Here is a 55,330-nt window from a genome sequence, read left to right as displayed (position 1 = left end):
TGATTATCGTGGTTGCTTACCGGAGCGGATCCATATATGGCTTAGGCCGGAGGCCGTAAGCCGACGCCTATATGGCTTAGGCCGAAGGCCGTAAGCCGACGCCGCCTGTCGTTCGAACGCCTACCCTGCGTCGAGGTGACCTTTTCGATCGCTGCGGCTGCGCCCATCTGGACAGCGCGCAACCAATCCTCACTTCCCGGCCTCTGCCTCCTCGCCCGGTTAACACGGCGAGCCCTCCCCATGCTTTGACAAAGCCCGCCTGTTTCGGCCTGATGATGCCGAGGGCCTCTTTTGCAAAGGTTGCCATGCGGTTTCGACGCGCTTTTCCTGCCGCGGCGGCCCCCGGTCGCAGCACGCCATGAATACCAACGCCAGCCACAGCGAACAGACACCCCGCTGGCTGACCGGGCCGACGCGGCAGCGCACCCGCTTCGGCGAGACGCCCGCCTTTCGCGAAGGCCTGTATGCGCTGGGTTCGCATTGCCATGCCTGGATGGTGCCGAACGGTTCCTGGGGCGAGACCAACACGGGTCTGGTGGTCTGCGGCAACCAGACCGTGCTCATCGATACCTGCTGGGACGTTCTCACGACCCAGGCCATGCTCGACGGCGCTTTGGATCTGCTGCGCGATGCGCCCATTGAGCACGTGATCAACAGCCATGCCGATGGCGACCACTGGTGGGGCAATCAGCTGCTGGCAGGCCGCCATATCATCGCCACCGATGCCTGTATCGCCCAGATGGACGAGCTCAAGCCGAACAGCTTGCGTGCTCTGTCCGCAGCCAGCCATGGACTCGAATTCGTGCCCGGCCTGGGGCCGTTTTCCCGCTACATGCGCGGCATGTTCGCGCCCTACGATTTCGCCGACGTACGGCTGACCTACCCCAACGACTCGTTCAGCGGGCGTCATACGCTCACGGTGAGCGGGGTCACGCTCGAACTCATCGAACTCGGCCCGGCCCATACCGAAGGCGACTGTGCCGTATTCGTGCCCGACGAGCGCGTGGTGTATGCCGCCGATGTGCTGTTCGTGGGCGCTACGCCTCTGGCCTGGGCAGGGCCGATCGCGAACGTGACGGCCGGCCTCGAACGCCTGCTGGCACTCGAGGCCGATGTGTTCGTGCCGGGCCACGGGGCAATCGCCGGCCGGGCCGACGTGCAGCAGGCACTCGATTACTGGGATTTCATTCAGAACGCGCTGTACGCGGAGAAGCAACGGGGCCGGTCGCCGCTCGAAGCGGCTCAGGCCGTGGCTGCAAGCGACGCCTTCAAGCGCCAGCCGTTCGCCGGTTGGGACTCGCCGGAGCGCATCGTGACCAACGCCTTCACGCTGTATCGCGACTGGGGCGTGGCGTTACGCGATCTGCCCGAACCGCTGGGCCGGCTGAATATCCTGCGCCACCAGGCCGATCTGGCCCGGGCCATGCCGGGCGCCTGCCCGGCCTGCATGCATGGCGCCATGAAGGCGGCCTCACGACAGGCGTGAAACCGCCTTACAGATTTAGTCCACGCGGTAGTTGGGCGCTTCCTTGACGATATGCACGTCGTGGACGTGCGATTCCTTCACGCCCGCCGCGGTGATCTGTACGAAACTCGGCTGGGTGCGCATTTCGCTGATGTTGTGGCAGCCGGTATAGCCCATGGCCGCGCGCAGGCCGCCGATGAGCTGGTGGACGATGCCGCCCACCGGGCCCTTGTAGGGCACGCGGCCTTCGATGCCTTCGGGCACGAGCTTCTGGATCTCTTCGGACGGGTCCTGGAAGTAACGGTCGGCCGAGCCGGAATCGCCGCTCATCGCGCCCAGCGAGCCCATGCCGCGATAGGCCTTGTACGAGCGGCCTTGGTAGAGCTCGATATCGCCCGGCGCTTCTTCGGTGCCGGCGAACATGCCGCCGATCATCACTGCATAGGCGCCCGCGGCAATCGCCTTGGCGACATCGCCCGAGTAGCGAATACCGCCATCGGCAATCAGAGGTACGCCAGTGCCTTCCAGCGCGGCAGCCACATTGGCAACGGCGGAAATCTGCGGTACGCCAATGCCGGCGACGATACGCGTGGTGCAGATCGAACCCGGGCCGATGCCCACCTTGACCGCATCCACGCCGGCTTCGACCAGCGCTTTGGCGCCTTCGGCCGTGCCCACATTGCCACCGATGATCTGCAGATCGCCGAAGCGCTGCTTGAGCTGGCGTACGGTATCGAGCACACCGGAGGAATGGCCGTGGGCAGTATCCACCACCACGACATCCACGCCGGCTTCGGCCAGCGCCTGAACGCGGGCGAACGTTTCCGGGCCGGGGCCGACCGCCGCGCCCACGCGCAGACTGCCCTGGGCATCCTTGCAGGCGTTAGGAAAGTCAGAGGACTTCTGGATGTCCTTGACCGTGATCATGCCGCGCAGCTCGAAGTCGTCGTTGACCACGAGCACCTTCTCGATGCGGTGCTGGTGGAACAGCCCGAGGATTTCCTCGCGGCCCGCGCCTTCGCGCACGGTGACGAGTTTTTCCTTGGGCGTCATCACGCTGGTGACCGGCGCATCGAAACGGGTCTCGAAGCGCAGATCCCGGCTGGTGACAATACCCACCGGCACGCCCGCGTCGACCACCGGCACGCCGGAAATCCGGCTGCGACGGGTGAGTTCGAGTACTTCGCGGATGGTGGCATCGGGACCGACCGTGATCGGGTCCGAGATCACGCCGGATTCGTATTTCTTGACCGTTCGTACGTGCTGGGCCTGCACTTCCGGGGGCATCGATTTATGGATGATGCCAATACCGCCTTCCTGGGCCAGCGCGATCGCCAGACCTGCCTCGGTGACCGTATCCATCGCCGCCGACACCAGCGGCAGGTTGAGCGTGATGGTACGGGTCAGACGCGTGGACAGATCGACGTGGCGCGGCAGAACGTCGGAATAGGCGGGCTGGAGCAGGACGTCGTCGAACGTGAGGGCTTGCTCGCTGATTCTCAGGGACATAGGCTCGCCGGCAGTGGGCGGCTTTACGTGAGCCGTATCGCCGCCGCAAAGACCGCGGATTATAAAGCAAGACCCGCGCCTTTCATACACGCTAGGCACAGGCCGGGCCATGCTTTCGCTCCGAGTGGCATGGCGCACTGTCCGCGCAGGTCTGCTGCCGCGATTTTGCGCGATTGGCTTGCGCACAATGAACTGGCGCCGCCCTGCGCGGTCCATGCACCAACCGGGATGAACGATATTTCATGAGCCGCCCAGCCTCCGATTCGCGCATCGTTTTCAGCGTCAGCGAGCTGAACGCTTCCGTGCGTCAACTGCTCGAACACAGCTACGGCCTGCTCTGGGTGGAAGGCGAAATCTCCAATCTCGCGCGCCCGCGCTCGGGGCATATGTATTTCAGCCTCAAGGACGGCGATGCGCAGGTACGCGCAGCGCTGTTTCGCAACAAGGCACGGCTGATGCGTACGCCGCTGGCCGATGGCGATCTGGTGCGTGTACGCGCGCGTGTCAGCCTGTATGCGGCGCGTGGCGATTATCAGCTCATCGTCGAACATGTCGAACCCGCCGGCGACGGCGCGCTGCGTCGCGCCTTCGAACAGCTCAAGGCCAAACTGGATGCCGAAGGGCTGTTCGCGGCCGAGCGCAAGCGCGCCCTGCCCGCCACGCCCGCGCGTATCGGTGTCATCACCTCCGCCACCGGGGCGGCGATTCGTGACGTGCTGAGCGTGATCGCACGGCGCTTTCCGCTCGGCGCGGTACGTGTCTACCCGGTGCCGGTACAGGGCGACGCCGCGCCGCCGGCTATCGTTGATGCGCTGACCCGTGCCAGCGCACGCGCCGATTGCGACGTGTTGCTTCTGGTGCGCGGCGGCGGTTCGCTCGAGGACCTGTGGGCCTTCAACGACGAAAACGTCGCCCGCGCGATCGTGGCCAGCCGAATTCCGGTGATTTCGGGTGTGGGCCACGAAGTGGATGTGACCATCGCCGACTTCGCAGCCGATGTCCGTGCCGCCACGCCGTCGGCTGCGGCCGAGCTTGTCTGTCCGGATCTGAGCGCCTGGCAACAGACACTGCCGCGCCTGGCCGCGCAGCTCGAGCGCCGCATGAGCCAGCGGCTGTCGCAATCGCGTCAGACACTGGCGACGCTGCAGGCGCGCCTGGCCCGCCAGCACCCACGCCGGCGTTTGGAAGTGCCGATGCAGCGTCTGGACGTGGCCGACCAGCGGCTGCAGCGCGCCCTGCACCAGCGCCTGGGGCGGGCGCGTGAGCGGCTCGTTGCACTGACCCAGCGCTTGCAGCGCGCCTCGCCACAACGCCAGCTTTCCAACCTGCAAAGCGCGCACGAAGCGCGTGTCAACCGCCTGCAGCGTGCCATGCAAAGACAGCTCGAACAGGCGGATTTACGCCTGCGCAATGCCGCCCGCGGGCTGCACGCGGTCAGCCCGTTACAAACGCTCGAACGCGGGTATGCTATCGCTCGCGACGACCATAACCATGTGCTGCGATCGGCCGATACACTCACCACGGGCGATGCCATCCACGTGGTTCTGGCCAAAGGCCGGCTGGACTGCGAGGTGCGCGAAATCCATACCGGCTCGGAGGAACACGCACCCTGAGCCATGCCGCAGGGCCGGCGGCGCGTGACGCGAGGGGTACGCAAGCCGGCCGTACGACCACCACAACCCGACACACTAGATAAAGGGGTTCTCGATTTATGCTGCTACCTTCGCAGGCCGCGATTCGCGGCCGCTCCACCGTCGTCGCCGCGTTCGCGGCGGCATTGCTGCTACTGGGCGGCTGTGCCGGCCCGCGTATTGTCACGCCCGAACCACCGCCGATTCCCGACGGCGGCGCTGCCGTGCCCGAACAGAATGAAATCGTGCTCACCGACGGCACGCAACTCGTTGCCGACGCGCCCTGGGGCCGTATCAAGATCGAGGCCGGGCCGGGCCTGCGTCGTGTCTATACCTGGCGCGGCAATCGCCGTGGCGTAGTGCTCGAGCCGCGCGAAGAACGCTTTGCCGGCAGCATGGGCATCCATTTCGAAGGCACGCCCCCCGTGTGGGCGCCGGCCGACGGAATTACCAAGGTCGATCTCGAAGAAGGCCAGCGCCGCTTCGAAAATGTCGACGATGCCATGATCTGGATGCAGATCCGGCGCCTGCGCTACAGCTATACCAACGACGGTCTGGTCGTCGGCTGGAAACCCAATGGCGATACGCTGGAGGTCGAACTCTGGCAGTTTTATATCGACGGCAAGAAGCCCACCAGTCTGCCAGGCGCCGAAGACAGCCGGATCGCCCTCGGGCCGGTCGAAGTGGTGCCCCAGAAGATGACACCCCATCTGGTGTTCTCGGACGGCCATACCGAGCCCTATACCACCGAAACCGCGGCCAAGCATTCCGGCGCCCGCGCCCAGAGCACGGCCAGCACGGCCAGCACGGCCAGTACGGCGGCCATCTCCTGTAATTGGTTCCAGCGCACCTTCACCGATTGCAGTGAGCGAGCTGAAGCGGCGGCGAAAGCGAAAGCCGAGGCCGAAGCCGAGGCAAAAGCAAAAGCCGAGGCCGAGGCGGCAGCCGAAGCCGAGCGCGCTGCGGCCGCCGAGGCGAAAACCCCGCCGCCGCCCGAGTATCCGTCGGCGACGATCAGCGGTAAGACGGTCAATATCCGCGCGGGATCGAGCACGAATTCCAAGGTGCTGTTCCAGGCCAAGGAAGGCGACGCGGTTGAAATCCTGAAAGCGGATAAAGGCTGGCGTTACGTGAAATTCGAAGACGACCGTAAAGGCTGGGTGGCTGACTTCTTGCTCAAGAAATAGCGAAGCAGTCATCGCACCGCCGCCAGCGCATCAGCCTGGCTGGCAGAAAAACCCGCGTCGCATGACGCGGGTTTTTTTTGGCAATGATCTGCGGGTCGAATCGCGCGTGAATGGGCGATTCGAATGCGTCGTGCGATGAGACGACGCCCCGCGGTGCTGGTGCACTTAGCAGTCTTAGCAGTCTTAGCAGCCGCGCGCGTTATACCAACGCATCAGGCGCATCAACAGCGCCTTCGACTGAGGCTTGTCGTCGATCCGCAGGCCGCGACTGCACGCAGCGACAGGCCCACACCGTGCCCAAACTGCGCAGCGCGAAGAGCCCTGTTAGCTCAAACGTGCCCGCCGCGGCATGCGCCGTATGCACGCGGGGTTTACTGTCTGGTTTGTGTCGGCAGAAATAGCTAGGCGTGCTGCCGCGGGCCGGTCGCGCACATGATTCACGCGCGCTTGAAGCGCCGTCAGGAGCGTTTGCGTTTGCTGCCGCGTTGTACGTAGGGATTGTCGCTGTTCTTGAACACCAAATGGATCGGCGTGCCGAACAGGTCGAACTTTTCCCGGAACCGACGCATGAGATAGCGCTTGTATTCGTCGGACAAGCGCTGGGTCTGGTTGCCGTGGATGACGATTGTCGGCGGGTTGCGCCCGCCCTGATGGGCATAGCGCAGTTTGATGCGTCGCCCGTGGATCGCCGGCGGCGAATGCGTTTCCACCGCGTCTTCGAGCGTGCGTGACAGCGCGTTCGTACTCAGTTCGGCAAACGCTGCCTTGTGCGAGGCCTGGATGGCGTCCATCAGATCCCGCAGGCCGGAGCCGTGCAGTGCAGAGATGAACAGCAACGGCAGATAATCGAAAGCACCGATACGTTTGACCAATTCGGCGTGCAGTTTTTCGCGCTGCTTGGCTTCGAGCCCATCCCATTTATTGACTGCGATCACCGCCGCCCGGCCGCGCTCGACCGCCATGTTCAACAAACGAATATCCTGGGTCGACAGGCCGCTGGCGGCATCGAGCATGACGATGACGATCTGTGCGGCTTCCATGGCCTGCATGGCCTTGACCACACTGACTTTCTCTACATCGTCGTCGATGCGCGCCCGACGTCGGATACCGGCGGTGTCGACGATCACATAGGGCTTGTCGTCGAAGCTGAACTCGCTGGCCACGGCATCGCGCGTCGTGCCCGGCGCGTTCTGGGTGAGCATGCGCGTTTCGCCCAGCAGCCGGTTAACCAGCGTCGACTTGCCCGCATTCGGCCGGCCCAGCAGGGCCAGACGAATGGCATCGCGATGATGGGGCAGCACCTGGGCGCGCGGTGCCGGCAGATGATCGAATACATAAGCCAGCAGCAGCGATATGCGATCGCCATGGGTGGCCGACACCGCCCACGGGTCGCCAAACGCCAGCGCATGGAATTCGGCCACCGCGGTCGCACCCACCTGGCCTTCACTTTTGTTGACGACCACATGCACGGGCCGATCGATACGGCGCAACTGTTCGGCAATGGTTTCGTCGCCGGCCATCAGGCCCTGGCGCGCGTCAACCACGAACAGCACGACGTCCGCCTCTTCGAGCGCGGCGCGGGTCTGGGCCAGCGCCTGGCTGTCGATATCCTCGTCATCCTGGCCGATACCGCCGGTATCCACCACGATATACCGCCGACCGTCATAGTTGGCGAAGCCGTAGTGGCGATCGCGGGTCACGCCCGGCTGATCGGCGACCAGCGCATCGCGGCTGCGCGTGAGCCGATTGAACAACGTCGACTTGCCCACGTTGGGCCGGCCGACCAGCGCAAGCACCGGCAGCACCGTCGGCGTCGGTGTATCGCTGATCTGTTCGAAATCGGGTTCGTCGGTAGCGATGACTAGCGCTCGTCGCGGGGCGTAAAGGAAAGCAAGGCGACTTCGCCGTAGGCGCCCACCACGAGCACGCGATCGCCCACCACCAGCGGCTGCGAACGAATCGGCTCATCGAAGGGGCGTCCGCGCGCAATCACGCGGCCGTCATCCGACGACAGCCAGTGCACATAGCCATCGTAGTCGCCGACCACCAGGTCACCGGCCAGCAGCGCCGGGCCGCTGAGCTTGCGATACTTGAGCCCGTCCTGCTGCCAGCGCTCGCCGCCGGTCAGACGATTGATTGCCCAGACCACGCTGTCGCGGTCGACGGTATAGATATTGCGTTCATCCAGGGCCAGCGCATCTTCGGAGGCCACTTCATGGCGCCAGCGCACACGACCCGAGGTGGTCGACAGCGACGCCAGCTGCCCGCCGGCGCTCACCGCATAGAGTTCGTTATCGACCACCAGCGGATTGGCATCGATATCGACGATGCGCTCCAGCTCGGAGCGACCGCTGGGGAACGCCACCGTCTGCGACCAACGCTCTTCGCCCGTGGCGACATCCAGTGCGATCACGTTGCCGTTGTCCAGACCGGCATACACGGTATCGCCCACCAACACGGGCGAGGAAGTACCGCGCAGGGTCAGCGTGGGCACGTTGCGCTCGATCGTCCAGCGACGCTGGCCATTGGCCATGTCGAGGGCGATCAGGCGTCCGTCGAGCGTACGCACGATCGCCACCTGGTCGTTGGCGGCCGGGGCAGACAGGATTTCGCTATCCAGCGAGGCCGTCCATTCGCGTTCACCGGTAGCCGCCGACAACGCGACCACCTGGCCGTCGCGCGAGCCCAGCAACAACAGACCGCGGGCCAGCGACGGCCCGGAGATCAGACGGTCGCCGGTACGCGAGCGCCAGATCTTGCGCCCGGTGGCCAGATCCAGGGCCATGACGTAGCCGTCCTGGTTGCCCACATAGACCCGATCGCCATCGACGACCGGCACGAAACCGCTGACATAATCGCCCGCGCCCTCGCCCGCATCGGTCTTCCAGAGCGTGTCCATGCGATAGGCCGGCGCCTCGAGCGTGGTCAGCGGCGTCGGCTCTGCCACATTGGCGGACCCACCACAGGCGGTAAGCACCGCGCTGCTGGCGGCCAGCACAATCGCGGCCCCCGTGCTACGAAAGAAACGGTTGTGTCGTTGTTTCATGATGAAGCGCTGTTCGAGTCGGTCGGCGCGTCGGCGGCATCGGCCGGCGCGTTGTCGGCAATCTTGGTTTCGAGCGCACGGCTGGCGATATCTGCCGGCAGGCTTTCGAGCGCGATCTGATACGCCTTGTAGGCGCCTTCGCGATCACCGCGGGCAGCCAGAATATCGCCGCGTGCTTCGGCATAAAGCGCGTTGAACGCATCCGGATGCGCTTGATCGAGCAGTGCCAGGGCATCGTCGGGCTTGTCCTGGGTCCATAGCAGGCGCGCCATGCGCACCCGCGCGATATGCGCCACGCCTTCGTTGGCGGCATTTTCGCTGGCCCAGCCCAGCTGTTCGCGGGCCTTATCGTAGTCCTGCTGCTCGACGTAGATGCCGGCCAGGCGCAAGGCCGCGTCGGCGGCATAGGGTGTACCGGCATAATCGGCTTTAAGCCGTGCCACGGCGTCGAGCGTGCTGTCGTCGACACTATCGCCAGCCAGGCCTTGTTCGACCTGCTGATAGACATCGGCGGCCTGGGTGGCCTGGCGCTGCTGATACCACTGCCAGCCCTGCCAGCCAACGATCACCGCCAGGCCGAGCACCACCCCGATCATCAGCGCCGAGCCGTTGCTCTCCCAGAAGCGTTTGAGGCCGTTCATCTCGTCGTTGTCGAATTCGGACATGCGTTGCGCTTTGCTTTGTTATTGGTCGAAGAACACGAAAAACTACAGACTCCGGATCGCCCGTGTCGTTCCCGGCTAGCCCGCGAGCAGCGCGGCAATCCGCGCGGCCGCGCCATCGATGGCCACGCGTTCCTGTTCACGGGCATCGGTGAGCGGCTTGATCTGGATTTCGTCGGCGGCGGCTTCATCGTCGCCGAAAATCAGCGCCAGCTGAGCCCCGCTCTTGTCGGCGCGCTTGAACTGCGACTTCATGCTGCCGCCGCCGGCATGCACACGCAGGCGCAGATCGGGCAGCGCATCACGGAGCGCCTCAGCCAATGCCGGCACCCGCGCCGCGCTCGTTTCGCCGGTGTGAATGAGATAGACCTGCGGCTTGAGATCGTCCAGCGCCACGTTCTGATCGAGCATGAGCGCGATCAGACGTTCCACCCCGAGGGCAAAGCCCATGGCCGGCGTGGCACTGCCGCCCAGCTGTTCGACCAGACCGTCGAAACGCCCGCCCGAGCAGACCGCATCCTGCGCGCCCAGATCGGGGGTGATCCACTCGAACACGGTACGGGTGTAGTAATCCAGCCCGCGTACCAGCCGCGGGTTGATGGTGTACTCGATGCCGAGCGCTTCCAGGCCCTGGCACAGTCCATCAAAATGCTCGGCCGACTCGGCGCCCAGATATTCGCGCAGCGTGGGCGCATTGGCCACCAGATCGGCCATGGCCGGGTTCTTGGTATCGAGAATACGCAACGGGTTGCGATCCAGGCGGCGCTTGCTGTCTTCGTCGAGCGTATCGAAGTGGGCGCTGAAATAGGCATGCAGCGCATCACGATAATCGGCGCGCTCGTCGGGCGTACCAAGGGTGTTGATTTCCAGGCGCATCCCGGTCACGCCCAAAGCCGCGAACAAGCGTGCGGCCATGGCGATCTGTTCGATATCCACGTCCGGGCCGGTCTGGCCGAAGGCCTCGACACCGAACTGGTGGAACTGGCGATAGCGCCCCTTTTGCGGGCGCTCGTAGCGAAACATCGGCCCGGTGTACCACAGCCGTTGTGTGGCGTTGTGCAGCAGCCCGTGCTCGATACCGGCACGCACAGCACCCGCCGTGCCTTCCGGACGCAACGACAACGACTCGCCGCCGCGGTCCTCGAAGGTATACATCTCTTTTTCGACGATATCGGTGACTTCGCCGACCGCGCGCTTGAACAGACCCGTACGCTCCATGATCGGCAGGCGGATCTGTTCATAGCCGTAGCCGGCGAACACACGCGCGGCGACCCGCTCGAGCGTGGCCCAGGCGGCATTGTCGGCCGGGAGGATGTCGTTCATCCCACGGATGGACTGGATACGCTGGCTCATGAATCGAACGAACTTCTTAGCTGTCGCGGGCTTCGACGGTCAGTCGGGCGGTGCTGTTACTGGTGGTCTGCGACTTGATATCGACATCCTCGCCGCCGATGGTCATGGAGACCCCCGGCGCATAACCGAGCGTGATCCGGTACGGCGCCTGGCCATCGAATTCGCGGCTGTCGCCGGCGTCGTAGATGCCGGTGAGCAAACGCGAGCCATTGGCATCGCGGATATCAACCCAGGAGCGATCGGTAAAGGTCACCACCAGATGATTGGCGGCCACCTGCGGCTCGGGCGCCGCGGCCTGTTCGCGCTGGCGCCGCTCGGCCTCGCGGTCGATGCCGAGCGTGTCATTGACGTTACGTCCGCCCATGCGCTGGCCCGTGCTCGCCCCGGCGGCGGCCGCGCCGCTCTGACCGCTGGCGCGATTGCTCGAACCACTGCTGCCCGGCCCGGGCGAAACCCGCAAGCTGGTGCCCGAATCGCGCGAACTGCGCGTCGAGCTCACCCCACCGCCGGTGGCGCTGCTGTTGCCGCTGCCGATAGTGGGCCGTTCGCCGCCTTCGGAAATGCCGGCGGTACCGCTGCCGCTGGCCGCGCCGTTTTCGTCGGGCATTTCGGCATCAGGCATGAAGATGAAGATCGCGCCGATCACCGCCAGCAGCACGACCAGACCGATCGCACCGAACGCGCGCCAGTTGGGCGGCGTCACGTCCTGGGGCACGACTTCCACCGCCGCCGGCTGAGCCGTGGGCGAGGATGTCTTCTTGCCACCCCAGGCAGCATAGGCAGCCATCATGCGCTCGGTGTCGATATCCAGCACCTTGGCGCACTGGCGATAGTACCCGCCAGCGAAAATGGGCTGCGAGAGCTCGTCGAACTGGTTGTTTTCCAGTGCATGGACGGCCTTCTCGGAAAGCTTCGTCTCTGCGCACAGATCCTCGACGGACCAGTCGTGGGCGAGACGCGCTTCGCGCAGCATTCCGCCCGGCGACTGCATGTCCGAACGGCTACGACCGGCGCGTTCGCCAATGCGTTCTTCGGAAGACTCTGTCGATTCGTTCATCAGCGCGATTGCTCCAGTTGGCGCAGCGACAACGTCGCACTCGGGTCGCGGGCGTTATGGCGCTCGACATAGACCGCAGCAGCGTCACGATCGCCCAGGGCGAGTTCGATGCGTGCGGCCAGCAACAGCTGCTCGGCATCGAGCTGGGCCACGGAATCGGCGCGCTCATTGAACGCGCGGGCACGTAAAAAGTCGCCCTGTTCGAACATCAGCCGGGCCATGCCGGTCAGCGCGGTCAGTTGATCGGGATCCAGCGCCAGCGCCTGGCGATAATGCTGTTCGGCGGCCTCGGCACGGCCCGCACGGTGCAGGCACAGCCCGGCGTTAGCCATGGCATCCGCCCGGCCGGGGTAGCGTTCGTTGCCGGCGGCGCGTTCGAAATAGCGCACCGCGCGGTCGACGTCACCCTCCTTGCACAGAAACGCAGCATAACTGTTATAGATCGCCGCGTTGGGTTGTAGCGCCAGCGTCTTTTCGTAGTAGCGACGCGCATCCCCGGTCTCACCGAGGCGATCATTGACCACGGCCATGCCCCAGTTCGCCGTGGTGTTGCTACTGTCATACTTGAGTGCGCGCTGAAAACGCGACAAGGCGTTTTCGTTATCCTGCTTGCGCAGGAAATCGGCACCGAGATTGGCGTTGGCCTCGGCCGCGCGCTGATTGTCCACTGCGTTGGCGCCACCGGCACAGCCAGCCAGCGCGATGAGCATGGACAGGAGCACGACGACCGCTCCCCAACGCAGCCTGCTCATACCGGTGTCGCCCGCTTGCTCTCGACCCGGATCGGCACGTCACGAAAATGGCGTTTCTGCTTGCTGCGTACGCGGCCCACCAGCTGACCGCAGGCGGCGTCGATATCGTCGCCGCGGGTGCGTCGGACCGTGGTACGCAGACCCTTATTGTGCAACATGTCCTGAAAACGGCGAATTCGAGCCTCGTCGGGCCGAGTATAGCCGCTGCCATCGAAGGCATTGAACGGAATCAGGTTGATCTTGGCCGGCCGATCCGCCAACAGGCGTACCAGCGCACGCGCCTGTTCGGGGTTGTCGTTCACGCCGTTGAGCAGTACGTATTCATAAACCACGTGCGCCCGGCGCTGCTTGTCCTGCACATAGCGATCGCAGGCACCCATGAGCTCGGCCAGTGGGTACTTGCGATTGATCGGCACGAGTTCGTCGCGCAGTTCGTCGGTGGGCGCATGCAGCGATACCGCCAGGGCCACGTCGACTTCTTCACGCAGACGATCCATGAACGGCACCATACCCGAAGTCGAGACCGTAACCCGTCGTTTCGACAGGCCAAAGCCGTAATCGTCGAGCAGGATACGAATCGCCGGCACCACCGCACGGTAGTTGGCCAGCGGCTCACCCATGCCCATGAACACGATATTGGATAACGCCCGTTCGCCGTGGACCAGCCCCTGGGCGCGCAGATCGTGCTCGGCCATCCAGACCTGGCCGACGATCTCGGCGGTGGTCAGGTTGCGATTGAGCCCCTGCTTGCCGGTGGCACAGAAGGAACAATCCAGCGCACAGCCGATTTGCGACGAGATACACAGCGTCGCCCGATCAGCTTCCGGGATGTACACCGCCTCGATGGCGTTGTCCGGATCCAGATCCTCGGTGACTGCGAGCAGCCACTTGCGGGTGCCATCGCTGGCTTTCTGTTCGCGGATCTTGGCCGGCGGACGAATCTCGGCGATGTCGGGCAGACGCTCACGCAGCGCCTTGGACAAATCCGTCATCGCCGAGAAATCGGTCACGCCGCGGGCATAGATCCACTGCATGACCTGCTTGGCCCGAAACGCCGATTCGCCATGTTCACGAAAAAAGGCCGACATGGCCTCGCGATCCAGGCCGAACAGGTTCACGCGCGCGGTTTTCGCCGGCGTTGTGGCAGTGTCGGTGGTGTCGCTGACGATCGTACTCATGAGCGAATAGCGCGGTTGCGAACTAGCGCGGGCAGAGGCCGTCCTGCCCGAAGAAGAAAGCGATTTCCTGCTCGGCGGTTTCCGGCGCGTCCGAGCCGTGCACGGCGTTGGCGTCGATGGAATCGGCAAAGTCGCCACGGATGGTGCCGGCTTCGGCTTCCTTGGGGTTGGTCGCGCCCATCAGGTCGCGGTTCTTGGCGATGGCGTTTTCGCCTTCCAGCACCTGCACCATGACCGGGCCGGAAATCATGAACGACACCAGGTCGTTGAAAAAGCCACGCTCCGAGTGCACGGCATAGAACTTTTCCGCGTCCTCGCGGGACAGCTGAACCATGCGCGCGCCGATGATGCGCAGATCCGCTTTTTCGAAGCGAGAAAGAATCTCGCCGATCACGTTCTTGGCAACGGCATCGGGCTTGATGATGGACAGGGTGCGCTCAACGGCCATGGGGTCTCCCAATTAAAAACTTCGAAATCGCGTAGAAGATTGATTCACACCAGCAACAGGCTGGCGCGATAGCTAACCTCCCATTGTAGCGTTTCGAAGCGCGGCTTGTCAGGCGCGCGCCGCAGCGCACGACTAGACGGTAAACGACTCGCCGCAGCCGCAGGCGTTCTTGGCATGGGGATTTTCGAACCGGAACATGCGGTTAAGTCCTTCCGAGCGAAAATCCAGCGTGGTGCCCTGCAAGACCGGCATATGCTTGCGATCGACTACCACCTTGGCGCCATGGGCTTCGAAGACCTCGTCCTCGGCGCCAATATCGTCGGCATAGTCCATGGTGTACATATACCCGCTACAACCGGACTTGCGTACACCCACCCGCAAGCCGAGGCCACTGCCACGCTTGGCGAGCTGGCTTTTGATCCGTTCGGCCGCAGCCGCGGTCAGGGTTATCTGCTCGGGTTCGACTAGCGTTTCACTCATGGCGTCATCATCCCAGATAAACGAAGCGTTATTCCAGTGCACGCAACGCATCGGCCAGTGCATCGAGCACCAGCAGCGCGGCGTAGCGCTCGGCCGGGGCCAGCCCCAGCGCCTGTTCCAGATCGCGCCCGTCCAGGCAACGCGCCTGCGCGATCGTGCGCCCGGTGAGCTGCTCGCAGAGCCAGTCCGCACTGGCAATTGCCACCGGCGGGCCGAATACGGCAAACGCGGCCGTGGCGATACGCGCGGCTGAGGCCTGGCCATCGACCGCGAGGTAGATGGCACAGCGCGCATCGGCGCCGGGCGTATCCGCGCGACCCATACCTTGCCATTGCATAATGACACAATCGGCAAGCGCGTGTCGCGGCGCGAGAAACCGCGCCTGCCAGGCAGGCGTTGGCGTAGCGCTCATGCGGCCTCCGCGATCGCGCGCAGACGCGTCACCTCGTCGATAAAACGCCGCGCGGCCTGATCGATCTGTTCGGGCGTGGTCGCCCCGCCCAGCGAAAAGCGGATACTCGCGCCCGCCTCGCGCGGCGTGCGGCCCATCGCCCGCAAGACGTAGGACGACTGGCCCTTGGCGGCGCTACAGGCCGCGCCCGAGGAAATCGCCAGCGCGGGCGTGCCCTCGGTCAGGCCCAGCAAGAGCGCGTCGCCGTGGATACCGGCCACGCTCACATTCAGAAACGGGGCGGCGGTATAGGCAGGCGCGCCATTGCGTACCACGCTATCGAGTTCGGCAAGCGCGTCCCATAGCCGATCGCGCAGTTCGCCCAGGCGTTGCTGTTCCGGGCGGCGCGTTGCCGCGACATGGGCGGCCGCCGCGCCAAAGCCGGCGATCTGGTGCGTGGCCAACGTACCGGAACGCAGCCCGCGCTGATGGCCGCCGCCATGCAGCTGCGCAGCGAGTCCGGTGCGCGGACGCACATACAGCGCACCGACACCTTTCGGCCCGCCGATCTTGTGAGCCGACAGCGACAGCAGGTCGATAGACATCGCCGCAACGTCGATCTCAAGCCGACCCAGACTCTGGGCGGCATCGACATGCAGGTACACGCCTCGCTCGGCACACAGTGAGCCGATGGCGGCGATATCCTGAATCACGCCGGTTTCGTTGTTCACATGCATGACCGAAACCAGGGTCGCCGCATCGTCGAGCGCGCTGGCCAGCGCATCGAGATCGATACGTCCCTCGGCATCGACCGCAAGCCGTGTAACCCGTGTGCCCTGCTTTTCCAGCCAGGCCAGCGTATCGAGTGTGGCGCTGTGTTCGGTGACCACGCTCACGATATGCGCCGGTGCGCCGGCGAAGGCGCTAACTCCCTTGAGCGCGAGGTTGATCGACTCGGTCGCCCCCGAAGTCCAGACCAGATCCTTGGGACGGGCGTTGATCAACGCGGCGAGCTGGTTCGCGGCGGTTTCGATGCACTGCGCGGCGACACGGCCCGGCCCGTGGGGCGAGGCGGGATTGGCATCGGCGTGCAACAGCGCATGCTGCATGGCCTCGATTACGCCCGGCGCCAGCGGCGCCGTTGCCGCATAGTCGAGATAGATCGCTTCGCCTGACGCGTTCATCCCAAGACAGAGGCGCTGATATTGCCCGGCATCACGCCGCCTCCGTCGGACAGACGGCCCAGGACAAGCAAAAACTGCTGAATGTCTTCCAGCGTATTCTGGGGCCCGAGACTGACCCGGATCGCACCGCGTGCGACCTCCGGCTCGATACCCATCGCCAGCAGCACCGGGCTCGGCTCGCCGGTGCCGGCAGCACAGGCCGACCCGGAGGATACGGCGATGCCCTCGCGATCGAGGAGCATGAGCAGGCCTTCACCGTCGTAGCCGGCCACCGCGAACTGGCTGGTATTGGGCAGCCGATCGGCCGCGGCCGAGAATCGGGTAATACCCGGCATGGCATCGAGCCCGATTTCCAGCTGATCGCGCAGTTCGCGCATATGCGCGATTTCGCCGGCGCGGTGGGCCTTAAGGCGTGCCGCGGCCGCGCCGAAGCCGACAATGCCCGCTACGTTGTAGCTACCCGAACGCAGCCCCTGCTCGTGGCCGCCGCCATGCACGAGCGGCGCCATATCCATATGTTTATCGACAATCAGCGCGCCCACGCCCTGCGGGCCCTGAATCTTGTGTGATGACAGGCTGGCGCAGTGCGCGCCGCTGGCTTGGAAATCGAAATCCAGCTTGCCCATCGCCTGGACGGCATCGGTATGCAGCCAAACGCCCGCGGCGCGCACGACGGCGGCGATCGCGGTCATATCCTGAAGCACGCCGGTTTCATTGTTGGCAACCATGATCGACACCAGCGCCACGTCGCCGGCGTCGAGCTGGCGCTCGAGATCGACGATATCGATACGGCCCTGGTCGTCGACCGCAATGCGATCAATCTGCCATCCGCTAAGTTCGAGCGACTCGGCGGCATCGGTAATCGCCGGATGTTCGATCGGCGAAATAAGCATGCGGGCGGGCTTGCGGGCCGCCGCGACGCCCTTGAGCGCCATGTTGTCGGCCTCGGTGCCGCCCGCGGTGAAAATCACCTGCGACGGATGCGCGTTCACGCACTCGGCTACCTGCGCACGGGCAGCGTCGACGGCCGCCCGCGCTTCGCGCCCGGCCCGATGCAGTGATGAGGCATTGCCGTGGCGCTCGGTCAGCCACGGCCGCATTGCCTCGAATACCTCGGGGTGTAGCGGCGTGGTCGCGTTGTGGTCGAAATAGATCGTCATAACGAAGCTCGTGCGCGCCGTCATCCAGCGCGCCGCTGGTCAGGCCTTATCGGCCTGGGATTCGGCCAGCTGTTCGGACAAGCGCTTGGTCAGCGCTTCCAGTTCGTCCTGGCGGCGTTCGAGCGAATCGATATGGTCGAGCATGGCATCGATGCCCGTGGCCACCGGGTCCGGCATATCCTGGGATACGCCGTAGGTGGAAAAGCCGATTCGATCCGCCGTCTCGCGGCGCCGGTCGGCGGGCGTGGCGTTCTTGCACTTGACCAGTTTCGCCGGCACACCCACGGCAGTGCAGCCGGGCGGTACTTCCTTGACCACCACGGCATTCGAGCCGATGCGTGCCCCGCTGCCCACGGTGAACGGGCCCAGCACCTTCGCCCCGGCGCCGACCACCACGTCGTTTTCCAGCGTGGGATGGCGCTTGCCGGGGTTCCAGCTGGTCCCGCCCAAGGTCACCCCCTGATAGAGGGTGACATCGTCGCCGATGACCGTGGTTTCGCCGATGACCACGCCAAAGCCGTGGTCGATGAAAAACCGCCGGCCAATGGTCACGCCGGGGTGAATCTCGATGCCGGTCAGCCAGCGCGAGATATGCGACACAAAGCGCCCCAGCCAGGTCAGCCGGTGGGTCCAGCACCAGTGCGCCACGCGATGCCACCACAGGGCGTGCAGGCCCGGGTATGAAAAAATCACTTCCCAGACGCTGCGCGCAGCCGGATCGCGCTCGAAAATGGTGTGGATGTCCTCACGCATGCGCGAGATCATGAGATGCTCCGCGCCTCGAAGCGCCCGTCGATGGGTCGATGTGGGTGCATGCCGATATCCTCGTGCCGGTCGGGCATTGTTCCTGCGATATGCACTATTTCGGGTTTATCCGCTAAGGATCAAGTCCCCGCTCGTCGGTTGACTCGTTGTTGTTACGCACGGCCCCGCGCAGCGGTTGTCGACGCGGGTCCAGCGAACGCAGTGCACCGCGCAGGATATTGACCTCGATACGATCCGGCGCGGCCCGATTGAACAGCCGCCGCAGCCGGCGCATGAGATGCCCCGGATTGTCGGTATCCAGAAAACCGCTGGCCCCGAGTACCTCCTGCCAGTGGCCGTACAGGCCTTCCATATCCGCAGTGGTGACCGGTTCGTGCGCGGGCTCGGCCTCGGGGGTGTCGCCGGCGGCCATGCGCAGTTCGTAGGCCACTACCTGTACCGCCGCCGCGAGATTGAGCGAGCGATAGGCGGGATTGGTGGGCACCTGCAGGTGCAGCTGGCACAGATCCAGCTCCGCGTTTTCCAGCCCGCTGCGCTCACGTCCGAATACCAGCGCCACGTTCTGATCCCGCGCGAGTTCGATGGCTTTCACCGCCGCGCGGCGCGCATCCACGAGCGGCCAGTGCATATGGCGCCGACGCGCGCTCGCGCCGATCGCCAGCGTACAGTCGCCGATGGCCTGTTCCAGCGTGTCGTACACACGCGCGGCCTCGAGCACGTCGTCCGCGCCCGACGCACGCGCCTGCGCCTCGGGGTCGGGATAGCGTTCGGGGGCCACCAGCGCAAGGTCATGTAGACCCATGACTTTCATCGCCCGCGCGGCCGCACCGATATTGCCGGGATGCTGAGCCCCTACGAGCACGATACGCAGACGCGCCAGGCGGGATTCGTCAAATACCGCGGTTTCGTCCGGGGCAGCCGGCTCGCTCATGTTCGACTCTCGTATCAATACGGCGTGCAGATGGTACGCTACCCGGCTTTTCATGACTCGCCCGCGTCTACGCGCGCCGGGTTCGATCAAGGATTTTTCGATGCAACCGTTGACCAACATCGCCGTCACCGCCGCCCGCCGGGCCGGTGGCGTGATTCTGGAGTACTACCGGCGCGGCGATACCGGCGAGGTTACCGCCAAGAGCGGTCGCAACGATTTCGTGACCGAAGCCGATCAGCGCGCCGAAAACGCGATCATCGACACCATCAGCCGTGTCTATCCGGACCATGCCTTCATGGCCGAGGAGTCCGGCGAAAGCGGCGAGTCGGATACGGTCTGGATCATCGACCCGATCGACGGCACGGCCAATTTCATTGCCGGCATTCCGCATTTCTGTGTCTCGATCGCCTGTCAGATCAACGGCGTGATCGAACATGCCGTGGTCTACGATCCGGTCAAGGACGAGTTGTTCACCGCCGATCGCGGCGCCGGCGCCAGCCTGGACGGCAAGCGTATTCGCGTGACCCGCACCACGCGCCTGCGCCAGGCGCTGCTGGCCACCGGTTTTGCCTATCGCAAGAAGCAGGACATCGCCACCCACATGCCCGTGTTCAACCGACTGCTGTCGTCGAGCGCGGATATTCGCCGCGCCGGCTCCGCGGCACTCGATCTGGCCTATGTCGCCGCCGGGCGCCTGGATGGCTTCTGGGAAATGGGCCTTGCCCCATGGGACATGGCCGCGGGTCTGCTGCTGGTACGCGGCGCGGGCGGTATTGCCGGTGATATCAAGGATCAGGACCCACTCAAAACGGGCAATGTGATCGCCGCCAATCCCAAGCTCTATCCGCAGCTGATCGAAAAGATCGAACGCACCCCGCAGGGTGGCAGCTAGCTCGATAGTCTCGACGAGCGCATGATCGAACGTCGTTGAACCACACGAGGCGGGCCATGCGTTTCGGCTTTCTTATCTTCGATGGCGTGGAAGAACTGGACCTGCTCGGCCCGTGGGAACTCGTGGGCGTATGGGCCGAGTACTTCGACGGCCCGGGCGAACGTCTGCTCGTGGCCGCCCAACCCGGCCCGGTTCGTTGCGCCAAGGGTCTGACGCTCACAGCCGACGTCGGCTTCGCAGATTGCCCGGCGCTCGACGTACTGCTGGTGCCCGGCGGACGCGGCACACGTCGGGTGGTCGACGAAGCCGAAACCATCGCCTTCATCAGCGAATGTGCGAGCCAATGCCAGGCGCTGCTGTCGGTGTGTACCGGCGCCTTCCTGCTCCACCGGGCCGGCGTGCTCACCGGCCAACCCGCAACCACGCATTGGGCATCGCTCGATCGCCTGCGCGCGCTCGGGGACGTGGCGGTTCAGGAAACACGGTTCACCCACGCAGGACACATCTGGACCTCCGCAGGCGTATCAGCCGGTATGGATATGACGCTGGCCTTCATCGCCGACATCGCTGGCGAACGCACGGCCGGCGAAGTCCAGCGCTGGGCCGAGTATTATCCGGACGATCGGCGTTACGGGGATGCGCATCGGGCCGACGAATTGCCTGCCTATATCAAGGATTTCGAAGACGGCGAGTGAATCAAGCGCTGCGTGGGTTCGTTTCCGCGGCAAACCGTCATCAAATAGTTCCCCGCGGTCGCTGCGCGATATCGCCGCGGCCAGAATCCCGATCCAGGCTGCATATGTTCTCGGGACGCGCCGCCATTCTAGGACCACTCTTCCGACGTAATCGCATAGCGCTCGTGGTCGCGCCACTCGCCGTCGATCTTCAGATAGCGCGGCGAATAGCCTTCCAATCGAAAACCCAGTGACTTGACCAGACCAACAGAGCGCTCGTTGGCGGGTTGGATGTTGGCCTCCAGTCGATGCAGTGCGTGGAGGCCAAAGCTGCGCGACACCACGACGGCCAAGGCGTTTTTCATAAGACCCTTGCCTTCGTTCGGGCTGAATGCGTAGTACCCAAGGTACGCAGATTGCAATGCGCCGCGCACAATTTCGTTCAGGTTGATACAGCCCACCAGCGTGCCGTTGCTGGCCATGGCCAGATAACTGCGATGCGTGTCGCCTGCGTAGCGCTCCAGGTACTTCGCGTATTTCTCTGGCGTGTCGGGCGGCGAAACCCAGCGCTTCAGGCCGGGTTGGCTGCGCCGGACAGCAGCCAGGAACGCCGACTGGTGCTCTTTGCCCGGCTGAAAGACCTCTATATCCATTTTCGTCACGATGAGCTACACGCGTATTCAGGACGTGTTTCGATTGGGGAGGCAGCGGTTTACGGCAACTCGTGGCGAAATGTACATCGGGCGTAAAGCCGTAAATCTAACGGTCCGAGCCACGAGTCGCTGGGCACTCACGAGTTCATCGAAACCGAGGTTTCGCACTGCTGTGCGACTCCCTTTCGTTTGCTCGTCCAAACGAAAGGAAGCAAAGGAAAAGACGCCCAGGTTACGCGTCGGCGCTACGCGCTGAACCACTGCGATGCTCAGGCCGAAGGGCGCGGCAAAAACTCGGGCGGCTTTGACCGCCCTCAAACACCTTGCCGCCCCGGCGCGGTGCGCCGGAAACCCTTCGGCCCTGTGCTTCTCGTTCGCTCCACACGGGGTGCGAATACAGGCGGCTAGCCCGTAGCGCGGCGCCCATACGACGATGTAGTTGATGCTGGCGCAGTGGCTGCGTTCTTGTCGGCTTACGCTTCGCTAAGCCGACCTACAAAAGACGTGACCTTGAGCGAGCGATAGCGACGCTTGCCTGTATTCGGGTCCCTTGGGCGTAGCGCCGAGCAGTGGAGGCGGCAAGCGGATAAGTCAGCCGGATGTTTGAGCAAAGCGAGTTTCCGGCTGGCCCGCTTGGCGCCGGAGCCGCGCAGGGAACCGATGCGCAGCATCGGCGCAAGCCAGGGCGTCTTTTGCTTTGGTTACTTTCATTTGGACAAGCAAATGAAAGTCACTCGCACAGCAGTGCGAAACCCCAAGCCAAAATTCACCCGCGCCGTTGATTCAGCGCTGGCGAGCCCGTAACCGGAGACTAACGCGTGACGCGTGACGCCTTCTCGGCATCCTCTTCCTTGGGCGGGAACAGGTCCTGGCTGGTGATCTTGAGCCGCAGGGCGAGCGCGCTGGCCACGAAGATCGAGGAATAGGTACCGATGAAGATGCCGATCAGCAGCGCGGTGGCGAAGCCGTGGATAACCTCGCCGCCAAGGAAGAACAGCGCCAGCAGGGTCAGGATGGTCGTGCCGGAGGTCATCAACGTACGCGACAGGGTCTGGTTGATGGAGGCATTGACCACTTCCACGGGTGTGGCCTTGCGCATGCGCCGGAAGTTCTCGCGAATACGATCGAACACGACGATCGTGTCGTTGAGCGAGTAGCCGATAACCGCGAGCAGCGCAGCCAGCACGGTGAGATCGAAATCCAGATGGAACAGCGAAAACACGCCCAGCGTGATCAGCACGTCGTGCACCAGGGCCGCAACCGCCCCAGCGGCCAGTTTCCAGTGGAAACGCACGATCACGTAGATGAGAATCGCGATCACCGTATACAGCAGCGCCAGGCCGCCCTTGTTGATCAGTTCGTCGCCGACCTGCGGGCCGACGAATTCCACCCGTCGTAGCTCCGCCGCGCTGTTTTCGGCCTGTAGCGATTGCATGACGCGGGTGCTCACATCCGAGCTATCCGCGCCCTCTTCGCTGGCCAGGCGGATCATGACCGCATCGGATGAACCGAAATGCTGGACCGTGGCGCCCGGATAGCCACCGTCGTCGAGCGCGCCGCGAACCTCATCGAGGCCCACCGCCTGCGGATAACCGACCTCGATCACTACGCCGCCGGTGAAATCCACGCCGAACGAGAGTTTTTCCATCGAGAACGATACGAACGACACCAGAATCAGCAACGCCGAAAAAACGATGGCGTACTTGCCGTAGCTGATGAAGTCGATCGAGGTGTTGGATTTGATCAGGCGCATTCGAGACTCGACTTGAGAGCAAAACGCAGGCGTGGGTCACGCATGCTAGATCGACAGTTTCTGTAACCGACGCCGGCGACCGTAGACGAGATTGGCCATCGCACGGGTGCCGACGATCGCGGTGAACATCGAGGTGAGGATGCCCAGCGACAGGGTCACGGCAAAGCCCTTGATCGGGCCGGTGCCGAAACCGAACAGCACGATGGCGGCGATCAGCGTGGTGACGTTGGCGTCGGCAATCGATGAAAACGCCTTGTCGTAGCCGGACTTGATCGCCGACTGCGGCGTATTGCCGGCATCGAGTTCCTCACGTATTCGCTCGAAGATCAGTACGTTGGCGTCGACCGCCATACCCACGGTCAGCACGATGCCGGCAATACCCGGCAGCGTAAGCGTGGCCTGCAACAACGACAGCAGCGCGACGATGAGTACGAGATTCATCAAAAGGGCTGCGTTGGCGAACAGACCGAAACCGCGGTAATAGACCGCCATGAACACGATCACGAGCAGAAAACCCACGATGACCGCCAGACGACCCTGGGCGATATTGTCGGCACCCAGGCTCGGGCCGATGGTGCGTTCTTCGACGATGTTCACCGGCGCGGCGAGCGCGCCGGCGCGCAGCAGCAGGGCCAGATCGTGCGCTTCGCCGCGTTCCAGGCCGGTGGTCTGGAAACGCTTGCCGAAGGCGCTGCGGATATTGGCCACGCTGATGACTTCTTCGACCTTCTTGCGCTCGCGGACTTCCTCGCCGTTCTCGTAGTGCGTGTCGATCCGGTTTTCGATGAACAGCACCGCCATCGGGTCGCCGACATGCGCCGAGGTGGTATCGAACATCTTGCTGGCGGCCTGACCGTCCAGGGTGACGAACACCGCCGGGCTACCGGTCTGCTGATCGAAACCCGAGGAGGCATCCACCAGCTGGTCGCCCGAGGCAATCACGTCGTCATCGAGCAGAATCGGCCGGCCGTCGCGGGTGTGATACAGCTCGGTGCCCGGCGGAATATTGCCGGTACGCTCGGCGGCCTGGGCATCCTGGCCCTGGGCGACCAGACGATATTCCAGTGTTGCCGTCTTGCCGAGCAACCGCTTGGCTTCGGCGGTGTCCTGAACGCCGGGCAACTCCACGACGATACGCGAATCGCCCTGGCGCTGAACCAGGGGCTCAGCCACACCCAGCTCGTTGACACGATTACGCAGCGTGGTGAGGTTCTGCTGGAGCGCGAAGTCGGTAATACGCTTTTGTTCGGTTTCCGTGAGCGTGGCAACAAGCGTGTTGTCGCTATTGGGCGCCTGATTGAAGTTCAGAACCCTGAACTCGCTGCCCAGCGCATCCCGGGCATTGTCCATGGCCTGGGCATTGGGAAACTGCAGGCGCACCGCATCGCCATCGCGCGAGGCGCGACTGTAGCGAATCGATTCGTCGCGCAGGAAACGCGGAATATCGCGTGCGTAGCGGTCGTAGGTCTCGTTAAAGACCGCTTCCATATCCACTTCGAGCAGGAAATGCACGCCGCCGCGCAGATCCAGGCCCAGCGCCATCGGCTCGGCGCCAAGCGCACGCAGCCAGTCCGGCGTGCTGGGCGCGAGGTTGAGCGCGATGGTGTAGTCGTCGCCGAGTTTGCGCTTGAGCACCCCGGCTGCACGCAGCTGGGCTTCGGTGTTCTTGTAGAGCGCGAGTAGACGCCCTTCTTCCAGGGTGATTTCTTCAGGCGCGACATCGGCATCGGTGAGCGTGGTCTTTACCCGCTGCACCAGCGCCGGGGTCGCGGCCTCACCGTCGGCGTCTGAAACCTGAACCGCCGGCTGTTCGCCGTAGATATTGGGCAGCGCATACAGCACACCCGCCGCCAGCACGAACAGCAGCAGGAGATATTTCCATAGTGGATAGCGATTCATAGGGCCCCGATGGACGGTCTACTCATGGCACCGGTGCCTCGTCACACCGGTGCAGCCGCGAAGATACGCGTTACAGCGAGTCCAGCGTGCCCTTGGGCACCACACTCGCCACGGCGTTCTTCTGAATACGGATCTCGACGCCTTCGGACACTTCGACGACGATGAAGTTTTCGCCGACCTGGCGAATCTTGCCGGCCACGCCGCCCGAGGTCACCACTTCGACGCCTTTGTCCAGGCTTTCGAGCAGTTTCTTGTGCTCTTTCTGGCGCTTCATCTGCGGCCGGATGATCATGAAATACATGAACACGAAGAACAGACCGACCATGATCAGCGTGGGAAGAATACCGCCGGCCTGGCCGCCGGACTGCGCATAGGCCGGCGAAATCAGAAAATCCATAGTTTACCTCGATTGAAAACGGGGTCTGGCGCGTGGGCGCGCCCGTTCGAGCGGCGTAGTATGCCACAGCATTCGCCGGTTTCAGGACACACGCGCGCCACAGCGGCCCAGCTAGCTGCCATAACCGAAATAGGCCGCCTGCGCAGTCCCCGCGCCCTCGGGGCCGGTAAAGAACTCGCGCATGAACGCCTCGTAACGATCGGCCTCGATCGCGGTGCGGATACGCTGCATGAGTTGCTGGTAGTAATACAGGTTGTGCCAGGTGTTGAGCCGCGCGGCCAGAATTTCGCCGCAGCGATACAGATGGTGCAGATAGGCCCGGCTGTAGTTGCGGCAGGTCGGACAGCCACATTTCGCATCCAGCGGGCCGATATCGTGCTTGTGCACCGCGTTCTTGATCTTGACCACGCCCTCGGAGGTGAACAGATAGCCGTTGCGGGCGTTGCGCGTGGGCATCACGCAATCGAACATGTCGATACCGAACGACACCGCCGCCACCAGATCCGAAGGCGTGCCGACGCCCATGAGATAACGCGGATAATCGGCCGGGGTGACCGGCAACACGCCTTCGAGCACCGCGGCCTTGTCGGCCCAGGCCTCGCCCACCGACACGCCGCCGATGGCATAGCCGTCGAAGCCGATATCCACGAGCGCGGCCATCGATTCGGCGCGCAGATCGGCAAACACACTGCCCTGGTTGATACCGAACAACAGGTTGCGGCTATCGCCGTGGGCGCCTCGACAGCGTGCTGCCCAGCGCATGGACAGCTGCATCGACGCCGCCGCATCCTGCTTGGGCACCGGGTAATCGGTGCATTCGTCCAGACACATGACGATATCGGAGTTCAGCGCATGCTGGACTTCGATCGAGCGCTCGGGCGACAGATACTGGCGCGATCCGTCGAGCGGCGAACGAAACGCGACGCCGTCCTCGGTGAGCTTTCGCATCTCGGCCAGACTCCAGACCTGAAAGCCGCCGGAGTCGGTGAGAATCGGTTTGTCCCAGTGCATGAAGCCATGCAGGCCGCCGTGCGCCTCGATAATCTCGGTACCCGGGCGCAGCATCAGATGATAGGTATTACCCAGCACGATCTGTGCGCCCAGGCTTTCGAGCTCCTCCGGCGTCATGCCCTTGACCGTGCCGTAGGTGCCCACGGGCATGAAGGTCGGCGTATCCACCACGCCGTGCGGCAGGGTCAGGCGCGCGCGACGCGCCGCGCCGGATTGATTGAGATGTTCTAGGGACATGGCGGCGCAGTTTAGACACGCCAGGCCACGGCGTCGACGGCCAGCGCCACGGTAATCGTGAAATTGAGTCCGTACCCGCGCTGGCTCTACACTGACGCCTTTCGCCGCGCCCTCCAGGATCAGATGTCCATCGTTCGTAAATCGGCCCCAAGCCGGGCGTTGTCCGGCGTGGTGATCGCGACCACGCTCGCCGTGTCCCTGTTCGCCGTGGCGGTACCCGCCCAGGCGGCGTCCTATCTCGACTCCTTGCGCGCGCTATCGCGTCAGGCCAATGTCAGCGCCATGGTCATCCGCCTGGATGACATGGCGGTCATCGACGAAATCAATGCCGATCAGCGTCTTACGCCAGCCTCTGTCAGCAAGCTCTACGCGGCCGCCGCCGCGCTCGAACAGTTCGGCCCGGCGCATCGCTTTACCAGCCGCTTTACCACCAATGGCAGCGTGTCCGGCAACGCCTTGAACGGCAATCTGATATTCGTGGGCGGCGGCGATCCGGCGCTGGATAACGCGCGCCTGTGGAGCCTGATTAACGGCCTGCGCGAACGCGGCATCTCGCGCGTGAATGGCGATCTGGTCGTCGATGACGGCCTGTTCGGCAGCGTGCCCTGCCTGACCAAGGATCGCTGCGACGCCCAGCGCGTAGCCTCGCATGCCTACAGCGCGCCGCTGTCCTCGGCCGGCGTGAATTTCGCCACGATTCAGGCCAATGTCTACGCCGGCGAGCGCGCCGGCGATCCGGCCCGGGTCGAGTTGCTGCCACGCGGGCTGTCCGGCTATCGCATCGCCAACGATGTGAGCACCGGCCTGCCCGGCACGCGCCCGAGCCTGAGTGTGTGGCGCACCTATGACGGCGGCCAGTCCACGCTGCATCTGCGTGGTTCGTTGCCCATGGGCACCGGGCCCTACAAGATTCATCGCGCGGTCACCGGCCCGGCCCAGGACACCGCGCGCGTGATCGCGGCCATGCTCCACGACATGGGCATCACGGTGACCGGCAATGTGCGCGTGCAGGGCAACATCGGCGGCACCACCACGCTCGCACACGTGGAAAGCGACACGCTCGCCGAGCAGCTGATTCCGCTGATGGCCTATTCGAACAATTACATGGCGGATACGCTCACCCTCGATCTGGCGGCCGACAGCGGCTACAACCGTCCGCTGACCCTGCCGCTGGCCTCCCAGGCGCTGGAAGCCCTGGCCGATCGGGCGTTGCGTGAAAACTTCCCCATGCAGGCCGGGGCCGGCAGCGGTGCGGTGCTGGATAGCGGCAGCGGCCTGGCGGTGAGCAACAAGCTCTCGGCGCGCGATCTGGTGGCGCTGCTGTCGTATATGTATCGCCAGCCGTCGCTGTTTCCGGCTTTCTACGGCAGCATTCCGGTCCCGCTCTCGGCGCCCTCGCGCACGCTCAAGCAGGGCAATTTCGACTGGCTCACCCGAATCAACGCCAAGACCGGCACCTTGAGCGAACCGGTCACGGTGCGCGCGCTGGCGGGTTATTTCCGACTGCAAAGTGGCGGCTACGGCGCCTTTGCCTTCGTGATCAACGGTACGTCCTCGCGCCCGTCGCTGAGTTATCGCCAGACCGTGACCGCTTATCAGACCGATATGGAGTCGATTCTGGCCGATTACTGAGCGTACTTGCACCGCTGTGCATTGGTCACAGGCAGCGACAGCGGTATACTGCGCGCCGATCACCTGCCCGGGTGGCGGAACTGGTAGACGCGCCGGACTCAAAATCCGGTTCTGGCAACAGAGTGCGAGTTCGATTCTCGCCCCGGGCACCATCGCTTACGCACGCACGTCTTCGACGTGCGCCGCCCCGACTGGCAGCTTTTGCGCGGCAATCGACGCGCTGGCCTCGAGCCGGCATCACGCCTGGCCGGGCCAATGCATTCCGATTTTTCGGCGCGCCGGGCACACACGGCATATCGGGCGATACCCGGCATGGACATACCCACCGCGATCGCAGGCTTTGCACTGGCTGCCGGGTTGATGACCCTCACGCCCGGCATCGACACCGCGCTGGTCCTGCGTACCGCCGCGGTGGAAACACCGCGCCGGGCACTGTGTGCGGCGTTTGGCATCGTGACCGGGCTATTCGTCTGGGGCCTGGTCACGGCCTTCGGGCTGGGCGCTTTGCTGGCGGTTTCCGAACTCGCCTATCGCACGCTGCAGTTCGTGGGCGCGGCCTATCTGCTATGGCTCGGCGCCGGCATGCTACGGCGCGCGTTCAACGGCACAAACGCGTCGCCCGAACCGGCGGCGACAGCCGGGCGCGCGCCGGCGCGCCAAGCTCGTAGCTGGCTGCTCCGCGGACTGGGTTCGAATCTGCTCAACCCCAAGGTCGGCGTGTTCTACGTGAGCTTTCTGCCCCAGTTCATTCCGGATGGCGCCAATGTGATCGCCTTCAGCAGCGTGTTGGCGCTCATTCACGTGGCGCTGACCCTGGCCTGGTTCGTGCTGCTGATCGCCGCGACCCGACCGTTCGCCCGCGCCCTGGCAAGCCAGCGCGTCACGCGCATGCTCGACGGCATTACCGGCGCGGTGCTGGTGGGTTTCGGCCTGCGGCTGGCGCTGTCACCGACGCGTTGAGCGCGGCCAGGTTTTCGCAACGCGCGCGGGCCGGGCTATACCGCCAGATCAGCAACCGGGCGACCTCGGCCTTCATCGCTGTCGGGCCGCGGGAATAACGCCACGCCGACGGTGATCGGGCCAAGACGGCCGATGAACATCATGCCAATCACGATCCACTTGCCCGCCGTACCGAGCTCGCCGGTCGCCCCCAGACTCAGACCGACCGTGCCGATGGCCGAGGCTGACTCGAACATGAGCACGAGAAAATCCTGCTCCTCGACGAGCATGAGCGCGGCCATGCCCACCACGAAGGCGCCGATATAGAACCCCGCCGCGGCCACCGCCATATGGATACGCCGCGCGCTGATCGTCTCGCCGAGCAGGCGGATGGACTCGCGCCCGGCCAGTGCACCGCGTACCGCGCCGTAGAAGATGGCGACCGTGGTCGATTTGATACCGCCGCCGGTGCCCGAGGGCGACGCGCCCATGATCATGGCCACCAGTATCAACAGAATCGAAGCCGAGCCCAGATTGGCGATGGGCACGGTATCGAAACCCACCGTGGTCATGGCCGTCATGACCTGGAAAAACGCCGCCAACAGCCGTTCCTTGAGCCCCAGTTCCGCCAGATGGGCATCGGTGAGCGCGATCGACACCGTGCCGATCAAGGCCAGCCAAAACGTCACGCGCAGAATGATGCGCGAGGTCAGCGACGGCCCACGCCGCCGGCTGACCCAGCGCCACCAGTCGCTCATCACGATGAAGCCGATCGCGCCGAGATAACTCAGGGCCGCGACGACCAGCACAATGCCGGTATTGTCGCTATAGGCCTCCAGGCTGGTATCGAACAGGCTGAAGCCGGCGGTACAGAAGGCGGAAACGGAATGAAAGACACCGTTCCAGATCGCATCCGGCGTGCCGGCGGCGGCGAACAGCAGGCTCAGCAACACCGCGCCCGCACACTCGATGGTCAGCGTGAATATGACCACCGCGCGGATAAACGCGCCCACATTCATATCCCGCGGCAGAATGAAGGCCGTGCGCGCCACGCCCCGGTGCACAGGATCCAGGCGGTGGCGCAACGCGAGCATTACGAACGAACCCAGCGTCATGTAGCCGATGCCGCCGAGCTGGATCAGGCCGAGAATGACCAGTTCGCCGAAAAAGCTGTAGCTACCCGACGGGCTGATCGACACCAGCCCGGTAGTCGACACCGCCGAGGTCGCGATGAACAGATGATCAAGCCAGTCCAGGCCGGCCTGCGCATGGGCCTGCGGCAGACACAGCAGGGCGAAACCGCAGGCGACGTAGAAGGCGTAGCCCCACAAAACCAGCGTTACCGGACGACGGCGACGCAAAAACCCGGAAAGACGTAACGGCAAGATTTGCAAGGAAACGAGCCACTCAAGCAGGCGAACGCCGATAATTGATCACAAACGACGAATGCGCGCTAGCCCGCTTTGCGTGCCACGCAGAATTAGTGCAAATACAACAGGTAATAGCCGCCAAAACCGGCCGCGACCAGCGCCAGCACAATCCAGAAATACTTGTTCGAAACGAACGCGAAAATGAACATCACGACCACGACGGCAAAACCGGCCATGAGCAGGCCCGACCAGCCGCCGCCTTGAATGACATCGATCCAGCCTCTGATTGCGTCCATCGCTTCCCCCGAGTGAAATCCACCCCGGCGAAGGCCGAGGTCTTTCGCCGATCTTATACAATGACGGGCTCGCCGCCGAGAGGCGCCATGCCGTAACGACCTGACCGCCGCGATGCAGATTGACGATCAACTACTTGCCGATTGCCATGTCCTCGGCCAACTCGACCATGCCAGCGTGCTATTGCATCGCAACGCGGCCGTCGGCTGGCTGATTCTGGTCGTCGATACCGACGCAATCGACTGGCACCAGCTCGACGATGCGGAACATGCGCGGGTAAGTGCCCAGGTACGCGCCTTGTCGCGTTTCGTGGCTCACGAATTCGAAGCGGACAAGCTCAACGTGGCCACCCTCGGCAATCAGGTCGCCCAGATGCATATCCACATCATCGCCCGCCATCAAAACGACCCCTGCTGGCCGCGCCCGGTCTGGGGCAATCTTGACGAATCCCGCGATTACAGCGCGACCATGATCACCACGCTGCGCGATCGCCTGGTCGGCGAACTCGGCCTCGAGACTGCGGGGCTAGCATGAGCGAATCGAGTATCGAAACCCTGGAAATGCGCATCGCCTACCAGGACGCGACCATCGAACAGCTCAGCGATCTGGTCTATGCCCAGAGCCGCGAAATCGACCGCCTGCACGAGCGCTACCAGCAGCTCGAATCACGTATTGGCGCGCTGGCGGAATCCGAAGGCGGCGCCGTCCAGAACCTGGACGAAACGCCGCCTCACTATTAGTCAGGGAAGCTAGGGCGTGTCGTCATAAGATATGACGTCGCATTGCCCGCATCGGGCGTGTCAGGCAAGGCGCGGGCCGCCGAGCGTGGTCCGCCACGGTCAAGGTCCGCAACGCCGCATGGCGCGTCCGACGCGGGCAACCCGGGGGTCGGCGGCCAAGCCCCGGCAGTCCGGCGCCATAGTCAATTTTAGGGCTCGCTCACGTGGCATGGCCACGCGACGCTCGCGATGCCTTGTCTTGCCGGCGCTTGGCTGCCGATGCGACGCCGTATCTTATGACGACACGCCCTGGGGCGCTAGAACTGGATACGGCCGCCGCCGCCCTGCTGGCCGCCGCCAAAGCCGCCCTGACCACCGCCGTAGCCGCCCTGGCCCGGCACCTGGATCTGCTGGCTTTGCTGGCGCTGCATTTCCTTGAGTTCTTCGATGGCGCGTTCGGCCGCGGCATTGACCGCGTCCGGGAACTGATCGATCGCAGCGCCCAGAGAATCGGCTTCCAGCTCGAACGACAGCGGCAGACTGCCGGCCGGGGTCATCAGGCTGGCCGAGCCTTCATAGCGCACAGCGCGTGAGCTGTCGTCGTCGCCGTCCTTGGTGACCGGAATCAGACGACGAATACTGCCGACCTTGAGGTCCGTAAAGGACTCTTCGCGATACATGCTGTCGGCATCGACCTTGATCTCGGGCATTTCGTTTTCGGCCATGACGGTTTCCTTGAACGTCAAAAACAATGACGGCAAGGATAACAGCGTGCAGCCGCCAGGCTAAGCGGCCAACCTACTTAAGCGCCTCGGCGTTCTGGAAAGCCGAGCTGATGCGTGCCTGCAGCTCCTTCTTGAAGGCATCGCGCAGCTGCTCACGCGCGCGGGTGACGTCCCGACCCTGGACCAGGGTCTGCTGCAGGCCGTTGTAGATAGAAAACGTCTGCAGCCCGCCATCGCCTTCATTGGCGGTGCGCAGCAGTTCCGTGGAAGCAGCCACCGCCGCGGTCACGCCATCGTCTTCTTCCTGCTGATGCACGATATACATGATGCGCAGCACGCGTACGCCGGCCGGCAAGTCCTCGCCGGCCATGCGAATCGTGGCCTGGCGGGCATCGGCCAGGGCCTCGCGGGCGAGCGAGGTGACCAGCTCCTCGGGCAGCATGGAATAACGCGCATCGGCCACCGGCACGATATCGAGATAGACCGGGCGCGGCGGACGTTCGGCGCTAGTCTTGGGGTTCGCATCCTGTGTCTGCGCCTGGGCGAATGCGCTCGTGGCAAAGGCAAACACACACAGCGCCACACCGACCAGCCCGCGCCGGGCAAGCAAAAACCGAAGATTCATGGTCTTGATCTCACTATCGATAACGCGAAAAAACGTCAGCCGGTATTGCGCATGCCGGCGGCGATCGCGTTGATCGAGCGCAATACCGGGTCCAGCCAGATCCGATCGCCGCCTTCACGATAACGCGTGAGCGCGGTGATCTGAATATGGTTGAGCGGGTCGAGATAAGGCCGCCGCCGATCCAGCGAGCGCTTGAGCACCACGTCGTCGTCGAGCAATGCCGTCTCGCCCGTAATCGCGAGTATACGCGCGACCGCACGCTCGTATTCGGCCTTGATGGCATCGAATATGGCGTTATGTTCCGGCGCCAGCTCGGCATAGGCTGCGGCGATGCGCATATCGGCCTTGGACAGCGACATCTGCACGCTATCGATGATGGTGCGGAAATACGGCCAGTCGCGATACAGGGCCACCAGTTCGTCGTTGTCGATGCCGGCCTCGGCAAGCGCGGTGCCTACGCCGAGCCAGCCCGGCAGGGTGTGGCGCGACTGGGCCCAGGCAAATACCCAGGAAATGGCGCGAATCGAGGATTTGCCACGCACCGCCTTGCGATGGCCGGGGCGCGAGCCGATATTCAGCGCACCGATTTCGGCTGTGGGCGTGGCCGCATAGAAGTAATCGAAAAAACCATCGGTATCCTCGGTCAGGCGTCGATAAAAGGCCTCGCCGGTATCCGACAACGCGCCAGCCACCCGCGAATGGTCGGTATCGTCGGTGGCAAAGCCGCTGGCCTTGAGCGTACCGGTGATGCCGAGCGTGAGTTCGTGAATCGCGGTTTCCGGATTGCTGTACTTGGCGAAGATCATTTCGCCCTGCTCGGTGAACTTGATGCGCGAACGCACCGTGCCCGGCGGCTGCGAAACGATTGCCTGATGGGTGGGCCCGCCGCCGCGCCCGACCGTGCCGCCGCGGCCATGAAACAGCAGACTGTCGACGTCGTGCTTGTCGCACACCGCCACCGCCAGCTGCTGCGCCTTGTAGAGCTGCCAGCGCGAGGCCATGATGCCGCCGTCCTTGCAGGAGTCGGAATAGCCGAGCATGACTTCCTGGCGCCGCTTGCCATCGTCGCCCTGGGCTTCGAGAAACGCACGATAGGCCGGCTGGCCGAGCAGGCCATCGAGTACCGGTTCGATATGTTCGAGATCGGCCACCGTTTCGAACAACGGCGCGATCGCCAGCGGCGGCGTGGCCCCGCCCGGCTCATAGACGCCACTGGCGCGCATGAGCCACAGCAGAGCGAGCATATCCGAGACGTTGTGCGTCATCGAAATCACGTAGCTGCCAAAGGCATCCACGCCCAGCGTGCGGGTGAATTCGCGTACCACGGCCAGGCTGTCGAGCGTATCGCCCACCTCGCCCGAGACATCGACCCGGGCGATATCGGGCACATCCTCGCGCGCCAGTTCCGCAGCCAGCAGTTCGCTGCGGGAGGCGTCGTCGAGCGATTCGTAGTCTTCGCAGATATCCAGCGCGGCAAACAGCTCGTGCAGGCACTGGGTATGGCGGGTGGATTCTTCGCGCAGATCCAGCCGTGCGAGATGGAAACCGAAGGTCTGGACCAGACGCTGCAAGTCCTTGATTTCGTCATCGGCGATCGCCTCGTCGCCATGGCCGGCCAACGATTCGCGCATGACCCGGATTTCGTCGACCAGCTCGGCCGCGCTGGCATAAGCCACCGGGCTGCGCTCGCTGCGTTCGGCGCGCAGGCGCAACTCGGTCTGCAACTGGTCGACCATGGCCGCGATACGCTGGCGCATGAGATAGAGCTTGCGCCGATAGGGCTCGGCCGCGAAGCGCTCGGCGCGTACGCCGGTATGCGCGGCGATACGCTGTTCGTCGTCGGCCAGGCGTTGCCAGAAGGCATCACTGGGGTTGCACCAGCGCGCCGAGAACGACAGCCGGCTGGCCAGATGATCAATCCGGCGCAGATATTCGGAGAGCACTTCGCGGGCCTGCATACGCAGCGCATAGCGGGTTTCGCGCGCAGTGACATAGGGGTTGCCGTCGCGGTCGCCGCCGATCCAGGAGCCGAAATCCAGCACCGTCGGCGGCTCGACGCGTTCGCCGTAGGCATTGGACAGCGCGCGTTCGAGGTTGCGATAGATCACCGGCACGCTGGCAAACAGCGAGGCCCGAAAGTAGTACAGGCCGTTGCGAATTTCGTCGGCGACCGTCGGGCGCGAGCCGCGCAGTTCCTCGGTTTTCCAGAGCACCTGAATGTTCTGGCGGATATGTTCTTCGACTTCGGCGTAGCGGCGTTCGTCCGGCTCGTCGAAGGCCAGCTCCCGAAACCATTCGAACAGTCGGCGCAGTGCATCCAGCACCGCCCGTGGCTTGGCCTCGGTGGGATGGGCGGTGAACACCGGCATGAACGACAGCCGCTCGAGGCGCGACAATGCTTCGTCCAGCCCCACGCCTTCGGCGGCCAGATCGGTAAAACTGCGATTGAACGAACCGATCCATTGCGGATTGCCGTCGGCCGCCAGCGCACGCCGGGTGCGGTGGGCATGCAGTTCTTCGAGCAGGTTGGCGAGATTGAAATAGATCGCGAATGCGCGCGTGACCTCGGTCATGGTTTCGGCGGGCAACTCGGCGACCAGGGCCTGCAGTTCGGCGCGTTTTTGCGCATCTTCGTTTTCGCGCAGCGCGATATAGCCGCGCCGCAGCGTTTCCACGGTATCGAACACGCCTTCGCGCGCCTGCGAGCGCAGCACGTCGCCCAGCAGCACGCCGGCCGCGCGTACCTGCGCTCGCAGGGCTTCGTCGTGGGCGGCCACGTCGGTCGCGCTCATGGCCGGGTGTTTTTCATTGATCGACGGATTCATGTCTCAAGCCGTTGCATGGTTCGTGCCGATTCGCAGAATAGCAGCGCATCGATTGCGCCTCGTTGTCTGCTAATCTTGCGCGATGCCCAAGCCCATGACCTACTGCCCCAACTGCGGCGCGCCGACCGAATACAAGATTCCGCCGGGCGACGATCGCAAGCGCAATATCTGCACGGCGACCGGCGAGATCTTCTACGACAACCCGCGCAATGTGGTCGGCTGTATCGTCGAGCACGAGGGCAAGATCCTCATGTGCCGCCGCGCGATCGAACCGCGGCTGGGTTTCTGGACGTTGCCGGCCGGCTTTCTCGAACTCGGCGAGACCATCTATCAGGGCGCGGCCCGCGAAACCCGCGAAGAAGCCCAGGCCGAGGTGCGCGACGCCGAGCTGTTCGCGATGATCGATGTCACCCATATCGGTCAGGTACATATCTTCTACCGCGCGCAACTGGCGGGCAGCCACTACGGCGCCGGCCCGGAAAGCCAGTTCGTGACCCTGCAAAGCGAAGACGAGATCGAATGGTCCCAGCTGGCCTTTCCCACCATCCATCGTGCGCTGAGCCACTATTTCGCCGATCGCGCGCGCGGGCGCTTCGAACTGCATACCGACGATCTGGGCAGCGACGACTGGCGCCAGATGAATCTCGACCGGGTCGCACGCACCGCGGCCTCTGGCGGCTGACCCAGATCAAGTCGCCGCGCGGTGATTCGCAGTCTAATGGCCGCGCGACGGCGATACCCACGTACCACGCGTGGGCACAACGCGACATCGGACAGCTGGTAAACTGTCGCGCATCTGAAGTTTTTTGTTACGAGGCCCGACCGCGATGACGTTCGTTGTCACCGAGAACTGCATCAAGTGCAAGTACACCGACTGCGTGGAAGTCTGCCCGGTCGACTGTTTCCACGAGGGGCCGAACTTTCTGGCCATCGATCCGGAAGAGTGCATCGACTGCACGCTTTGCGAGCCGGAATGTCCGGTGGAGGCGATTCTGTCGGAAGACGATCTGCCTGCCGATCAGGCCCACTTCCTCGAACTCAATGCCGAGCTCGCCGCCAAGTGGCCCGTGATCACCGAGATCAAGGACCCGCCGGCCGATGCCGACGAATGGGCCGACAAGCCGGACAAGCTCAAGCTGCTGGAGCGCTAGTTATCCTCCGGTGGCGCCCTCGCCGGCCTCGATGAGGTCGATATAGGCGCCATCGACGAGTGCATCGTCGTCAATGGCCAGACGCCGCATCAGTTGTTCGGCTTCGGCGCGCCCTTGCGCGATTGATTCCTCGGCGCCGAGCACGACTTCCAGTTCCATGTAGTCACCCAGCCCGACCACGTGGTCCAGGTGAATACGCGTGCGCCCGGCCATGAACAGTGTGCGGGTCTTGATTACCTCGCCACGTACGCCATTTGACCTTGCCAGCAGGCGGCGCATGCTCTGCGGGTCGCTGACCGGGCTGCGTTCGTAGTCGCAGGCTTTCGGCCCCGTCGCATCCGGTCGGCGGTAGACGATCAGCTCCGCCGAGCCGTCGGCAAAACATCTCAGTTTGAGCCGACCGTTCGCGCAGTTGAAAAAGATATCGTGCTGCTCGATGCGCCACGGCCCGCCATCGGCGATTTCGGCCACGCGTGTTTTCAGCGCATCGAGATCGGCGACCGCGGCCTTGATTTCGATATTGCGTGCCATCAGCCGCGCGGATGATGTTCGGCATGCAGCGCGGCCAGACGGGCCCGCGCGACGTGGGTATAGATCTGGGTGGTGGACAGATCGGAATGGCCGAGCAGCATCTGGACCGCGCGCAGATCGGCGCCGTGGTTGAGCAGGTGAGTGGCAAAGGCATGACGCAGGGCATGCGGCGATATGTCGTTTCGAATACCGGCCTGCTCGGCATAGCCGCGAATGCGATACCAGACGTTCTGGCGGGTCATGCCCCCGCCGCGCCCGGTGACGAAAAGGGCGTCGCTTTGTCTGGCGCCGAGCAGGATGCCGCGTGCTTCGCGCATATAGTGTTCCAGCCATTCGATCGCTGCCAGGCCCAGCGGCACCAGGCGTTCGCGCCCGCCCTTGCCGGTCACCCGAATCACGCCCTGACGCGTGTTGACCTGCGCACGCGTGGCCCCGACCAGTTCCGACACACGCAGCCCGGCGGCATACATGAGTTCGAGCATGGCGCGATCGCGCAGGCCGATATCGCTATCGGTATCGGGGGCCGCCAGTAGCGCTTCGACATCCGCTTCGGTGAGGGTTTTGGGCAGGCGCCGGCCCTGGGCCGGCATATCGATCAGCGCGCTCGGGTCTTCGGCGATCACGTTGGCGCGTAGCTGGTAGCGATAGAACTGGCGCAGGCTCGACAACAGCCGGGCCGCGCTGCGCGGGCTCGAGCCGGGCGTGTTACGCGCGGCCAGATAGGCCTGCAGATCGGCGCGCTGAACGTCGACGAGCGCTACGCGCCGATCCAGCCATTTCGCGAAATGCGCCAGATCGTTGCGATAGGCGCCCAGCGTGGCATCCGACAGACCCCGCTCGGCCCAGATGCCGTCGATAAAGGATTCGATCACCCGGGCGGTGTCGTCGTCGAGGGCGTCGATAGCAGCCATGCCGCGTATAATAAACGGATTTTACCGTACGAGAGTTTGCATGGCCGACACCGCTGACAGCGCCGCGGGCCCACGCGCGCGCTACGACGCCGATCTGGCGCGCGACGATTTTCTGCGTGACCCTGCCCAGGAGAAAGCGGTCGACGCGCTGCAGTCGATCCACGACGCCCTGCTCGAAAACCCGACCACCAAACCGTTGTTCGGCAAGCCCAAGCGCAAGCCGGTCACCGGGCTCTATCTGTGGGGCGGCGTCGGTCGTGGCAAGACCTATCTGATGGACAGTTTCTTCGAAAACCTGCCCTTCGAAGAAAAATCGCGGCTGCATTTTCATCGCTTCATGCAAAAGGTGCACGAAGCGCGCAAGAAATATGCGCACAAGTCCGACCCGCTCAAGCTCATCGCCAAGGAATGGGCCAGCGATCGCGTATTGTGCTTCGACGAGTTCTTTGTCTCCGACGTGGCCGATGCCATGATTCTGGCGCGTTTGACCGAAGAACTGTTCGAGCGCGGCGTGACGCTGGTGACCACCTCCAACGTCGCTCCCGACGATCTCTACAAGGATGGCCTGCAGCGCGAGCGCTTCAAACCGGCCATCGAGCGCATCAAACAATACTGCACGGTCATGCATCTCGACGACGGCACCGACTATCGCCTGGATCGTATCGACGAAGCCGCCACCTATCAGACGCCCACCGGCGAAGCCGCCGATGCGGTGCTCGCCAGCCATTTCGAACGCCTGGCGACCGGGCGCGATACCGAGGGCGGCAACGTCAAGATCCTGGGCCGCAAGATTCCCGTACGCCGACGCGCCGACAGCGCGGTCTGGTTCGACTTCGAGGATCTGTGTCGCGGCAATCGCTCGGCCAACGACTATATCGAGATGGCGCGCGAATACTCGACCATCATGGTCTCGAACGTGCCCGTATTCGATGACAACGAAAACAACGCCGCCCGGCGCTTCATCAACGCCGTGGACGAATTCTACGATCGACGCGTGAACCTGTTCTGTACCGCCGAGGCCGAGCCGGACGATCTCTACCAGGGCACCCGCCTGGAATTCGAGTTCGAACGCACGGCCAGTCGCCTGCACGAAATGAGTTCCAGCGAATATCTCGGCGAGCCGCATCGCACCTGAAGCGCGGGCGGCTACGACGGTGTGTCAGCCGGGCTCGCGCCGGGCGATCATCGAGGTCGAGACAAAGCTCATTACCACGACATCGTCCTGGTTACGCGTTTCGACCTCGAACTGCACCAGCCCCATTTCGGGCCGCGATTCGGATACGCGCTTGCTGGCCACACGCACCTGCGCGATGAGTTGATCATCGGGATAGACCGGCTTGCGCCAGCGCAGGTTTTCGAAACCGGGTGAGCCGAGACTGGCCAGCGGATCGTCCCGGCCGGTCATCATCAGCCGCATGGTCAGCGCTGCGGTATGCCAGCCGGAGGCCGCCAGCCGTCCGAAATAGGTATTCGCCGCGCCTTCGTCGCTCAGGTGAAACGGTTGCGGATCGTAGCGTTTGGCAAAGGCGATCATCTCGTTCGCGCTGGCGCTGGTCGGGCCCAGTTCCACCGTGTCGCCGACCGCGAGGTCTTCGTAGTGAATCATGCCGTGGCTCCACTGGTATCGCGGCGGCCGAACAGGCCGTTCGAGGCGATCTCACAGACGACCTCGTCGTGCTGATTGAGCACTTCGAAGCGATTCTTCACCAGGCCCATTTCCGGCCGGCTTTCGAGCACGCGCTTGGATAGCGCCTGCTGGCGCACCGACAACGTATCGCCGGCATAGACGGGTTTGAGCCAGCGCACTTCATCCACGCCCGGCGAGCCCAGCGAGGCCGCATCCAGCAGCAGGTGATCGACCAGCAGACGCATGAAGATCGCACAGGTCAAAAGCCCGGGCGCGGTCAGCGCGCCGTAGGGGCTGTCCTTGGCCGCTTCGGGGTCGGTATGAAACGGCAGCGGACCATAGGCCGTGGCGAATTCGATGATCTCAGCCTCGGTCACCTGATAGGCGCCGTAGCGTTCGGTCTCGCCAACCTCGAAATCTTCCCAGTAGCGCATACGTTCGATATCCGTCGATAAGGATCGCCGCACTATAACCAAGCCGCCCGCATCCGGCGACGCGGGCGGCGATGCGCTAGACCCGCTGGCGTGCCAGCTCGCCGTACAGGCCGGTCGCGCCGTTCAGCTCGGCGCCAGAGAAATCGGTGCCCTGCAAGTCGGCCCCGGTAAAGCGCGCGCCCGTGAGCATGGCATCCACGAACACCGCATCGCGCAGGTTGGTATTGGACAGATCGGCCCCGGCCAACCATGCCCCATTCAGTTTGGCGCCGATCAGCGACGCCCCTTCCAGGCGCGTGTTTTCCAGCCGGGCGTTGCTCAGATCCGCGGCCGCCAGATTGGCGCCCGACAGATCCATGCCGGACAGGTCCAGATAGCTCAGATCATGGCCGGAAAAATCGGCCGGCTGCTCGGGCGTAGCCGCATCCAGCTCGGCCTGCATCTCGTCGACCGTCAATTCGCCGGCCATGACACCGCCGGCATGCCCGATTACCAGGGCTGCGGAAAACAATATGGACAACAGTCGTTTACTCATGGCCCTACCTCTGTTCGTGGGCAAACGTGCAGCGCGTTTTCGCGCGCACCATCGACGCATACACAAGGCTACGCCGGTATGCGTATGTCAGCTGAACAGCAGTGCGTGTTCCGTAACGCCTGCGTTAAAACGCTGTTTCAAGCGGTACGCGAGGCTGATCGGTACGCTGCATTACCCTGATCGACGCAGACGGTTTGCTGGTATAAGCCAACAAATATGGACGATCCGGGCGCGCCAATGCGATGCTCGCAACGCAAGACTTACAACAAACCGATATTGCTAGAGGAGATCCCATGCAATCCACGATGATGGACCGCCCGCTGCTGCTCGACGACATTCTCGAGCGCGCGGGCACCCAGTTCGGCGATGTGGAAATCGTGACCCACATGCCGGACAAGAGCCTGTTTCGCTATACCTATGCCGATATGGTCAAGCGCGCCAAGCAACTGGCGCAGGCACTGATCGAAGCCGGCATCAAGAACGGCGACCGGGTCGCGACCTTCTCCTGGAACACACACGCCCATCTGGAAGCCTATTTCGGTATTCCGATTACCGGCGCGGTCCTGCATACGCTCAACCTGCGTCTGCCACCGGACGATGTGGCCTGGATCGTCAACCATGCCGAAGATCGCATTCTGATCATCGACGACGTACTGCTGCCGCTCTACGAGAAGTTCGCCGATCAGGTGAATTTCGAAAAGATCATCGTCGTACCGCTGGCCGGCAAGCCGGTGCCCGACGGCATGATCGGCTATGAAGATTTCCTGGCCGGCGCCCAGGGCGAATTCGAATATCCGGAAAAAAGCGAATACGACGCCTGCGGCATGTGCTACACCTCCGGCACGACCGGCAAGCCCAAGGGCGTGGTCTATTCGCACCGCTCCAGCGTGCTGCATGCCATGGCCTCGGCCACGCCGGATACGCTGAATCTGTCGTACAACGACGTGATTCTGCCGGTGGTGCCGATGTTCCACGTCAATGCCTGGGGTCTGCCCTATGTGTCCACGCTGACCGGCGCCAAGCAGGTCTTCCCCGGTCCGCATATGGATGCAGAAAGCCTGCTCAAGGTCTATGAATCCGAACAGGTGAACGTCACGGCCGGCGTGCCGACGATCTGGATGGGCATCATCAACGCCCTGGATGCCGAGCCGAATCGCTGGAAGCTGCATCCGGAAATGCGCATGACCGTGGGCGGCTCGGCCGTGCCGGAAGCCATGATCCGGCGCTTCGACAAATACGGGCTCACCGTGATCCAGGCCTGGGGCATGACCGAAACCTCGCCGCTGGCCTCGGCCGCGCGCCTGAAACCCAAAATCCAGCAGCGCTCCGAAGACGAGCAATACGCGATTCGTGCGACCGCTGGCGCACCGGTGCCGTTCGTGGATACGCGTATCGTGGGCGACGAGGGCCAACCGCTGCCCTGGAACGGCAAGGAAATGGGCGAAATCCAGGTCCGTGGGCCGTGGATCACGGGCAGCTATTACCGGCTCGAAAACAGCGACGACAAGTTCACCGCCGACGGCTGGCTGCGCACTGGCGATATCGCCACCATCGACGAAGACGGCTATATCAACATCACCGACCGCACCAAGGACGTAATCAAGTCCGGTGGCGAGTGGATTTCCTCGGTCCAGCTGGAAAACGCCATCATGGGCCATGAAGACGTGGCCGAAGCGGCCGTCGTGGCCCAGCCCGATGAAAAATGGGGCGAACGCCCGCTGGCTGCGGTGGTGGTGCGCGAAGGCCGCGAGCTCTCGGCCGAAGACCTGTCCGCTTTCCTGCGCGAGCGCATGGAAAAATGGATGGTGCCGGAAAACTATGTCTTCGTGGACGAGATTCCGCGCACGTCCACGGGCAAATTCAGCAAGCTGGACCTGCGTCGGCAATTGCTCGAAAACGCCTGATCGACCGCTTTGCCGTCATTCATGCCCGGCCTGTGTTACAGGCCGGGCTTTTTTATGATCGTCTTGCGCTTCGGCCCAGCGCAATCAGCGCATCGCCGCCATGTACGCCGGCCCGGGGCGGGCACTGGCGGCCAAGGTGTTTGCCCGCATGGCGGTTGACCCACGCAGCCGAACGGCCGAACGTGGGCCGTATGTTCGTTTTTTCTGGCCTCGTTCTGGAGCCCTAGCGCAATGCGTGTATTCGCCAACCCCGTCGGTTCCGGTTCACTCTGGTTCGATAATCTCACCACCGCCGAGGGCACGCCGGTCGCCTACGACCCGCAGGCCCGTGCCTTCGTGCCGATGCCGCCGTTCTGTATTAACCGCGAAGTCATCGGCTGTAACTGGATCGCGCCCGAGCAAGGGGCGTTCTGTCGCTCCTGTGCGATGACCGCGCTCGCGCCCGACCCAGCGATCGACGGTGCGATGGCGAACTGGGCCGAAACCGAAGCCGCCAAGCGCTGGACACTGGATAATCTCGGTCGCTGGCACTGGTTTCGCCCCGAGGACCCGGGCACACGCCCGGTATTCCACATGCTCGCCGAAGACACCGCCCCGGTGCCCATGGGCCATGCCCAGGGCGTGGTGACGATCAGCGTGACCGAGGCCGACCCGGTGGTCCGTGCGACCCGTAGCCAGGCGCTCCAGGAGCGCTATCGGACCATGATCGGCCATATGCGCCACGAGATCGCGCATATGCTGTGGTGGCGGCTGAGTCTGCGCGATGATTTTCTGGATGCATTTCGCGACATGTTCGGCGACGAACGCGCGGATTATCCCACCGCGCTGCAACGCCACTACGAAAACGGCCCGCCGCCGGATTGGTCGCTGCGTTTTCTGACCAGCTATGCATCGGCGCATCCGCATGAAGACTGGGCCGAAACCACTGCCCATCTGCTGCATTTGACCGACATCACCGACAGCTTCATGGCCGCCGGGCTGTCCGCGCCCGAACTGCCCGACCGCGGCTGGGATCCCTATGCAGAGCCGGATTCCGAGCGTCTGATTCATATCGCCGCCTCGCTTGCCATCGGCGTGAATCATGTCAATCGCTCGATGGGGCTGTCGGATCTGTATCCGTTCGCCCTTTCCGAGGCAGCACGGCGCAAGCTCGCGTTCGTACACGGCTGGCTGCGCCGCGGCGCGCAGGGGCTCTAAGCGCCAGCACGGCGGCGCTGTGTTAGCGCGCGCCGCCAGCGCCGAGACAACGGCTTATGTGATTGACGTATTCGCTACTTCGTATATTCTATTTTCCATATATACGATTTTTCGAATACGATGGCTACACCTACCGATGTCCCGCGGGATGAAATCGCGGCCGAGGACTTCTTTCAGGCGCTCGCCGATAACACACGGCTACGTTGTGTGATGCTTATAGCCCAGCACGGCGAATTGTGCGTTTGCGAGCTGGTACATGCGCTCGATCTGTCCCAACCCAAGATTTCGCGGCACCTGAAACTGCTGCGCGACGCCGGCGTGCTCGATGATCGGCGCGAACGGGTCTGGGTGTATTACCGCATCGGCAAACAACTGCCCGGCTGGGCACGCGAGGTCATCGAGGCAACTGCCCAGGCCAACGCCCGAAGCGAACCTTTCATGCGCGATACACAACGGCTGGCCACCATGGTCGATCGACCCGGCGAACGTTGTAGCACCCCGCCCGTGACCGACCCCGCATGAATATTCTCTATGTATGCACCGGCAACAGCTGCCGCTCGCAAATGGCCGAAGGCTGGACCCGTCATCTGGGCGGCAATGAGATTGCCGTACGCTCGGCCGGTCTCGAGGCGCATGGGCTCAATCCGAACGCGGTGGCGACGATGCAGGCAGCCGGCGTCGATATATCAGCGCAGACATCGTCGATTCTCGCCAGCGCGGATATCGACTGGGCCGATATCGTGGTCACGGTCTGTGGCCATGCCGACGAGCATTGCCCGCTGCTGCCAGCCGGCACACACAAGCGCCACTGGGGCCTGGAAGATCCAGCCAAAGCCCAGGGCAGCCGCGCGCAGATCGCCGCGATCTTCGCGGCCAGCCGCGACGCTATCCAACAGCGCGTCGCAGGTCTGCTCGCGGAGCTGACCGACTGAGCCGCCCGGCCCCTTTTCAACGATGCATGCCCCGGGGCGTGACGCGCCTGCCTGCGATCCAGGACTGTCATGACGATTCTTGCCGTTCTTATCTTTATTGCCACGCTCACGCTGGTCATCTGGCAGCCACGCGGTCTGGGCATCGGCTGGAGCGCGTCGGCCGGCGCGCTGGTGGCCCTGGCGACTGGCGTGGTCGATATCGGCGATATCGCCACCGTCTGGGGCATCGTCTGGAATGCCACCTTCACCTTTGTGGCCATCATCCTGATCAGTCTGGTGCTCGACGAAGCCGGCTTCTTTGAATGGGCCGCACTGCATGTCGCCCGGCGCGGCGACGGTCGCGGCCCGCGCCTGCTGGTGCTGGTGATGCTGCTGGGGGCGCTGGTTTCCGCCGTTTTTGCCAATGACGGGGCTGCGCTCATCCTCACGCCAATCGTATTCGAAATGCTGCTCGCGCTGGGGTTTTCCGCCGGTGCGACCCTGGCCTTCGTCATGGCGGCCGGTTTCATCGCCGACACGGCCAGCCTGCCGCTGGTGATTTCCAACCTGGTGAATATCGTCTCGGCCGATTTCTTCGACCTGGATTTTGGCAGCTATGCCGCGGTGATGGCGCCGGTCTATATCGTCTCCGTCGCGGCTTCGATCGGGATCGTGTTCTGGTATTTCCGACGTGATATCCCGGCGCGCTTCGACCCCGGCCAATTACGCGAGCCGCGTGAGGCGATCAAGGACGCGACCGTATTCAAGGCCGGCTGGTGGGTACTCGGGCTGCTGCTGGTGGGCCTGTTCGCGGCCGAGCTCATCGGCGTGCCGGTGTGTGCGGTCGCCGCGCTCGGTGCGGCCGTCCTGCTCGGGCTCGCCCAGCGCGGCCCCGTGGTCGATAACATGAAAGTGATCCGCGGCGCCCCCTGGGATATCGTCGTGTTCTCGCTGGGCATGTATCTGGTCGTCTACGGGCTGCAGAGCGTCGGCCTGACCGCCCATCTGGCGGCTATTCTCGATAGGCTCGGCGGACAGTCACTATGGGTAGCGAGCGTCGGCACCGGCTTTCTCGCCGCTTTCCTGTCGTCGGTGATGAACAATATGCCGACCGTGCTGGTAGTCGCACTTTCAGTCGACGCCAGTCACGTATCCGGCCTGGCCCAGCAAGCCATGATCTATGCCAACGTGGTCGGCAGCGACCTCGGGCCCAAGATCACCCCGATCGGCAGCCTGGCCACCCTGCTCTGGCTGCATGTACTCGCGCGCAAGGGGCTGACCATCGGCTGGGGCCAGTATTTTCGGATCGGCATCGTACTGACCGTGCCGGTGCTGTTGATCACGCTCAGCGCGCTGGCCGGCTGGCTGGCGTTGATCGCCGGCTGATCACCCCGGGTGAACGCCCCCTCAAACAATCGTTTTCAGCAGCATGAATACGGCGATACAGATCATCGCCAACGCAAAGACGAACTGCAGCGCGGGCCCGGCCAGATAGCGCGAGAGACTGCGGCCACCGACCATGCCGATCAAGCCGCCAAGGACGAACAACGCGGTCAATGGCCAATCGATCGCACGTCCGGACACGATAGCCGAGGCAAGCCCCGACAGGCCCACGAGTGTGATCACCAGCAGCGATGTGGATACCGCGCGGTGAATGCCCATGGTGGTGATGAGCATTAACGCCGGCACGATGAGAAAGCCGCCGCCCACGCCGAAAAAACCCGACATCACACCGACCACCAGTCCGACCGCGACCAGCGTCGCACTACAGGGTGCATTCAGGCGCAGCCGGCCGTCGCGGCTGTAGCGACAGACCGTACCGGGGTCGTCATCGGCATCGGCCGCCGGGCGGGCGCGCACGACACGCGTATCATCGCCCGCACGGCGCGCACTCATGAACATGCGCATGGCCACGACGAACATGACCGCCGCGAACAACGCCACGATCACTGTTTCGCTGACCCGGTCGCCCAGATGAACACCCAGCGGCGCACTTACCATGCCGGCGATCGCAAAGATCAACCCGGCACGCAATTCGATGAGCCCGCGCCAGCCCGCCTCGATCGCCCCGAAGGCAGCCGTGAACGCCACCGCAGCCAGCGACACGGCAATCGCCGCGGGCGCGGCCAGACCCAGCCCATAAATGAGCAGCGGTACGGCGAATATCGACCCACCACCGCCGGTCAGCCCCAGCGCCAGGCCGATGAACACACCGAATAACACGCTCACAACAGGCGCTCCAATCGTTTGTTCGTAAAGAGCGTTATAACTTTAGCATCTATCTTTATTCTTTAACGAGATTATAGGCGCGTCTTGCGTATGTATGAAACGAAGCGGGCGGTTCGCAAGCAGGCAGGCTGTCCGCCAATGATCGCGAAGACACGCGAATAAGACGAACGATCGATCGCCCGAAGCCGGGGGCTGATATTCGCGCCGCATGCTGAACGGCGCACATCATCGAGAACCGCATTGACTATTTCGACGTTCCGGCCCGCGGCGTTTTCGCGGTTTGGGCGTTGGATATTGACTACGCACCGGCCGATAACACGCCACACAGCCACGCCGCGATAGCACGCGGATCGACGATCGCTCGCCACCGGCTTTTCTGCCGCTACGGCGAATGCGGCGCAGCCGGCGGTTTCGTGGCTCGCGTGACATCGACAGTCTCATAGCGGTGCCAAACGCAGAATTCGAGAGCGCAAATTGATCTATATCCATTGCAGGGCCGATTTCCCTGATAACATTCCGGCGCTTTAACGCTATTTTTAATAACTTTTTTGAATTATTAAATAACCAAATCACAGGAATGACCGCCCCGCGTCACCCGCTTACCAGAAGATATCTGCCATGACCGAATCCTCGAATGCCCCGGCCAGCCACCACCGCGTCCTCGTTGCCGGCGGCGGAACTGCCGGCTTGTCCGTAGCCTCGGCGTTGCTGCGGCGGCATCCCGAACTCGATGTCAGCGTTATCGAGCCCAGTACCGATCATTACTACCAGCCGGGCTGGACACTGGTCGGCGGTGGCGATATGCCCCGACAACACACCCGGCGTGCCCAGGCCGACGTCATGCCCGAAGGCGCCGAGTGGATACACGACACGATCGCGCGTTTCGAACCGGATCAGAATCGGGTGGTGCTGGCCAGCGGCGCACAGCACAGCTACGACGTGCTGGTGGTTGCGCTCGGCCTGCAACTGAACTGGGATGCGATCGACGGGCTTGCGGAAACGCTGGGGCGCAACGGCGTGACCTCGAATTATCATTACGACCACGCGCCCTATACCCATGAACTGGCGATGACACTCGCCGGGGGCCGGGCGCTGTTTACCCAACCGGCCATGCCCATCAAGTGCGCCGGCGCGCCGCAGAAGGCGCTCTACCTGACGGCCGACACGCTGCGCCGCCGCGGCGTGAATGCCACCCTCGAGTTCTACAATCAGGGCGCGAGCATGTTTGGCGTGCCGGTCTATGCACGCGAACTCGACAAGGTCATCGCCGGCTACGGGGCGACGCCTTATTTCGGTCACGACCTGATTGGTGTCGATGGCGAGCGTCGCCAGGCCACCTTCGCGACCGCCGAGGGCGAAGTCACGCGGGATTTCGATATGCTCCATGTCGTGCCGCCGCAGTCGGCACCGGATGTGATTCGCAGCAGCCCGCTCGCGGGTGCAGCCGGCTGGGTGAGCGTCGATCGCCACCGGCTGAGTCATACCACCTACGCCAATGTCTTCGCGCTGGGTGACTGCACCGATACACCCAATGCCAAGACCATGGCTGCGGTGCGCCGCCAGGTACCCACGGTGGTCGACGGTGTGCTGCATAAGCTCGACATGGGCGCCGCTGCGCCGCGCTACGACGGCTACGGTGCCTGTCCGCTCACCGTCGAACATGGGCGCGTGCTGCTCGCCGAGTTCCGCTACGACCAGGAAGTGGTTTCCAGCTTCCCGCTCGACCCGCGCCAGCCACGGCGCCTGCACTGGCTGTTCAAGCGTCACGTCTTTCCCATGATGTACTGGCAGATGATGCTGCGCGGCCATGACTGGCGCCGGCCGCATCCGCGTGCGTTACCCGAGCTGACGCAATAAACCACCGCACGAGTTCGCGCGCCGCACTGAGCGGCCGCGAAGTTCAAAAAACGGCGGTCAGGCGCCGCTGTTGTTTCTGATGGCATTGAAAACAGCGGAGCACGGGCGCTGTTCGGAGGAACGATCAAGGGCTGCCGGGGATTCGCCTAATCCATTACGTCGGCCCTGCTCGCCCACCAGGCCAATCGAGCATGCGCCCGTGCGACCGATCCATGCCACGGCGATGACCGGATGATTTTGCAAAACGCGAAGACGATTCGCATTTTTTCAAAAGTCGCTTGGCCAATTGCAAAGAATTGCGTCCAAAACCGCCCCAAATGACACCCAAAACATGGCGCGATGTTTGCTCTGGTGGTAACCATACAACACCCAGAGGGCGTACAAATGAACCACCGGCCGGATTTCCTTATCGCAGGCGCTGCCAAGTCGGGCACAACCATTCTGCACGAATGGCTTGGCCTTCAGAACGACGTGTTTTTCCCGGTCGTCAAGGAGCCCCACTACTTCTGCTTCAAGGGCCTGAGTGCCGACTCGATCGGCCACGGTGTGGATGCCCAATACGCGGCACAAATGGCCTTCGACCCGCAGGCATACGAGCGGCTCTACGCCAACGCCGCAGCCGGCCAAATCACCGGGGAAGCCTCGCCGGGCTATCTCTACTTCCCCGGCGTGGCGCGGGAGATTCATGATTTCAACCCGCAGACCAGGATCATCTGCATGCTGCGCAACCCGGTGGACCGGGCCTTTTCGCAGTTCATGCATCACGTACGCGACGGCTATGAAACGTTCCGAGACTTCGCAGCCGCGTTGGAAGTAGAAAACGAGCGCATCGAAAATGACGTCTGGTGGGGCTATCACTACCGCACGGGCGGCTTTTATGCCGAGCGGTTGAAAGAGTTTTTCGACCTCTTCCCCCGTAGCCAGATCAAAGTCGTTCTGTTCGACGACCTGATCCAGCAGCCGCAGGATGTTCTACAGCAGACGTGCGATTTTATCGGCGCGCGCTGCAACAGCTGGCCGGATCCCGGTAAGCAAACGAATGCGGCATCCGGCATGCAGCGTGTAGCACGATTCGCCTGGCAGGCGCGGCTGTCACAGCAACATCGCGGGATGGGCCGCTTGATGAAAAAACTCGGCGTACAACCTACCGGTCGTATCTGCGGCATGGCCCCACCGAAACTGACCAGCCCCCTGCGCCAGCGTCTGCTTGAAGGCTATGAGACCGATATACGGACAACCGCGAAGCTGATCGATCGGGATCTGTCCCACTGGCTGCATTGACCGCGGGGTAGCGAAGTACAATGGCCGGCGCGATAGGCCCCCGCGTCGTGACCGCGGCCGCGGACGGCAGGGCGTCGACGGGCGTGGCCGCTACCGGCCACGCCCATCGAAACATACGACCGTCACTGCGGATACGGCATGGCCACCGTATTCGCAGGCTGGCGCGGGTAAACCGCTACAGGTGCCGCTGCGCATCCACCGAATCGACAACCGCCGGCCCGGCCTGAATCATCGCGGCATACCCGCGTGCCTTGGGCAGAATCTGGCGCACATAGAAGCGGGCACAGGCCTGCCGGGCTTCGTAGAAATCGAGCTCGTCGGTGCCGTTGTCCAGTGCGTTTTTCGCCACGTCCGCGATACGCGCGGCATACCAGCCACCGAACACGGTCCCGCAGAGCATGAGGTAGTTGAAGGCATTGGCCATGGCCGCATCGCGACCGGCTTCCAGCAGCGTATCGGTGGCGGTTTCGAGCAGCTCCAGCGCATCGGACAGTGCCGGGTGTTCGTTCGCACCCTCGGCGCTGCCATCGGCAGTGGCCCGAATATCGGCGATGAGGGCGCGCATGCCGCGACCTTCGTCGCGAATGAGCTTGCGCCCGACCAGGTCGATGGCCTGAATACCGTTGGTGCCTTCATAGATGGGCGCGATACGCGCATCGCGCAGATACTGGGCTGCGCCGGTTTCTTCCACGAAGCCCATGCCGCCATGCACCTGGATGCCGGTATTGGCGATATCCACACCCAGTTCCGTGCCCCAGGCCTTGACCACCGGGATCATGACATCGGCACGGGCCTGGGCGGCGGCGCGTTCTTCTTCGTTATCGCTGCGTTCGGCGATATCCAGGGCACTGGCCGAATCCAGACACATGGCACGCAGTACATCGGTCTGGGAGCGCATGGATAGCAGCATGCGTTTGACGTCGGCATGTTCGACGATGGCGCGCCCGCCCTGCTGGCGATCGCAGGCGTATTCGAGCGCGCGCTGATAGGCGCGATCGGCGATGCCCAGGCCCTGTACCCCCATGGCATGACGGGCCGCGTTCATCATCGTGAACATATGCGCCAGGCCCTTGTTTTCCTCGCCCACGAGATAGCCGAGCGCGCCCTTGCCATCCTCGCCAAAGCTCATGGTGCAGGTCGGGCAGGCATGAATGCCGAGTTTGTGCTCGACCGACGCACAGCGCATGTCGTTGCGCTCACCGGGCTGGCCGTTTTCATCGAGAATGAATTTGGGCACCAGAAACAGTGAGATGCCTTTCACACCGGCGGGCGCATCCGGCAGGCGCGCGAGCACGAAATGGATGATGTTATCCGCCATGTCGTGCTCGCCCCAGGTGATATAGATCTTCTGGCCGAACAGACGATAGGCGTCGCCATCGGGTTGCGCCTTGGTACGCACCTGGGCGAGATCGGAACCGGCCTGGGGCTCGGTCAGATCCATGCAGCCCGTCCATTCGCCGGTCACGAGCTTGTCGAGATAGGTCTGCTTGAGTTCGTCGTTGCCGTGGTTTTCCAGGGCTTCGACGGCACTGGCGGTCAGCAGCGGGCAAAGCGCGAACGACATGTTGCCCGCGTTCCACATTTCCATGGCTGCCGCACCCAGCACGCGTGGCATGCCCATGCCGCCATGATCGGCCGAGCCCGTCAGGCCATTCCAGCCGCCTTCGACATACTGGCTATAGGCCGCACCAAAGCCCTCGGCCGCGACGATGCCGTCTTCGCTCCAGTGCACACCTTCCCGGTCGCCCGACCAATTGAGCGGCGAGAGGACATCCGAGGCAAAGCGCGCGGCCTCGTCGAGTACGGCAGAGACGGTTTCCGGCTCGTAGTCCTCATAACCGGGTAGATCACGGATACGTTGGTCGTCGAGCACTTCGTTGAGTACGAAGAGCATATCGCGGGTGGGCGCACGGTATTCGGCCATGTTGGATCTCGCGGTTGAAACGAAAAGGTACGACGCGCAAGCCGTCGACCCGGAGGGGCATTCTAGGGAAGCTCTGCACAACCTGTCACGGTCGCGCCGGCGTGCTTTGCGCGTGATTGACAAGGAAGTGAGAGCGTAGCGTGCTCGTTGCACGATAGCGAACACTGACGCCGATCAAGCGCGCACAAAGCCCCGGCCCGCAAGGGGTTCGGCCTCACAGACGCCGCGGCTGCGTTGCCAAGCTTGACCTGCCAATAAGGCAGGCGCTGCGCTTGGGCGCCTTGCCGCACCGTCTGTGAGGACTCGAACGCGATCCGCGAGAGGTTATGCAGAGCTTCCCTAAGGGGAAAGCGCCATTACGGGCAGCCTGTCGGGTGTTTTGTATCGGCGCGATCTTGTGCACGACTTGATGCCGGCTGGTCGGTTTGCGCTAAGCTATACGTATTCGAACGTCTGGTTCGAGGCACGAACGGGGATGAAGACAACGCGCGCGTGGAGCGCGTGTTCGGCTGTGCGGGAACACATCTCGCTCGGCCTGTCGCTACCAGTATCCTTGCCCGCCGGTTGATCGGCGGTGTTGCCATGAGGCCGTGCCTTGCCCCGTAAAAGAACCATCATTTTCTCGCTTGGCCTTGCGTTGCTGCTCTACGTCACCCTGGTGGCGGGCATCGACGCCGAGCGCACGTTCGCGGCCATGCGCCAGCTCGCGCTGCACTGGTGGCTGGCGATTCTGGCGCTATCGCTGTTCAACTATGCGCTGCGTTTCGGGCGCTGGCACGGCTATCTGTACTGGCTGGGCGATCGCGTGGGACTGCTGCGCGACGGCGTGATCTATATCGCCGGCTTTGCGCTGACGACCACGCCCGGCAAGGCCGGCGAAGGCATGCGATCGCTTTATCTGGCCCGGCATGGCGTGCCCTATGCCCATAGCCTGGCGGCCTTCTTTGCCGAACGCTTCATCGACCTGCTTGCGATCGCATTGCTGGCCACGCTCGTGCTGATCGCGTTTTCCAACTATATCTGGTGGGTGATCGTGCCGCTGGCCGTGCTCGCGGGTCTGCTGGTGGCCATTCGCCAGCGCCGTCTGCTCGTTTACATGCAGCAGCGCAGCGCCAACCCGCAGGGCAAGCTCCAGAATGTGGTCCACGGTGCGGTTTCCGCGTGGGAGCAGGCATTTGCCCTGCTGGGGCGCAAACCACTCTATGCCGGCCTCGCGGTCGGCCTGGTCGCCTGGGCGGCCGAAGGCGTGTCGCTGTATGTCATCGCCCACGGCCTGGATATCGAGCTGGCGTTTTTCACCGCCATCGGCATCTATGCCGTGAGCATGCTCGTGGGCGCGCTGTCGTTCATTCCCGGCGGGCTGGGCAGTACCGAAGCCGTGATGGTGCTGCTGCTCAAGCTCTCGGGCGTGGATGCGACCACCGCCCTTGCCATCACCCTGATCGCCCGCGTGGCCACGCTGTGGTTTGCGGTCGTGCTGGGGCTGATCAGTCTCGCCGCGATCGAACTCGACCGCCGGCGCGCGGTCTTGCCTAGCTAGCTGACGTGCTAAGCGCTCCACTTTCCATAGGTTCTTGCGAATGAGTTCCCAGGCTTTTTCCGAATCATCCACTGACATTCCGATTGCCGATATTCCGCTGGTCGTCGATATCGACGGCACGCTGGTGCATTCCGACCTGCTGGTGGAATCGGCATTCGTGCTGGCCAAAAGCTCGCCACAGAGCCTGGTGAAGCTGCCCGGGTGGCTGCGCGCCGGGCGCGCCACACTGAAGGCCAGAATTGCCGACCGCGCCGACCTGGGCATCGAACACTTGCCCTATAACCAGGCGTTGATCGACTATCTGAAAGAAGAAAAAGCCAAGGGCCGGCAACTGATTCTGGCGACGGCCGCCAACGAGAAATACGCCCATCAGGTCGCCGAACACCTGCAGCTTTTCGACGTGGTGCTCGCCAGCGACGCCCATACCAACCTTTCCGGCGACGACAAACTGGCCGCGATCCGTAACGAAGTCGGCGATGTGCCCTTCGACTATGCCGGCGATCACGACGTCGACCACGCGATCTGGAAGCATGCGCGCAAGGCGGTGCTGGTCAATGCCAGCGACAAGCTCGAGCGCAGCGCGAACGCAACCTACGACGTCGGCGCCAGCTTTCCGCCGGAAAAGACCACCTGGCGGACCTGGACCAAGGCCCTGCGCGTGCACCAGTGGGCCAAGAACGTGTTGATTTTCGTGCCGTTGCTGGCCGCGCATCAGTATGCGGATTTCGGCATGATCAGCATGGCCGTGCTGGCCTTCATCGCCTACAGCCTGCTCGCCTCGAGCGTGTATATCCTCAACGATCTGGTCGATCTCGGCGACGATCGCCAGCACCCGCGCAAGCGCGAGCGCCCGTTCGCCTCGGGGCGTATCCCTATCGCCCAGGGCGTGATGGCCATTCCTGTGCTGCTGGGCGCGGCCATCGTGATCGCCGCATTCCTGCCGCCGTTCTTCTGGCTGGTACTGGTCTGTTATTACCTGGTCACCCTGGCCTATTCGCTGGGCCTGAAACAGCTGGCGCTCATCGACGTGCTCACGCTCGCCGCGCTGTATACGCTGCGCATCATTGCCGGCGGCGCGGCCACCGGCATTCCGTTGTCGTTCTGGCTGCTGGCGCTGTCGATGTCGATCTTTCTGAGCCTGGCCATGGCCAAGCGCTGCACCGAACTGCTGGTCATGGAAAAACACAGCGGTGATGCGCCCCTCGGGCGCGGTTATATTGCCGACGACCTGGCCCCGCTGCGCAGTCTGGGTACGGCGGCCGGCTATACCGCGGTGGTGATTCTGGCGCTGTATATCAACAGCCCCGATATCACCAATCACTACGAACACCCGGCCCGTATCTGGCTGCTGTGTCCGGTCGTGCTGTACTGGATCAGCCGAATCTGGCTCAAGACGCTGCGCGGGCAGATGCATGACGATCCGATCGTGTTCGCCGCCAAGGACAACGGCAGCC

53 protein-coding genes and 1 tRNA gene (1 of these 54 running past the window's edge) are annotated in these 55,330 nt (G+C 63.6%); 22 read left to right on the top strand and 32 right to left on the bottom strand.

The genetic code is table 11. The features are described 5' to 3' along the window. Positions 1-358 precede the first annotated feature (358 nt). Entirely contained in the window at positions 359-1,486 is a 1,128-nt protein-coding gene (locus tag T5B8_RS06745) for an MBL fold metallo-hydrolase (protein WP_353177336.1), read from the top strand. A gap of 15 nt (positions 1,487-1,501) precedes the next feature. Here the strand turns inward: T5B8_RS06745 and guaB are convergent, their stop codons facing one another. Further along, entirely contained in the window at positions 1,502-2,968 is a 1,467-nt protein-coding gene (gene guaB, locus T5B8_RS06740) for an IMP dehydrogenase (RefSeq protein WP_353177342.1), read from the bottom strand. Between the two features lie 248 nt (positions 2,969-3,216). Between guaB and xseA the strand changes: the two genes are divergently transcribed. Further along, positions 3,217-4,587, top strand: a complete 1,371-nt coding sequence (xseA, locus tag T5B8_RS06735) for an exodeoxyribonuclease VII large subunit (protein ID WP_353177334.1) — start codon at positions 3,217-3,219, stop codon at positions 4,585-4,587. Positions 4,588-4,685: 98 nt separating this feature from the next. After that, positions 4,686-5,792: an SH3 domain-containing protein gene (locus T5B8_RS06730; protein WP_353177332.1), complete on the top strand. Its 1,107-nt coding sequence runs from the start codon at positions 4,686-4,688 to the stop codon at positions 5,790-5,792. Positions 5,793-6,250: 458 nt separating this feature from the next. Here T5B8_RS06730 and der read toward each other — a convergent pair whose 3' ends face one another. From der to T5B8_RS06660, 14 genes are all read right to left on the bottom strand, one after another. After that, the gene (der, locus tag T5B8_RS06725; RefSeq protein ID WP_353177330.1) at positions 6,251-7,597 is read right to left on the bottom strand and encodes a ribosome biogenesis GTPase Der; all 1,347 of its coding nucleotides are present in this window, start codon (positions 7,595-7,597) and stop codon (positions 6,251-6,253) included. 56 nt (positions 7,598-7,653) lie between these two features. After that, positions 7,654-8,838, bottom strand: a complete 1,185-nt coding sequence (gene bamB, locus T5B8_RS06720) for an outer membrane protein assembly factor BamB (protein ID WP_353177328.1) — start codon at positions 8,836-8,838, stop codon at positions 7,654-7,656. Next, complete coding sequence (locus T5B8_RS06715) at positions 8,835-9,503, bottom strand: YfgM family protein (protein WP_353177326.1); 669 nt, start codon at positions 9,501-9,503, stop codon at positions 8,835-8,837. The genes bamB and T5B8_RS06715 overlap by 4 nt, the downstream gene beginning before the upstream one ends. A 75-nt stretch (positions 9,504-9,578) precedes the next feature. Continuing rightward, positions 9,579-10,853 carry a histidine--tRNA ligase gene (gene hisS / locus T5B8_RS06710; RefSeq protein ID WP_353177324.1) on the bottom strand — a complete coding sequence of 425 codons (1,275 nt, stop codon included), beginning with the start codon at positions 10,851-10,853 and terminating at the stop codon, positions 9,579-9,581. Between the two features lie 16 nt (positions 10,854-10,869). Continuing rightward, positions 10,870-11,910 carry a helix-turn-helix domain-containing protein gene (locus T5B8_RS06705; protein ID WP_353177322.1) on the bottom strand — a complete coding sequence of 347 codons (1,041 nt, stop codon included), beginning with the start codon at positions 11,908-11,910 and terminating at the stop codon, positions 10,870-10,872. Then, positions 11,910-12,662, bottom strand: a complete 753-nt coding sequence (pilW, locus tag T5B8_RS06700; protein ID WP_353177320.1) for a type IV pilus biogenesis/stability protein PilW — start codon at positions 12,660-12,662, stop codon at positions 11,910-11,912. The genes T5B8_RS06705 and pilW overlap by 1 nt, the downstream gene beginning before the upstream one ends. Further along, the gene (gene rlmN / locus T5B8_RS06695; protein ID WP_353177318.1) at positions 12,659-13,840 is read right to left on the bottom strand and encodes a dual-specificity RNA methyltransferase RlmN; all 1,182 of its coding nucleotides are present in this window, start codon (positions 13,838-13,840) and stop codon (positions 12,659-12,661) included. The genes pilW and rlmN overlap by 4 nt, the downstream gene beginning before the upstream one ends. A gap of 22 nt (positions 13,841-13,862) precedes the next feature. Further along, a complete protein-coding gene (gene ndk / locus T5B8_RS06690; RefSeq protein WP_353177316.1) occupies positions 13,863-14,288 on the bottom strand; it encodes a nucleoside-diphosphate kinase in 426 nt (141 codons plus the stop codon). A 132-nt stretch (positions 14,289-14,420) separates the two neighbouring features. Further along, on the bottom strand, positions 14,421-14,768 hold the full coding sequence (locus T5B8_RS06685; RefSeq protein ID WP_353177315.1) for a HesB/IscA family protein: 348 nt from the start codon (positions 14,766-14,768) through the stop codon (positions 14,421-14,423). A 28-nt stretch (positions 14,769-14,796) separates the two neighbouring features. Continuing rightward, the gene (locus T5B8_RS06680) at positions 14,797-15,180 is read right to left on the bottom strand and encodes an iron-sulfur cluster assembly scaffold protein (RefSeq protein WP_353177313.1); all 384 of its coding nucleotides are present in this window, start codon (positions 15,178-15,180) and stop codon (positions 14,797-14,799) included. Further along, positions 15,177-16,343 (bottom strand): cysteine desulfurase family protein, encoded by a 1,167-nt coding sequence (locus T5B8_RS06675; protein ID WP_353177312.1) that lies wholly within the window; start codon positions 16,341-16,343, stop codon positions 15,177-15,179. Before T5B8_RS06675 ends, T5B8_RS06680 begins: the two co-directional genes overlap by 4 nt. Next, positions 16,340-17,503, bottom strand: a complete 1,164-nt coding sequence (locus T5B8_RS06670) for a cysteine desulfurase family protein (protein ID WP_353177311.1) — start codon at positions 17,501-17,503, stop codon at positions 16,340-16,342. Before T5B8_RS06670 ends, T5B8_RS06675 begins: the two co-directional genes overlap by 4 nt. A gap of 39 nt (positions 17,504-17,542) precedes the next feature. Continuing rightward, positions 17,543-18,268: a serine O-acetyltransferase gene (gene cysE / locus T5B8_RS06665; RefSeq protein WP_353177309.1), complete on the bottom strand. Its 726-nt coding sequence runs from the start codon at positions 18,266-18,268 to the stop codon at positions 17,543-17,545. Between the two features lie 112 nt (positions 18,269-18,380). After that, on the bottom strand, positions 18,381-19,199 hold the full coding sequence (locus T5B8_RS06660) for an RNA methyltransferase (RefSeq protein ID WP_353177307.1): 819 nt from the start codon (positions 19,197-19,199) through the stop codon (positions 18,381-18,383). 100 nt (positions 19,200-19,299) lie between these two features. On the opposite strand from T5B8_RS06660, the gene T5B8_RS06655 reads away from it, so the two are divergent. Further along, a complete protein-coding gene (locus T5B8_RS06655) occupies positions 19,300-20,091 on the top strand; it encodes an inositol monophosphatase family protein (protein WP_502950783.1) in 792 nt (263 codons plus the stop codon). Between the two features lie 56 nt (positions 20,092-20,147). Beyond that, positions 20,148-20,786, top strand: a complete 639-nt coding sequence (locus T5B8_RS06650) for a DJ-1/PfpI family protein (protein WP_353177303.1) — start codon at positions 20,148-20,150, stop codon at positions 20,784-20,786. Between the two features lie 128 nt (positions 20,787-20,914). Here T5B8_RS06650 and T5B8_RS06645 read toward each other — a convergent pair whose 3' ends face one another. The 5 genes from T5B8_RS06645 to tgt all read right to left on the bottom strand — a co-directional run bounded on the left by T5B8_RS06645 (position 20,915) and on the right by tgt (position 26,715). Continuing rightward, complete coding sequence (locus T5B8_RS06645) at positions 20,915-21,418, bottom strand: GNAT family N-acetyltransferase (RefSeq protein WP_353177302.1); 504 nt, start codon at positions 21,416-21,418, stop codon at positions 20,915-20,917. An 811-nt stretch (positions 21,419-22,229) separates the two neighbouring features. Continuing rightward, complete coding sequence (gene secF / locus T5B8_RS06640) at positions 22,230-23,171, bottom strand: protein translocase subunit SecF (RefSeq protein ID WP_353177301.1); 942 nt, start codon at positions 23,169-23,171, stop codon at positions 22,230-22,232. Positions 23,172-23,216: 45 nt separating this feature from the next. Further along, positions 23,217-25,070, bottom strand: coding sequence for a protein translocase subunit SecD (secD, locus tag T5B8_RS06635; RefSeq protein WP_353177299.1), 1,854 nt, complete (start codon positions 25,068-25,070; stop codon positions 23,217-23,219). Between the two features lie 70 nt (positions 25,071-25,140). Beyond that, the gene (gene yajC / locus T5B8_RS06630) at positions 25,141-25,467 is read right to left on the bottom strand and encodes a preprotein translocase subunit YajC (protein WP_353177297.1); all 327 of its coding nucleotides are present in this window, start codon (positions 25,465-25,467) and stop codon (positions 25,141-25,143) included. A gap of 111 nt (positions 25,468-25,578) precedes the next feature. Further along, positions 25,579-26,715 carry a tRNA guanosine(34) transglycosylase Tgt gene (gene tgt / locus T5B8_RS06625; RefSeq protein ID WP_353177295.1) on the bottom strand — a complete coding sequence of 379 codons (1,137 nt, stop codon included), beginning with the start codon at positions 26,713-26,715 and terminating at the stop codon, positions 25,579-25,581. A gap of 57 nt (positions 26,716-26,772) precedes the next feature. Here tgt and dacB point away from each other — a divergent pair, with 57 nt between their 5' ends. The 3 genes from dacB (at position 26,773) to T5B8_RS06610 (ending at position 29,307) form a co-directional block, all read left to right on the top strand. Continuing rightward, positions 26,773-28,347 (top strand): D-alanyl-D-alanine carboxypeptidase/D-alanyl-D-alanine endopeptidase, encoded by a 1,575-nt coding sequence (gene dacB / locus T5B8_RS06620; RefSeq protein WP_353177294.1) that lies wholly within the window; start codon positions 26,773-26,775, stop codon positions 28,345-28,347. A 65-nt stretch (positions 28,348-28,412) separates the two neighbouring features. Next, positions 28,413-28,499: transfer RNA gene (locus tag T5B8_RS06615), tRNA-Leu, on the top strand. 160 nt (positions 28,500-28,659) lie between these two features. Then, positions 28,660-29,307 carry a LysE family translocator gene (locus T5B8_RS06610; protein ID WP_353177293.1) on the top strand — a complete coding sequence of 216 codons (648 nt, stop codon included), beginning with the start codon at positions 28,660-28,662 and terminating at the stop codon, positions 29,305-29,307. 35 nt (positions 29,308-29,342) lie between these two features. Here T5B8_RS06610 and T5B8_RS06605 read toward each other — a convergent pair whose 3' ends face one another. Then, positions 29,343-30,671, bottom strand: a complete 1,329-nt coding sequence (locus T5B8_RS06605) for a TrkH family potassium uptake protein (RefSeq protein ID WP_353177291.1) — start codon at positions 30,669-30,671, stop codon at positions 29,343-29,345. A gap of 95 nt (positions 30,672-30,766) precedes the next feature. Next, positions 30,767-30,952 (bottom strand): hypothetical protein, encoded by a 186-nt coding sequence (locus T5B8_RS06600; protein ID WP_353177290.1) that lies wholly within the window; start codon positions 30,950-30,952, stop codon positions 30,767-30,769. Positions 30,953-31,064: 112 nt separating this feature from the next. Between T5B8_RS06600 and T5B8_RS06595 the strand changes: the two genes are divergently transcribed. Beyond that, the gene (locus tag T5B8_RS06595) at positions 31,065-31,484 is read left to right on the top strand and encodes an HIT domain-containing protein (RefSeq protein WP_353177288.1); all 420 of its coding nucleotides are present in this window, start codon (positions 31,065-31,067) and stop codon (positions 31,482-31,484) included. Then, the gene (locus tag T5B8_RS06590; protein ID WP_353177287.1) at positions 31,481-31,690 is read left to right on the top strand and encodes a SlyX family protein; all 210 of its coding nucleotides are present in this window, start codon (positions 31,481-31,483) and stop codon (positions 31,688-31,690) included. Before T5B8_RS06595 ends, T5B8_RS06590 begins: the two co-directional genes overlap by 4 nt. 296 nt (positions 31,691-31,986) lie before the next feature. On the opposite strand, the gene T5B8_RS06585 is transcribed toward T5B8_RS06590, so the two are convergent. The 3 genes from T5B8_RS06585 to ppc all read right to left on the bottom strand — a co-directional run bounded on the left by T5B8_RS06585 (position 31,987) and on the right by ppc (position 35,844). Beyond that, positions 31,987-32,394 (bottom strand): hypothetical protein, encoded by a 408-nt coding sequence (locus T5B8_RS06585; protein ID WP_353177285.1) that lies wholly within the window; start codon positions 32,392-32,394, stop codon positions 31,987-31,989. A 73-nt stretch (positions 32,395-32,467) separates the two neighbouring features. Continuing rightward, positions 32,468-33,019 carry a hypothetical protein gene (locus tag T5B8_RS06580; RefSeq protein WP_353177283.1) on the bottom strand — a complete coding sequence of 184 codons (552 nt, stop codon included), beginning with the start codon at positions 33,017-33,019 and terminating at the stop codon, positions 32,468-32,470. Between the two features lie 35 nt (positions 33,020-33,054). Further along, positions 33,055-35,844 (bottom strand): phosphoenolpyruvate carboxylase, encoded by a 2,790-nt coding sequence (gene ppc / locus T5B8_RS06575; protein ID WP_353177281.1) that lies wholly within the window; start codon positions 35,842-35,844, stop codon positions 33,055-33,057. 82 nt (positions 35,845-35,926) lie between these two features. On the opposite strand from ppc, the gene T5B8_RS06570 reads away from it, so the two are divergent. Both T5B8_RS06570 and fdxA read left to right on the top strand, forming a co-directional pair. Then, positions 35,927-36,526: an NUDIX hydrolase gene (locus T5B8_RS06570; RefSeq protein WP_353177279.1), complete on the top strand. Its 600-nt coding sequence runs from the start codon at positions 35,927-35,929 to the stop codon at positions 36,524-36,526. Between the two features lie 145 nt (positions 36,527-36,671). After that, positions 36,672-36,995, top strand: a complete 324-nt coding sequence (gene fdxA, locus T5B8_RS06565; RefSeq protein WP_353177277.1) for a ferredoxin FdxA — start codon at positions 36,672-36,674, stop codon at positions 36,993-36,995. Here the strand turns inward: fdxA and T5B8_RS06560 are convergent, their stop codons facing one another. Together T5B8_RS06560 and xerD are read right to left on the bottom strand one after the other, a co-directional pair. Next, positions 36,996-37,526 (bottom strand): class IV adenylate cyclase, encoded by a 531-nt coding sequence (locus tag T5B8_RS06560; protein ID WP_353177275.1) that lies wholly within the window; start codon positions 37,524-37,526, stop codon positions 36,996-36,998. Then, a complete protein-coding gene (xerD, locus tag T5B8_RS06555; RefSeq protein ID WP_353177273.1) occupies positions 37,526-38,437 on the bottom strand; it encodes a site-specific tyrosine recombinase XerD in 912 nt (303 codons plus the stop codon). The genes T5B8_RS06560 and xerD overlap by 1 nt, the downstream gene beginning before the upstream one ends. Before the next feature lie 40 nt (positions 38,438-38,477). Between xerD and zapE the strand changes: the two genes are divergently transcribed. Then, the gene (gene zapE, locus T5B8_RS06550) at positions 38,478-39,572 is read left to right on the top strand and encodes a cell division protein ZapE (protein WP_353177271.1); all 1,095 of its coding nucleotides are present in this window, start codon (positions 38,478-38,480) and stop codon (positions 39,570-39,572) included. 24 nt (positions 39,573-39,596) lie between these two features. Here the strand turns inward: zapE and T5B8_RS06545 are convergent, their stop codons facing one another. From T5B8_RS06545 to T5B8_RS06535, 3 genes are all read right to left on the bottom strand, one after another. Next, entirely contained in the window at positions 39,597-40,043 is a 447-nt protein-coding gene (locus T5B8_RS06545; RefSeq protein ID WP_353177270.1) for a MaoC family dehydratase, read from the bottom strand. Further along, positions 40,040-40,498: a MaoC family dehydratase gene (locus T5B8_RS06540; RefSeq protein WP_353177268.1), complete on the bottom strand. Its 459-nt coding sequence runs from the start codon at positions 40,496-40,498 to the stop codon at positions 40,040-40,042. The genes T5B8_RS06545 and T5B8_RS06540 overlap by 4 nt, the downstream gene beginning before the upstream one ends. A gap of 76 nt (positions 40,499-40,574) precedes the next feature. Further along, the gene (locus T5B8_RS06535; protein ID WP_353177266.1) at positions 40,575-41,033 is read right to left on the bottom strand and encodes a pentapeptide repeat-containing protein; all 459 of its coding nucleotides are present in this window, start codon (positions 41,031-41,033) and stop codon (positions 40,575-40,577) included. A gap of 293 nt (positions 41,034-41,326) precedes the next feature. Between T5B8_RS06535 and T5B8_RS06530 the strand changes: the two genes are divergently transcribed. The 5 genes from T5B8_RS06530 (at position 41,327) to T5B8_RS06510 (ending at position 46,431) form a co-directional block, all read left to right on the top strand. Continuing rightward, positions 41,327-42,937, top strand: coding sequence for a long-chain fatty acid--CoA ligase (locus T5B8_RS06530; protein WP_353177265.1), 1,611 nt, complete (start codon positions 41,327-41,329; stop codon positions 42,935-42,937). Between the two features lie 231 nt (positions 42,938-43,168). Then, the gene (locus T5B8_RS06525) at positions 43,169-44,134 is read left to right on the top strand and encodes a zinc-binding metallopeptidase family protein (protein ID WP_353177263.1); all 966 of its coding nucleotides are present in this window, start codon (positions 43,169-43,171) and stop codon (positions 44,132-44,134) included. A 120-nt stretch (positions 44,135-44,254) separates the two neighbouring features. Then, positions 44,255-44,656, top strand: a complete 402-nt coding sequence (locus tag T5B8_RS06520) for a metalloregulator ArsR/SmtB family transcription factor (RefSeq protein WP_353177261.1) — start codon at positions 44,255-44,257, stop codon at positions 44,654-44,656. Next, complete coding sequence (locus T5B8_RS06515) at positions 44,653-45,066, top strand: arsenate reductase ArsC (RefSeq protein WP_353177259.1); 414 nt, start codon at positions 44,653-44,655, stop codon at positions 45,064-45,066. The genes T5B8_RS06520 and T5B8_RS06515 overlap by 4 nt, the downstream gene beginning before the upstream one ends. Before the next feature lie 69 nt (positions 45,067-45,135). Continuing rightward, positions 45,136-46,431 carry an arsenic transporter gene (locus T5B8_RS06510; protein ID WP_353177257.1) on the top strand — a complete coding sequence of 432 codons (1,296 nt, stop codon included), beginning with the start codon at positions 45,136-45,138 and terminating at the stop codon, positions 46,429-46,431. 21 nt (positions 46,432-46,452) lie between these two features. Here the strand turns inward: T5B8_RS06510 and T5B8_RS06505 are convergent, their stop codons facing one another. Then, positions 46,453-47,274, bottom strand: coding sequence for a sulfite exporter TauE/SafE family protein (locus tag T5B8_RS06505; protein WP_353177255.1), 822 nt, complete (start codon positions 47,272-47,274; stop codon positions 46,453-46,455). 618 nt (positions 47,275-47,892) lie between these two features. Here T5B8_RS06505 and T5B8_RS06500 point away from each other — a divergent pair. Beyond that, complete coding sequence (locus T5B8_RS06500; RefSeq protein WP_353177253.1) at positions 47,893-49,131, top strand: NAD(P)/FAD-dependent oxidoreductase; 1,239 nt, start codon at positions 47,893-47,895, stop codon at positions 49,129-49,131. Positions 49,132-49,515: 384 nt separating this feature from the next. Then, complete coding sequence (locus T5B8_RS06495; protein WP_353177251.1) at positions 49,516-50,412, top strand: sulfotransferase; 897 nt, start codon at positions 49,516-49,518, stop codon at positions 50,410-50,412. 175 nt (positions 50,413-50,587) lie between these two features. Here the strand turns inward: T5B8_RS06495 and T5B8_RS06490 are convergent, their stop codons facing one another. After that, positions 50,588-52,336: an acyl-CoA dehydrogenase gene (locus T5B8_RS06490; protein ID WP_353177249.1), complete on the bottom strand. Its 1,749-nt coding sequence runs from the start codon at positions 52,334-52,336 to the stop codon at positions 50,588-50,590. Between the two features lie 595 nt (positions 52,337-52,931). On the opposite strand from T5B8_RS06490, the gene T5B8_RS06485 reads away from it, so the two are divergent. Together T5B8_RS06485 and T5B8_RS06480 are read left to right on the top strand one after the other, a co-directional pair. Continuing rightward, positions 52,932-53,876, top strand: coding sequence for a lysylphosphatidylglycerol synthase transmembrane domain-containing protein (locus T5B8_RS06485; RefSeq protein WP_353177248.1), 945 nt, complete (start codon positions 52,932-52,934; stop codon positions 53,874-53,876). 40 nt (positions 53,877-53,916) lie between these two features. Then, a protein-coding gene (locus T5B8_RS06480; protein ID WP_353177246.1) for a UbiA family prenyltransferase crosses the window boundary here: on the top strand, positions 53,917-55,330 show its 5' portion. Its footprint extends 47 nt past the window's final position; only the first 1,414 of its 1,461 coding nucleotides appear in the window; it begins with the start codon at positions 53,917-53,919; its stop codon lies off the right edge, out of view.

The sequence above is a fragment of the Salinisphaera sp. T5B8 genome (genome assembly GCF_040361255.1).
In the GTDB taxonomy this organism is placed as follows: Bacteria; Pseudomonadota; Gammaproteobacteria; order Nevskiales; family Salinisphaeraceae; genus Salinisphaera.
The sequence above is the reverse complement of the archived record's forward strand: the minus strand, read 5'-3'. Positions and strand labels throughout refer to the sequence as shown.

Coding starts and splice junctions, on each gene's coding strand:
- T5B8_RS06610 (WP_353177293.1), top strand. CDS start 28,660: ATGGACATACCCACCGCGATCGCAGGCTTTGCACTGGCTGCCGGGTTG.
- ppc (WP_353177281.1), bottom strand. CDS start 35,844: ATGAATCCGTCGATCAATGAAAAACACCCGGCCATGAGCGCGACCGAC.
- cysE (WP_353177309.1), bottom strand. CDS start 18,268: ATGATCTCGCGCATGCGTGAGGACATCCACACCATTTTCGAGCGCGAT.
- rlmN (WP_353177318.1), bottom strand. CDS start 13,840: ATGAGTACGATCGTCAGCGACACCACCGACACTGCCACAACGCCGGCG.
- T5B8_RS06730 (WP_353177332.1), top strand. CDS start 4,686: ATGCTGCTACCTTCGCAGGCCGCGATTCGCGGCCGCTCCACCGTCGTC.
- T5B8_RS06510 (WP_353177257.1), top strand. CDS start 45,136: ATGACGATTCTTGCCGTTCTTATCTTTATTGCCACGCTCACGCTGGTC.
- T5B8_RS06685 (WP_353177315.1), bottom strand. CDS start 14,768: ATGAGTGAAACGCTAGTCGAACCCGAGCAGATAACCCTGACCGCGGCT.
- secD (WP_353177299.1), bottom strand. CDS start 25,070: ATGAATCGCTATCCACTATGGAAATATCTCCTGCTGCTGTTCGTGCTG.
- T5B8_RS06670 (WP_353177311.1), bottom strand. CDS start 17,503: ATGACGATCTATTTCGACCACAACGCGACCACGCCGCTACACCCCGAG.
- zapE (WP_353177271.1), top strand. CDS start 38,478: ATGGCCGACACCGCTGACAGCGCCGCGGGCCCACGCGCGCGCTACGAC.
- pilW (WP_353177320.1), bottom strand. CDS start 12,662: ATGAGCAGGCTGCGTTGGGGAGCGGTCGTCGTGCTCCTGTCCATGCTC.
- T5B8_RS06655 (WP_502950783.1), top strand. CDS start 19,300: ATGCAACCGTTGACCAACATCGCCGTCACCGCCGCCCGCCGGGCCGGT.
- T5B8_RS06680 (WP_353177313.1), bottom strand. CDS start 15,180: ATGAGCGCTACGCCAACGCCTGCCTGGCAGGCGCGGTTTCTCGCGCCG.
- T5B8_RS06595 (WP_353177288.1), top strand. CDS start 31,065: ATGCAGATTGACGATCAACTACTTGCCGATTGCCATGTCCTCGGCCAA.
- T5B8_RS06560 (WP_353177275.1), bottom strand. CDS start 37,526: ATGGCACGCAATATCGAAATCAAGGCCGCGGTCGCCGATCTCGATGCG.
- T5B8_RS06545 (WP_353177270.1), bottom strand. CDS start 40,043: ATGATTCACTACGAAGACCTCGCGGTCGGCGACACGGTGGAACTGGGC.
- T5B8_RS06490 (WP_353177249.1), bottom strand. CDS start 52,336: ATGGCCGAATACCGTGCGCCCACCCGCGATATGCTCTTCGTACTCAAC.
- T5B8_RS06540 (WP_353177268.1), bottom strand. CDS start 40,498: ATGCGCTACTGGGAAGATTTCGAGGTTGGCGAGACCGAACGCTACGGC.
- T5B8_RS06645 (WP_353177302.1), bottom strand. CDS start 21,418: ATGGATATAGAGGTCTTTCAGCCGGGCAAAGAGCACCAGTCGGCGTTC.
- T5B8_RS06520 (WP_353177261.1), top strand. CDS start 44,255: ATGGCTACACCTACCGATGTCCCGCGGGATGAAATCGCGGCCGAGGAC.
- T5B8_RS06525 (WP_353177263.1), top strand. CDS start 43,169: ATGCGTGTATTCGCCAACCCCGTCGGTTCCGGTTCACTCTGGTTCGAT.
- T5B8_RS06585 (WP_353177285.1), bottom strand. CDS start 32,394: ATGGCCGAAAACGAAATGCCCGAGATCAAGGTCGATGCCGACAGCATG.
- T5B8_RS06495 (WP_353177251.1), top strand. CDS start 49,516: ATGAACCACCGGCCGGATTTCCTTATCGCAGGCGCTGCCAAGTCGGGC.
- bamB (WP_353177328.1), bottom strand. CDS start 8,838: ATGAAACAACGACACAACCGTTTCTTTCGTAGCACGGGGGCCGCGATT.
- T5B8_RS06600 (WP_353177290.1), bottom strand. CDS start 30,952: ATGGACGCAATCAGAGGCTGGATCGATGTCATTCAAGGCGGCGGCTGG.
- T5B8_RS06590 (WP_353177287.1), top strand. CDS start 31,481: ATGAGCGAATCGAGTATCGAAACCCTGGAAATGCGCATCGCCTACCAG.
- T5B8_RS06535 (WP_353177266.1), bottom strand. CDS start 41,033: ATGAGTAAACGACTGTTGTCCATATTGTTTTCCGCAGCCCTGGTAATC.
- fdxA (WP_353177277.1), top strand. CDS start 36,672: ATGACGTTCGTTGTCACCGAGAACTGCATCAAGTGCAAGTACACCGAC.
- T5B8_RS06715 (WP_353177326.1), bottom strand. CDS start 9,503: ATGTCCGAATTCGACAACGACGAGATGAACGGCCTCAAACGCTTCTGG.
- T5B8_RS06580 (WP_353177283.1), bottom strand. CDS start 33,019: ATGAATCTTCGGTTTTTGCTTGCCCGGCGCGGGCTGGTCGGTGTGGCG.
- tgt (WP_353177295.1), bottom strand. CDS start 26,715: ATGTCCCTAGAACATCTCAATCAATCCGGCGCGGCGCGTCGCGCGCGC.
- T5B8_RS06675 (WP_353177312.1), bottom strand. CDS start 16,343: ATGAACGCGTCAGGCGAAGCGATCTATCTCGACTATGCGGCAACGGCG.
- yajC (WP_353177297.1), bottom strand. CDS start 25,467: ATGGATTTTCTGATTTCGCCGGCCTATGCGCAGTCCGGCGGCCAGGCC.
- T5B8_RS06515 (WP_353177259.1), top strand. CDS start 44,653: ATGAATATTCTCTATGTATGCACCGGCAACAGCTGCCGCTCGCAAATG.
- T5B8_RS06530 (WP_353177265.1), top strand. CDS start 41,327: ATGCAATCCACGATGATGGACCGCCCGCTGCTGCTCGACGACATTCTC.
- hisS (WP_353177324.1), bottom strand. CDS start 10,853: ATGAGCCAGCGTATCCAGTCCATCCGTGGGATGAACGACATCCTCCCG.
- T5B8_RS06660 (WP_353177307.1), bottom strand. CDS start 19,199: ATGAGCGAGCCGGCTGCCCCGGACGAAACCGCGGTATTTGACGAATCC.
- secF (WP_353177301.1), bottom strand. CDS start 23,171: ATGCGCCTGATCAAATCCAACACCTCGATCGACTTCATCAGCTACGGC.
- ndk (WP_353177316.1), bottom strand. CDS start 14,288: ATGGCCGTTGAGCGCACCCTGTCCATCATCAAGCCCGATGCCGTTGCC.
- xerD (WP_353177273.1), bottom strand. CDS start 38,437: ATGGCTGCTATCGACGCCCTCGACGACGACACCGCCCGGGTGATCGAA.
- T5B8_RS06570 (WP_353177279.1), top strand. CDS start 35,927: ATGCCCAAGCCCATGACCTACTGCCCCAACTGCGGCGCGCCGACCGAA.
- xseA (WP_353177334.1), top strand. CDS start 3,217: ATGAGCCGCCCAGCCTCCGATTCGCGCATCGTTTTCAGCGTCAGCGAG.
- T5B8_RS06705 (WP_353177322.1), bottom strand. CDS start 11,910: ATGAACGAATCGACAGAGTCTTCCGAAGAACGCATTGGCGAACGCGCC.
- T5B8_RS06745 (WP_353177336.1), top strand. CDS start 359: ATGAATACCAACGCCAGCCACAGCGAACAGACACCCCGCTGGCTGACC.
- T5B8_RS06500 (WP_353177253.1), top strand. CDS start 47,893: ATGACCGAATCCTCGAATGCCCCGGCCAGCCACCACCGCGTCCTCGTT.
- T5B8_RS06650 (WP_353177303.1), top strand. CDS start 20,148: ATGCGTTTCGGCTTTCTTATCTTCGATGGCGTGGAAGAACTGGACCTG.